The organism is Flavobacterium collinsii (genome assembly GCF_902804485.1).
GTDB lineage: Bacteria > Bacteroidota > Bacteroidia > Flavobacteriales > Flavobacteriaceae > Flavobacterium > Flavobacterium collinsii.
The window spans coordinates 1-48,298 of the sequence record NZ_CADCST010000127.1; the positions used below are offsets into that span (position 1 = coordinate 1).

The following is a 48,298-nucleotide window of genomic DNA, read 5'->3' on the forward strand; positions in this document are numbered from 1 at the left end:
TGTAGGATGGATAGATATATTTACAAGACTAAATCAAAAAAATATTTTGATAAATGCTCTAAAATATTGTCAGGAAAATAAAGGTTTAGAAATCTATGCCTATTGTATTATGAGCAGTCATATACATTTGCTTTGTAAAGGAACGAATGGTTTTGTTTTATCTGATATTATTAGAGATTTTAAAAAGTTTACATCAAAAAAAATAATTCAGACTTTAACAAATGAACCCGAAAGCAGAAGAGAATGGATGTTAGAATATTTTAAAAAGGCATGTGAGCATTTAAAAAAGGATCAGACTTATAAAGTCTGGCAAAATGGTTATCATGCGGAACATATTTACAGTAATAAATTTATTAAGCAAAAAATAGATTACATTCATAATAATCCCGTAAAAGATAAAACTGTTAGTTCGGCTGAAGATTATTATTTTAGTTCGGCAAGGAATTATTCAGGATTGGAAAATGATTTAGATGTTGTTTTGCTGTACTTGTTTTAAAATGCTTAACTGTTACTTTTTACTCATCTTTGCGGGCACAGATTGCAAATCTGCGCTAACATGACGCAATAAAAACAAAAGCTACATGATTTTGTAGCTTTTGTTTTTTATAATTAGTATTTTGTTTTACTGTTGCGGGCACGGATTGCAAATCCGCGCTATCGGGGTTTTTATTCTAAATCCCATAACAATTTTATTGACGAGACTATTGTTAGAAAGCAAATGATCCAAAATATAATTTGCCCGGCTGCGCCTTTAAATTTTACTCCCGGTATCTCAAATTCTATTTTTCCGGAAACATACTCTAGAACTAAAACGATGAAAAGGGAAGTAATCGCTGCCATAGGTAATCCAACAACAACTGGGAAATGTTTTTGCGCGATAGGTAACCAGACTTTAGATTCGTAACCTCTTTGAGCCATTATATAGAAAATGTAAGCAGAAAACAAGGCAATTAAGGCCGCAGCTACCCAGGCTAAGGCATTTAAAATTTTTGTTTTGGTTTGGTCATTTTTGTTATTCTCGTTATTCATGTTTTCTACAATTAGATTTTATAATAGAATGCTCGTGACTTTTTTAGGTAATTTTATTTGTGTTCAAGAGCGGGACGCTAAACCTCTAATCTAATCCAATTATTTAGGCAGATGTGCAACCAATTCAACTTCTAATTTTGCTGTTGGCATGTATAATTGTACGACTTGTACCCATGTAGCCGCAGGAAAGTCACCATTGTAGAATTTTTTTCTAACGTTGTTGTACTTTTTCATGGTCTCAATATCTGTTGTGTATAAATTTTCTTTTACAACATTTGCAAACGTGGCACCATAACTCGCTAGTGAAGCTTTTAAATCGTTATAGACAGCTGTGATTCCTGCCGGAGTTAATTCCGTCGTTACAGCACCTGAAATGTAAAGCACATTGTCCACCTTTAAAACCTGAGCATAACCAATAACTGTATCTTGTTTGGGTCCATTGTTCCAATGCCATTTTTCTTTTTTTATTTTAGCTTCTTGTGCAAAATTGATATTGAAAATGAATAAAAAAGAAAGTAAAAGAAAATGTTTCATAATGGTTTGTGTTTTAATTATGGTTTGTTTTAAGTTTTTTTCGCTAGCGTTAGTGTCTAATTCTTTAGGTTTACGAGCGTGATGCTCGCTAATGAAGGGATACTTGTCAATATTCTCCAATTATAGAATATATAGATTTATTGAAGCTGTTTCCTTTTGCTGACTTCACCGTAAATATATATTCTTTCTGCTTCTGTATATCACTTTGCCAGCCTATAATTTTACCATTTTCAATTGTAGGTTTAGTTTTGTTTCCATAAATGTCTAGATTGTTTTTAGCTAAAAAGTTATTTAATACTTTTGTTTGCATCCATCTCCCTTTCTTAAACAATTCTGATTTTAATTCATACGCATCAATTAGTAATTTACTAACTTTCAAATCACACATTACCCCAACACGCAAATAAAACTTTTTACTTTCTCCACTATTGATAATAACCGGAAATTCTAGTTTGTTTTTATCATATTGATCTATATTTTCATAAATTCCATCAAAAACATGGCTTATGATCGCATCAACACTTTTATCATTTGCTGTTTCAATACTTGATTTTGTAATGGATAGTGTCTTGTCTCCATTATTACTTAAAATAATTTGCCAATAAGTTGGAATAATAACTATACTGTCATTATAAAATATTGGTTTTGTTAAGTAGTCTTCATGTACATAGATAGAACTCATTGTAACTTTTTCGATATTTGCTTCATGATAAGTGTAATACGAAAAATAAAAAGATAAGACCGAAATAATGATCGCTGATAGTGAAGCAAAAATATTTATTTTTTCTACTGTTTTTTTTTTCATGTTTATTTAGACTCTTGCTGGCGTAATCTGGACGCTCGCGCATATTCTGGATTAATTAAGATTAATTACTTATAATAGTTTTATCATTATCATTGTTCGTGACTTCTTTAAGTTATTTTGTTTGTGTTCACTAGCGGGACGTTCTTGCCAGCTGGGGATTTGTTTCATAATCACATCTTTTGAAATAATTAGTTTTTTGATTATTATTCATTAACATTTAGTTTAATTTATTTTTAAAAGACATTTTTATTTATTTGATTGTTAATTTTTTTACTTACCATAAGCACTATCATTGTATTCCTTTAAATGCTCTTGATTAAATATTAATCCTTTATTCATGTTTTTTAAAAGTGAATACTTTTCAATCAATGGTTTAAATTTCTGTACACCATAAGGAGCTAAGCAATTAAAAAATATTAATGACAATTCATGACTTGAAAGCTGTGCACGTACAAAATTTATGTATACTTGCTTGTCATGAATTTCTGAATTGTCAACAAATTTTATAATGTGATATAAGTTTCTGAAGTAATGTCCTAAGTTGTTTTGATTTTTTTCAAAAAATATATCATAACTTTCTAAAGTACCTTTTAAATTTGTTGTAACTGGATTTATGTATAGATCTTTATCTTTTGTCTTAATATAATGTTCAAGTCTAGTATAGAAGATTTGAAAACAATCTCTTCCTTCAGAAATTACTGAGGTTTTTTCATTATATTTTCGTAAATCCATTGAATTGACTATACTGGAATGCGTATTTAGTAATTGAAAAAAAGTATTTTCAAATCTTTGTAATCTCAATGTTTCATTTTGAATTTCGAATTCTTTCCTTGTTTCTCTAAGCTCTTCTCTTTGAAATCTCAATTCTTTTCTTTGTAGTAGTATAGTTAGAATAATTCCTGCGAGGGCCAGTCCAGAAAAAAGAGCATTTACGCCTCCAAACATATCTCCAAAAGTTCCTCTTTTAACGTCTGACAAATCTTTTAAAGTATAATAAGAAAGTGTCCATAAACCGATAATTAGTAAACTGACGATTATTGAAGTTAATATAAAGGGCGTATTTTTTTCATCTTCATTTTTTTCGTTGTTCATAGCATTTTATTTATTGGTTAGTGAATGATATTTGTTTTTTTGAATTTAAATTATTAGATGAAATGAAATTAAAACAAACATCTTATTTAATTCAATTAAAATACCGAGTAAAAACACCTGATTTTTGAAAAAACGCAAATTAATTTTTGCTAAAAATAACTCTTTGAAAAGTCAATTACGTTGCGAAAAACCGTAAACATCTAAAATAATCCAAGACCCCTAGCCCTGATAGCAGCGGCATCCTTTTTAGGTAACCGAAAAAGTTCTAAATTAGAATAAAAAACTTCGGCCTAAAAAGATATAGCGGATAATTAGGATTTCTTACTCGTACAGGCTTTTTACTTTAATGAACAATATAACATCAGTAGTAGGGGAGTGTAAATCAATTTTAAGAGTAAATTTTTAATATGTAAACTTCTTTAAGACGAGATACTTACATTTGTGAGTGTTATACTCGTGATATTTGAGGGATGGCGGCTATTTATCTTTAAGTAATACTCTTTTAAATAATTCAATTGATTTTAATCTTTCTTTTTTGGAAGGATAGTTAGGTGAATTACTTTCAGGTATATAGTCATTTACAATTTTGATTATTTCTGATTTTTCGATGATGATTAAGGAACATAAGTCGGCAAGAAATTCTGATTCTTTTCTAAGCCTGTTAAATCCGGTATAAATTCTTCTATAGATTAGTGAAATTACTATGATAGAAAGAGCAGGTTCCATCTGTCTCGGGGAAAATAAAAATAAAAGTAAAGCTAGGAATATACCAAAACACAACCTCATATTATTTAAGAAAATAGGAAGTCTAAATGCTTTTTTAGTAATTAAAAATAATTTAGAATCTCCTTGAACAATATGGCCAAATTCATGACCCAAAATTGATTCAAGTTCTTTAGGATAATGGTGTGAATGTGATATTAATGCGCGACTCAGAAACAAATGAACAACTCCTTTTTCTAAAGTAATATGAGCTTCAATATCATTTGTCTTTATGTAGTATATTTTTAATTTTAATTTGCTTAAATCTAATTTTTCAATAATTTCGTTGCATATATTCCATATTTCTTTATGATTTTCCTGATTAAGTTCAATGTAAGACGATTTTGGTAAAAGCTGCTTTACCCTAGTAAGGTAAATGAAAAGGACATAGACTAAAATTACTAAATCGAAAAGAATACCTAATAATGATCTTTGATTAGCTGCGACATCATATTCTGAAGAATTAAAAAAAAGAAGGAAAATAATACTAGATGCAGGTAAAATAAAAAGCACTAACATGATTCTGAACTTTACTCTTAACTTATGTTTTCTCGCTTTTCTAAAGTAAAAATTTTTTAACAGATTTTCATTTGATGCTATTTCCATTTTAATCCAGTTTATCTAATATAGTCAAGAGCTGAGTGGCGTATTTTTCTTTAATTGCTACTTTTAAATCGTCTGGTAAATTTTGTTCCATTAAAGTTTTGTACACTTTGTCTTTTAATTCAAATGATGTAAGTTGTGATTCATCTTTTGACTTTTTGACTTTTTTGAATTCTAAATAAATATTAAAAATGGATATAATAATACTGCTAAAAGTCGCGCCTTGTTTTATTAATTCTAAAGTATCTGGAGAAAGACCAAAGTCAAAACCTGTTGTGCCATTTTCATTATAATTAACTACACTTGTTCTTTCTGTTTTTAATATTTTATCAATAAATTCTTCCCCTTCAAGTTTGTAGTTTTGTTGTTCCGTTTCATTCAATTCTTGGTTAATTATATTTTCAACCAAATTCATTAGTTCCAATTTATTACTTGTCATAATCATATTTGATTTAATTATTTTACCCGTCTTTTGGATGTTTTTTTATTTTTAATTGACCTGTTATGTATTGTTTTTAGCTGAAGGCCACCTGAGTGAAGGTCGGACTTAATGGGTTATAAATTGGGGATTATCTATAAAAAAATTAAGTTTTAATTTTTAAATTATTCGTAAAATCAATGATTTATTATAATTGATTTTATATAAAATTTAATTTAGAGAACAAATATCTGCTTTATTTTGAATTAATTACCAAGTGAAAATACCTGTTTTTTTTCTTTTGTTAAAATATTGTTTTATAGTTGTTTACTTCGTTTTTGTTAAAGGTAAAAATCCTTAGTGAATTGAATGTTTTTACATAAATCTATAAAATGCAAATTAAATACTGCCCCGTCTTAGCGCTGATAGCAGCGGCATCCTTTTTAGGCAAACGAAAATTTCTAAAATTAAACCATAAACATTCTGCCTAAAAAGATATAGCGGATAGCAGGAACAAGCTCCTAAAAACTATCTTAATTCCATTAAAATTTCCTCTCAAAAAACACAAAAAATCAATACTAGAATTTTCCGTAAAAATTTTGTAATTTTGCAGTCCAATAAAAGGAATTAGAAAATGTTAGATAGACTTCAATATGTAAAGCAGCGTTTTGATGAGATTTCGGATTTGATTATTCAGCCGGATGTTATTGCTGATCAAAAACGTTATGTGCAACTCAACCAGGAATATAAAAGCATCAAAGCTTTGGTTGAAAAAAGAGAAGAATACATTCTTGTTTTAGCAAATATTGACGAAGCAAACGAAATTATTGCTGACGGAAGCGATGCAGATATGGTTGAAATGGCCAAAATGCAACTTGACGAAGCAAAAGAACGCTTGCCGCAACTGGAGGAGGAAATCAAATTTATGTTGATTCCTAAAGATCCTGAAGATGCTAAAAATGTAATGGTGGAGATTCGTGCCGGAACGGGTGGGGACGAAGCTAGTATTTTTGCAGGGGATTTATTCAGAATGTATACTAAGTACTGTGAAAACCAGGGTTGGAGAACTTCTGTGGTAGATATGAACGAAGGTACTTCAGGTGGTTTCAAAGAGGTTATTTTTGAAGTTACCGGAGAAGATGTTTACGGAACCCTGAAATTTGAAGCTGGTGTGCACCGTGTACAACGTGTTCCTCAGACCGAAACACAAGGTCGTGTACATACATCGGCAGCAACGGTAATGGTTTTGCCGGAAGCAGAAGAGTTTGATGTACAAATCGATATGAACGATGTTCGTGTAGATTTCTTCTGTTCGTCAGGACCTGGAGGACAGTCGGTAAATACAACGAAATCGGCAGTACGTTTAACGCACATTCCTACGGGATTAGTGGCGCAATGTCAGGATCAGAAATCACAACATAAAAATAAAGATAAAGCGTTAACGGTTTTACGTTCTCGTTTGTACGAACAGGAATTGGCTAAGAAAGAAGCTGAAGATGCTACCAAACGTACGTCTCAGGTAAGTTCTGGTGACCGTTCGGCTAAGATTCGTACCTACAACTACGCACAAGGTCGTGTAACCGATCACCGTGTTGGTTTAACTTTATACGATTTAGGAAACATCATGAATGGTGACATTCAGAAAATTGTAGCCGAGCTTCAGTTGGTGAACAACATGGAGAAATTGAAAGAAGCTTCAGAGGTTTTTTAATTTGAGGTACAAAGGAATCTCTCCAGATTCTATAAATATTTAAGCCGAACTTATGTTCGGCTTTTTTTATGAAAAATAGATTAATCCCGATTTGTACGTTCCCAGTGGTTTCAACTATTGGGATGAAATATTTATCATTCATTTTTCAGAATCCATTTCTCGAAATACATCTGGCAAAAGCAACCATAGGCGATATTTTGTTTTTATCAATTCTAAGAAAAATCTTAAAACCGTTGATTCTCTGCATCTTTGCTTCTCTGTTTCTCAAAAAAAAACTTTTTTTTCAATATTTTTCTTTTAATATTTGCGTGCCTTTTAAACCATAAAAGGATTACTAACCAATTGCTTAAAACTAATTTATGAAGAGAACTTTACTATTATTTTGCTTCTTTGGAAGCTTTTTTTATGCCCAAGGGCAATCGTATTTTGGATTTAGGGATGATAATTATGCAGGAATTCAAGCCGTGTTATTTAATCCATCAACTGTTGTTGATTCAAAACACAAAGTTGATATTAATATATTTTCGGTTAGTGCAACGGGACAAAATGATTTGTACGGGGTAAATTTGGCCGGGATTTTAGATGGCAGTTTTGATTTACAAAGAGACGGAAAGAAGAATATTAAAGCCAATAACAGGGGGAACTTTAATGTAGATATTTTAGGTCCGTCGATTATGTTCAATATTACGCCGGCACACAGCGTTGCACTTTTTACACGTGTTCGAAGCGTAACCAATGTTGTTGATGTAAATGGTGCGCTTGTTGACGAAGTAAATAAGAATATAGATGTTTCAAATAGTTTTTTAATATCGGGAGGAAACCCAAATGCCGTTACCAATTCATGGGCAGAGATTGGAGCCAGTTATGGTACCGTTTTACTTGATGATGAAGAACATTTTATAAAAGGCGGTATCACCTTAAAATATTTGATGGCAGGAGTAAATGGCTATATTAACGGAAATAATTTGAGTGTTGCTTTTAATAAAAATGATGTTAATCCGGCTTTGAGCGAATATTACTCTACGGGAATCTTAAAGACTGCTGCAAGCTATGATTATCAAAAGGGTGATGATCCTAAGTTTGATGGGACTTCGGCTGGTGTGGGCGTTGATTTAGGGTTTACTTATGAGTATCGTACCAATTGTCATACTTGCAGAGGAAATCGATATAAGTTTAAAACCGCAGTTTCTATAACCGATATTGGAAAGCTTAATTATAAAAATATGATTGAAAACACTTATGATCTGTCCGGAAGAGTTACGCAGGATGATATTGATAATGCCGATAATATTTTTGAGTTTTTTGATGCCAATTATGTAAAAACGGCAACAAGAAAAGGTATGCAAGCCAATTTGCCAACTGCTTTGCATACGAATTTTGACTGGAACATTAATAATAAGTTTTATTTGAATTTAAGCGGCGATTTTGGATTAGTTGATGCTAAAAGAATAAACGGTACTGCAATTGCCAATTCGGTTACGTTTACGCCTAGATTTGAAGATGGAAAATTTAGTTTTTATCTCCCAGTGACCTGGATGGAATATGGCGGAACTCAAGTTGGAACTGGTTTTAGAGCCGGGCCTTTATTTATTGGTTCAGGATCTTTAATTAGCAACTTATTTTCAAACAATTCCAAAGGCAGTAATCTTTATGTAGGTTTGAAATTTCCTATCTATCAGAGTTATGATTAAAGGACCTTAGTGCCTTATATAAAAGAGCCAGTTTCATTTTTGTGAAACTGGCTCTTTTTGGTTTAGATGAGATTTTAAACAAAAACCTCAGAACCTTAGCACCTCAGTACCTAAAATATATATAGTGAAGGATATTAACTCATTAACCGTTTGTTTACAAAACGTATAAAGCAAGTTAGATACCTAGAAATACTCTTGTGAATTCAAAACATTTATAGAGATTAGAATACATGTACACACCATTTTTGACTATTATTTCGCTTAACTTTTCCATAATAATTAAATTTTAGTTAGACCATTACTCTTCTGACGATTTTTATGGTGCCGAATCTTCGTGTGAAGGTTCGTGCGGTTTCGAAACGATGTTGGTAACAACAAGTTGTAGTAAGGATCCGAAGATATTTTTGAAAGTTGATTTACTTTTTCCTACCACAAATCTTTTGGCCAGATAACCAATTCCGATACTGATCGCTGACTGTGCCAGATGGCTTTTAAAACCAACTGTTTCGTTGATTTCTTCGACTGTGTTTCGAATGAGGTTAAGAGGTTTTAAATGCTCTTTAATTTCATCGATTTCGTCTTTAATCGCACACCATTCGGCGTCTTGCCGATTTTCTAAGAGCCGAATCTTCCGGTCTAGTGAATCAAGGGTGTAAATAGTTTCCATAACAGTCTTTTTTAGTTTTTTGATTGACTTAGATCAGAATCGCTCTCTGTTTTAGTTTCTTTTAAAATACTGGAAACAATCATGTTTCCAATAGGGGTTTTAATAAGTCTGTGGTGCAATTTGTGCAGCACTATGGCAACAATTAAATAAAAGACTGCCAGTATAAAAAAACCGTAATAGTATTCGCCTAATTTTTTTCCAATCCATAAACTGATCCCAATATTGAGGAATAGGGTAAAAAATGCAACAACAGCTCCAACTGCGATCCTGGAGGTTAATGTCGATAAAACATCTGCTGATGCTGATACCGTTTTGAGTTTGATTAACTCTAAACTCGTTTTGGTATAATTCTCAGCTTTCTCGTAAAGATTTAAGTTCTCGTTTGTTGTTGCATTTGATTCCATGATAGAGGGGTATGTTTAGGATTTACAAATTTCACTTCTTAATAGTTCGATTTTACGGCTTTTGCTTCGTCTTTAAGCGTGTTGAAGTCTTCTTTTGCCTGACTGAATTTTGCTTTTCCTTCTTCGATAATTTCTTTACCGTTTGAAGAAATTGTGCTTACAATTCCGTCGAACTTGTTTTTCAGATTGTCTCCGTAATCTTTAGACTTGTCTGATATTTTCTTTCTGGTATTTGATCCTTTGTCCGGTGCAAATAAAACGCCCAAAAATGCTCCTGCCGCTGCAGCTCCTAAAATTCCTAAAATTGTGTTACTCGTTTTCATAATATCTGATTTAGTAATTAATATAAAGTGGTTAATAGTACTTGTTTTTTAAATTTCACGACCTTTAATAAGTCTGAATAGTATAGCAATAACGGCAATGACTAATAAAATATGAATGATACTTCCCAGGCTGTAAACAAAAAAGCCTAAAGCCCAAAGTATGACCAGAATTACTGCGATGGTATATAATAAATTTGACATGATTTGTGTGTTTAGGGTTAATAAATTCCTTTTCTAATTTAGCTTATACGAGAGGTACAAGCTAAGGTTGCTGTTTTTTGCATCAGGAAAAGTGTAGGTTGTTCCGGCAACGGTTCTTTCTTTTCCAACGGTTGTTAGTCCGTAATTGTAACGTAAACCAATACTTATTGGATCAAAATCGACTCCAACACCCGCTGCAAGACCGGCATCAAACTTGTTCAGATCATTAGTATCGATTTCTTGTTCAAAGTTGATATCTCCGCTACCCGTAACTTTTGAGCTTACGAGATAAGAAGCGTAACCACCGGCATGAACATTGAAATTTTTGGTGATATTAACTCTTACCAATAGTGGAACTTCGATATAGTTTAGTTTGAATTTTGAGTCTCCACTGGCAAAAACGTTATTGTATTCTAGTTTGGCTCCTTTTGTGGTAAATAGGATTTCCGGCTGAATAGCAATAAAATCAGAGATAGGCAAAGTCGCGTAGAGTCCGGCATTGAAACCGTATAAAACATTGTCGTCGTTGGCATCATTAGAATACAAATTCGACATGTTGAATCCTCCTTTGATCCCGTACTCGGTATTTACATTATTGTTTTGAGCGTACAGCATTCCAAATGAAGCTGTTAAAAAAAAGGTGAAGGCGCATAAAAAATTGGTGTACATTTTCATAGTTCAATAGTTTAGTTAATAATAGATTGTAGAGGCGTTTAGATTACTATTTTTGATTTTTGAATTTCTCTTGAAAACTCATATTGTTGTGGCAGATACTGTAAAACCATTTTCAAAATCGTTTGATCATTTGTTTCCTTTGAAATTGATTCCAGTAACCGAATCTGCTCTTCTAATGAATCATTCATCGAATCTAAGTAAGCGTGGTTGAAATTGTATTCATTGGCATCAATCAAATCGTACAAGTCTCGTTTACGGGTTGCGTTGATTTCGGTGATAATAATGAGCTTTTTATTGGCCAGATTAGTTATTTCCTGTAACAACAGGTTTTGATTGATTTCGATTTTTTTGCTTATTTCAAGAATGGTACTGTCAGAACTTTTTTGTTGTGCAATTTGACTTTTAGAAATAATGGATTGACTTACATTTGCCGCTGCAATAAAAAAAAAGGCTTCAATTTCTTCCTTGTGATTCTTGGTAAAAGTTTCATTTTTTAAAGAGGTTTCTATTGAATAGTTTTTTTTGCATGATGAAACAAAAACTAGGATCAACAATAAAAATATTGTTTTAAAAAATATTGATTTTACTCTGGGCATTGCTTTCATTATTACTTCATAAAGTATTACATTACAAAGATGGCGACGAATAAAAGATTTTGCTTTACAGCATAAAAAAGAAACGTTATATAATTCCCATAAAAGATTTATATAACGTTTGTTATGTGATTTTTAAAGGCTTTTTTGAAGCGCTAATCCGGAAGAAAAATAGTGAATACAGAACCTTGATCAGTTTGGCTGTCGGCCATGATATGACCCTTATGATTGTCGACAATTTTTTTGCAGATTGCCAGACCAATTCCTGTTCCCGGATATTCGGTTTTGGAGTGCAGTCGCTGAAACAATACAAAAATGGTTTCCTTAAACTGAGGGTCAAATCCCATTCCGTTGTCTGTAAAAGTTATTTTGTGAAATTTTTTTACATTTTGATCCAAGAGTTCGGGATAATTGGCAGAAAGTACTTTTTGACTTTCAATTGTAATTTCGGGAACAATATCCGGACGGCTGTATTTTAAAGAGTTTCCAATTAGATTGATAAAAAGCTGCTCGATCTGATACGGAATAACGGACAGTTTGGGCAATTTTGTAGCGGTAATAACGGCTTTCTTTTCGTCGATCATTTCGGTTAGTTCCGCCTCGGCATTTTGGAGTAGTTCATTTAAATTTGATTTAATGAACTCTTTTTTGGTCGTATTGGTTCTGGAGAATAAAAGTAAATCATCAATTAAAACACGCATTCTTTTGGCCGAAACCTGAATTTTTTCAATATAATCCCGACCATTCTGCGACATAGCTTCTTTGTCGGCATCGGAGACTCTGGAAATAAAAGTCTGGATTTTTCTAAGAGGTTCCTGTAAATCGTGACTCGCAACATGGTTGAAAGAAGCCAATTCTTTATTGCTTTTCTCCAGTTCGAGGTTACGTTCCTGAAGTTCTATATTTAGTAAATGCTCGTCGGTAATATCAAAGTTAATACCTAGTAAAATTTTGCTTCCCTGTTGGTCCGTTAATAATTTTCCGGTCGTTTTAAAGTATCTGACTTCTTGATTTGGGAGCATAATTTTATAATAAACAAAAGGTAATTCTTCGTAATTCAGAATTCCTTCCATTGCTTTTGCAACGGCTACTTTATCATCAGGATGCACAAAATTTAAAAAAGTACCTTTTTCGGGAACAAAAGCATTGGGTTCATAGCCCAACAAACGGTATTGATTGTCGGAATAGTCAATCTTGTTAGTGTCTAAATCCCATTGCCAGGTACTGAATTTACCAATAACTTCCGATTCGGCCATAAGTCCGCTGGAAATTAAAAGCTGCTTGTTAATGACTTTAAGGCGCTCAAAATCACGACTGATTTGTCGATAAGCCAGTAAAATAAAAGTTAAAGCAACCAGAAATAGTGAAATTGAAAAAAGCGGGCTGAGAGAAATTTCGGCGTCGTAAATTTTTAGCCTTTTGGCCAGATAGCTTTTTTCGCTGTCTTTCATTTCGTCTACTTTAAAACGAATGTTCTCCATCAAAATTCGTCCCCCAAACATATAATTGTCGAGTTTTCGTTTGTCGTAGGTTTTGGGATCGCTGTATTTGAGGCAATTTTCAAAAGAAACAAAACGCTGAATGATGAGCTTGAATAACCTTTGAAGGTTTTCCTGCTGTTTTGGGTTGTCTGCCGTTAACTTTTTTAAAGTGATAAACGAAGTGTTTACCTTGTCACGCGAATAAAGGTAAGGGGTTAAAAAACGGGAATTGCGGGTTATGATATAACCGCGCTGTCCCGTTTCGGCATCCTTTATAGCTGACATTAACCGTTCTAGCTGAATGTTAATTTCATACGTATGCATTACCAACTTGCTGGACTCATTGAGATCCTGGTTGTGCTTGTAAGCAATAGAAGAAAGAAATAACAGAATGAAAACTGCGATTACAAAAATAACTCTCAAAGAGTTTGAAGAATTAAAATTTGGGATCCACTTCATCGGTGTTCTACTATTTTAGTCGCAACAGAAAATTATCACGGTTTAACCCTGAGGTATGATAGTGCCAGTTTACGGTAACAACTTCATTAATTATTTTTTTCAGATTGTTAAAATCACTTGGTTTTTTAATGTAAATATTCGCTCCCTGAATAAAGGTATCTTCAATGTCTTCTTCAGATGAGGAAGTAGAGTAGATGGCAATAATAATGTTTTTTAAATGCTCGGTTTTTTTAATCTCGATCAAGCATTCTTTTCCGGTTTTTTTAGGCATATTTAAATCCAGAAATAAAATATCAGGTAACATATTGTCAGGATTCATCAAATGATCCATTAATTGCATTCCGTCATGAGCAAATTCTACTTTGGTCTGGATCTTTATTTCTTCAAAGGCATCTTTAAAAAAAAGGCGATCGTCTTCATCATCATCAGCTAATAAAATGTGTAATGCGTTTTTTTGCATTTTAATGTGGTATTTGGATTTTATTTTAAATTTTCTCTTCGTTTCTTAATTATTCTCTGAAAAGCCGACGGTGTAATTCCGGTAGTGTTTTTAAACTGTGTACTCAAATGAGCTACACTTGAATAGTTGAGTAAAAAAGCAATTTCGGTCAGACTCATTTCGTTGATAATAATTAATTGTTTTGCTCTTTCAATTTTCTGTAAAATAATAAAATTTTCGATAGAAGAATAGGTTACTTCCGAAAATACATTCGACAGGTAGCCATAACTATGGTTGAGCTTTTCGGCCAAAAACACTGAACTTTTGTAATTGTTATTGTCTTCCATGAAAACAAGTTCGATTATAGCATCTTTTATTTTTTGAACCAGAACACTTTTTTGGTTTTCAACAATTTCAAATCCACACGGATTTAGTTTTTCTTTTAAAGCTTCAAGTGCATCAGCATCAAGATTATCATTGATCTCAATTTCACCAAAACCAAGGCTTGTAAAATTTATATTGTGCTGATCCAGATTGTGCTTTAAAAAAAGCGAACAAATGGTGTTGATGTCAAACTTTATAAATAGTTTCATTCTATAAAAATTTGGTTAAAGATACTTAATTTAATTTTGGTTCTATCGTTTAACAGTTGTTAGAAATTTACTAATATTTGAAATAATAAAGAAAATTCTCAAAAAAATACCGTCTAATATTTATACTAGACGGTATCCCGATTGAGTCAGAAAGGGTTACAAATCTGAGAGGATTTGATGAAATTCTTCTTTTGTTTTTCCCAGTTTTTGCTGAAGTCTACCATACATTTCGTCTTCTTTACCTTCAGCAAACATCAAATCATCATCCGTCAGAGTTGCAAATTTTTGCTTCAGTTTTCCCTTTAACTCATTCCAATTTCCTTTTATTTCTGTAGTATTCATGATCTTAACTTTTAAATATTAATAGTATTGTAAAGTTGTCGATTAGTTGTTGCTTTTCTGTTACATTCATTTCAGGAAGATTTGTATAATTCACATTTTGAGCTTTTTAAATCTGATATCGGCGTAAAACCCAAGCCATTTTTTCGTGTTCCTGAAGTAATCCGGTCACAAAATCGGCCGAGCCTGCATCGTTGTTTTCCTCTTCAAAAACAGGAATATAATCCCGAAACTCCGTCACTAGCTGTTCATGATTTTCTAAAAGTTCTTTTAACATTTGTTTCTGTGAAGGGTATTCTTTTGGAGACTCTTTAAGCGTTGAATTCTCGATAAACTCTTTCATTGTTCCAATAGTTTTGTCTCCAAGCTGACTGATGCGTTCTGCAACTTCGTCGATATGGGCCTCCAGAATTCGATACTGCTCTTCAAATAATTGGTGTAATTCCATAAAGCTGTTTCCCGAAATATTCCAGTGAAATTTTCTGGTTTTTACATAAAGAGTCATTTCGTTAGATAAAATTGTGGCTAATAGTACCGTACTCTTTTTTAATTGTTTTGGTGTTATTCCAATATGTGGGGTCATAATTGTCTGATTAAAGGTTTGTTACCAAAAATAGAAAATGAGTCTTCTGATCTTCTTACATAATTTGTTAAAGAAGTTACAGGAATTCAATGTTTACGTAACCTGTTTGTAGTTCAAATAGTGTAGTTTTGCCGCCGAATTTACCTAAAACAAAACAAATTTTAATGAAAAAAACTTTACTCAGTTTATTACTAATTGCCATTACTTTTTCGGCCAAATCTCAGTCTTATCTGGGATACACGCATGATAATTATGCAGGTGTTCAAAGTGTTCTTTTTAACCCGGCTTCTATCGCTGATTCCCGTTTTAAAACCGATATTAACCTGTTTTCGATCAGTGGATCGGTATCGAATGATCTTTATGGTGTTCGTCTTTTTGATGTGTACAAAAAAGGATATGATTTTGATAGTCAGTCTATAATGACGCCCGCTAAAGCAAACAATGCTTTGGTTAATTTTGATATTATGGGGCCGTCTTTTATGTTTAATATCGCCCCTAAACATACTATTGCAGTTTTTACAAGAGCCAGATCTATTAGTAATGTCTACAATGTTAATGGTAATCTTGTAAATGAAGTAAAAGATGGTTTAGACCATGCAAGCAATTTCAACTTTAATTTAGGCAATCCAAACGGAGTCTCTCATTCATGGGGAGAAGTTGGTCTTTCTTATGCAGCAGTTTTATGGCAGAATAATCAGCATTTCTTAAAAGGAGGTTTAACTGCAAAGTACCTTCAGGGAGGTGTAAATGGTTATACTCAGGGCAGAGGAGTGAAAGTGGCGTTTGTAGAAAACAAAGCAAATCCGAGAGCCAGTACTCTTTTTTCTGAAGGAGAAGTAACTATAGGAGCGAGCCAGGATTTTGAAGCTAATGAAGATTATAAATTCGATGCTAATTCGAATGGTTTTGGATTTGATTTTGGACTTGTTTACGAATGGAGACCGGAATACGAGAAATACGATTTAAACAAGGCAAAGAGAGCAGACAATAACTTTCGTGATTTAAATAAATACAAGGTGCGTTTTGGTCTGTCGGTTACTGATATTGGTTCTATTAACTACAGAAATTCAAAGTTAGATACCTATAATGTTACAGGAATCGTAACGGAGAAAATGATTAATGATGCTGATAATCTGTATGATTTCTTAAATGAGCATTATACGAAAGTTTCGACTTCTAAAGGAGTTAAAACAAATTTACCAACAGCAATTCACGGTGATGTAGATTGGAACATGTACAGAAAATTCTACTTGAATTTAAATGGGGACATCAGCATGGTGAGCGATTCGAAATTAAACGGAAGCAGTATTGCCAATCGTGTAAGTCTAACGCCTCGTTATGAAAGCAGGTGGTTTAGTTTTTATGTACCAATGACCTGGATGGAGTATAGTGGAATGCAGGTAGGATCAGGGATTCGCTTAGGTGCTTTCTTTATTGGTTCGGGTTCTGTTTTGACGAATCTGGTTTCGAAAGAATCCAAAGCGGTTGATTTTCATCTTGGGGTAAAAATTCCGGTTTATCAGAAGAAATTCAAAGACACGGATGAAGACGGAGTAATCGATAAAGAAGATGCTTGTAGAAAAGTAGCAGGTCCGGAAGAAAATAATGGTTGTCCATGGCCAGATACAGATGGAGACAAAGTTTTTGATAAAGATGATGCTTGTCCGAGCGTTCCGGGTCCTGTTGAAAACAAGGGCTGCCCTTGGAAAGATAGCGATGGAGATACTTTATTAGACAATGTAGATGCCTGTCCTGCCATTGCCGGTCCGGTAGAAAACAAAGGTTGTCCATGGCCGGATACTGACAAAGATGGCGTTTTAGACAAAGACGACGCTTGTCCGGATGTTGCGGGTCCTGTAGAAAATAAAGGATGTCCTGTTTTAGATGCAGACAAAGATGGTGTTTTAGATAAGGATGATGCTTGCCCATTAGTATACGGTCCTGCAGAAAATAACGGTTGTCCTAAAGTTACCAAAGAAACATTGGCACAGCTGAAAGTGGAAGCAAAATCTATTTTCTTTACAACTGGAAAAGCAACTTTAAGTGATGCCAGAAAAGGAGAAACTTCAGGCAGATTAGATGCGATCAAAGAAATCCTGAAAAATTATCCAAATGCTAAGTTTGCAATCAATGGACATACCGATAATGTAGGGAATCCTAAAACAAATAAGAAATTATCTGAAGCAAGAGCAAAAGTAGTAATGGATGCTCTGATTGCAAAAGGAGTAAATCCGGCGAACTTAAGTTCACAGGGATTTGGATCTGCAAAACCGGTTCAATCGAACAAAACAGCAAAAGGAAGAGCAGAGAACAGAAGAACAGAAATTGTTTATTTAGGCAATTTGTAAGCTTAAATTGAATATAAAACCAAAAAGCCATTCGTAATTGAATGGCTTTTTTTATTTTTGCATACTTCTAAAATGGAAGTATTTCTACTGCATTAGAAGAACTAAAAAATCAAGAATGACGACACAACAACTACACGAACAAATTCTATTAAAAAAATCATTTTTATGCGTTGGATTGGATCCCGATCTAACCAAAATTCCACCTCATTTATTAGAAACTGAAGATCCTATTTTTGAATTCAACAAAGCAATAATCGATGCCACTCATGATTTGGCTGTGGGATACAAACCCAACACTGCTTTTTTTGAGGCTTATGGATTAAAAGGGTGGCTTTCGCTTCAGAAAACCATTGAATATATCAACGAGAATTTTCCTGAAATGTTTACGATTGCCGATGCAAAACGTGGTGACATAGGAAATACATCAAGCATGTATGCTAAAGCTTTTTTTGAAGATTTGAATTTTGATAGTGTAACCGTTGCTCCTTATATGGGGAAAGATTCGGTGGAACCGTTTTTGGCTTTTGAAAATAAACATACCATAATGTTGGCTTTGACTTCAAACGAAGGAGCTTTTGATTTTCAGACGCTAAACGTAAACGGAAAGGAATTATACAAACAAGTTTTAGAAACCTCTAAAACCTGGAAAAACAGCCACAATCTGATGTACGTAGTAGGCGCTACAAAAGCGGAATATTTTACTGAAATCAGAAAAATTGTTCCGGACAACTTTTTGTTAGTTCCTGGAATTGGTGCTCAGGGCGGAAGCTTGTCCGAAGTTTGCAAATACGGAATGAACGATCAGGTTGGTTTATTGGTCAATTCAGCCAGAGCGATTATCTACGCTTCAAAAGGAACAGACTTTGCTGAAAAAGCAAGAGAAGAAGCTTTGAAGGTTCAAAAAGAAATGGAAGAGATTATTAACTCTAAGGTTTAAATAACTTTATAAATAGATTAACCGCAAAGTTCGCAAAGGATTACGCTACGAACGCAAAGCTTTTTTTGCGAACCTTGCGAAAAACCTTTGCGAACTTTGCGGTTAAAGAACTTGAAATCTGAAACAAAATAAACATGAAACAGTTACAAGATCAGCTTGGTACCTCACATACTTTCGAAACAGCTCCAAAACGAATTATTTCATTAGTTCCTTCTCAGACCGAATTGCTTTACGATTTAGGTTTAGAAGAAAAAATAGTAGGGATAACAAAGTTCTGCGTGCACCCGTATCATTTTAAATCGACTAAAAAAATGGTAGGAGGGACCAAGAAGATTCATTTTGAAAAGATAAAACTACTAGAGCCTGATGTTATCATTTGTAACAAAGAAGAAAATACTCCTGAGATTGTAGCGCAGTTAAGTACAATTTGCCCGGTTTGGGTAACCAATATTGTTTCTATCGAAGATAATTTTCAAATGATTTCGGATTTTGGACAGCTCTTCAACTGCAGAACCGAAGCTCAAAAATGGAATAATAAGCTAACTTTCGCTTTAGACGATTTCAAAAAATACGTTCAGGATATTCCCGAGAAAAAAGCAGCTTACTTTATTTGGAAAAATCCTTATATGGTAGCTGGAAATGATACCTATATTAATGAGTTATTAAAACTGAATCACTTTCAGAATATTTATAGTGATAAAGGCCGCTATCCTGAAATTGAACTCAAAAAAATGCGTCTGGAAGGCGATCCTGATTTGGTTTTCCTTTCGTCTGAGCCTTATCCCTTTAAAGAAGAAGATGCCTTTGAGATAGGTCGCTTTACGCATCATGCCAAAACTATTTTCGTTGATGGCGAAATGTTCTCCTGGCACGGAAGCCGATTGTTAAAGGCTTTTCCATACTTCAAATTACTACACGAAAGACTTAGAAATTAGTTCCAGGTTTTCTTTGTTTCAGGTTGCTTTACTTTGAACATAATTTAACCGCTAAGTCCGCTACGATTTTTCGCAAAGTTCGCAAAGCTTAACATGTATAAAGCTTTGCGAACTTTCTGTTTTATACAAAATCATGGACAAAAAAACTTTGCGGACTTAGCGGTTAAATACACAATCCAATAACCTTAAACCGCATATTAGTTTTAGGTTTTCTTTGTTTCAAGTTTCAGGTTTTCTTTGTTTCAAGTTGTTGGAGCGTATATTTTGGCGCAAAAACTTTAGCAAATTTGCGGTTAAACTATGTTCAAAGTGTAGCAACTTGAAACCTGAAACCTGAAACAAAAAAAGATAAAAAATTAGCAAAAAAAAATGCCGGCATCTCGAAGACGCCGGCATCATTTAACTAACCAAAACCAAAATAATAAATAACCAGTTTATTACACTACAAAGATCCAACTTATATGAATGTTTTGCTGTTAAGGTTTTGTTATTACTTTGTTGGACATAAGTTAAGATTTTTTGATTCCCTGTTTTGAGCTTTCTGTAGCGTTAAATAATTTTTGACTATTAAAATATAAAAACAATCAATTTTGTTTATTAATATCGCAAGGATAAGTTTGTATATTTGATAAAGTGTTAAATATCAGTGATGTGTGATTTCTTAAAAAAATTAGCATTTGATAGGAGGCAGTTAATTTTAATCAAAAAAAACAGAAAAAAATGAGTGATTCAAACGAAAGTAAATGTCCTTTTCATAATGGGCAAGTGAAAGAAACTGCTGGTACAGGAACTTCTAATAAAGATTGGTGGCCAAATCGGTTAAATTTAAACATACTACGTCAGCATTCTAATTTGTCAGATCCGATGGAAGAAGGTTTTAACTATGCTGAAGCATTTAAAACCTTAGATTTGAATGCTGTCAAAAAGGATCTTTTTGATTTGATGAAAGATTCGCAGGATTGGTGGCCGGCAGATTATGGTCATTACGGACCTTTATTTATTCGTATGGCCTGGCACAGTGCGGGAACTTACCGTATATCTGATGGTCGTGGAGGCGCGAGTTCAGGAAACCAGCGTTTTGCTCCTTTAAACAGTTGGCCGGATAATGGTAATCTGGATAAAGCACGTTTTTTACTTTGGCCAATTAAACAGAAATATGGTAATAAAATCTCTTGGGCCGATTTAATGATTTTAACCGGTAACTGTGCCTTGGAATCTATGGGATTTAAAACTTTTGGTTTTGCAGGCGGAAGAGAAGATGTTTGGGAACCGGAACAAGATGTAAACTGGGGTTCAGAAAAAGAATGGTTAGCTACCAGCGATAAACCATATAGTAGGTATACTGGTGATAGAAATTTAGAGAATCCACTCGCGGCTGTACAAATGGGGTTAATCTACGTAAACCCTGAAGGTCCGGATGGAAATCCTGATCCGCTAGGTTCCGGTAGAGATATTAGAGAGACCTTTGCCCGTATGGCTATGAATGATGAAGAAACCGTGGCTTTAACGGCAGGTGGGCATACTTTTGGTAAAGCGCATGGAGCCGGAGATGCAGCCTTAGTAGGCGCAGAGCCGGAAGGGGCAAGCATAGAACAAATGGGACTGGGCTGGAAAAGTAGTTTTGGTAGCGGAGTAGGTGAAGATGCTATCACAAGTGGAATTGAAGGAGCATGGAAACCAAACCCAACTACTTGGGACAATGGTTACTTCGAAACTTTATTTAAATACGACTGGAAATTGACCAAAAGTCCTGCAGGAGCTCATCAATGGACTCCGACGGATGAAAGTGCTGCAACAACGGTAGAAGACGCTCATAATCCGGCCAAGCGACATGCTCCGATGATGACAACGGCGGATATGGCAATGAAAATGGACCCAGTCTATGAGGCAATTTCAAGAGATTATATGCAAAATTTTGACAAATTTGCTGATGCTTTTGCCAGAGCATGGTACAAATTAACTCACAGAGATATGGGGCCAATTTCACGTTATTTAGGTCCTGAAGTTCCGAGTGAAATATTGATTTGGCAGGACCCGATTCCTGCGGCTAAAGGGGAGTTGAGTTATAATGATATTGCCGTTTTAAAAGATAAAATCCTTTCAAGTGGTTTGTCGGTTTCACAATTAGTAAATACTGCTTGGGCATCGGCTTCTACATTCCGTGGTTCTGACAAGCGTGGGGGAGCTAATGGTGCCCGTATTCGTTTTGAACCACAAATTAGCTGGGAAGTTAATGCAGGGGGGCAGGTGAAAAAGGTATTGGCAGTTTTAGAAACCATACAAAATGATTTTGCTAATTCAGGAAAATCAGTGTCTATTGCGGATTTAATTGTTTTAGGAGGATCTGCTGCAATTGAAAAAGCAGCATCAAATGCTGGCTTATCGATAGATGTTCCATTTACACAGGGAAGAGGTGATTCTACTTTAGAACAAACGGATGTGCATTCGTTTGAAGTGTTAGAGCCAAAAGCAGATGGATTCAGAAACTATAAAAGTGCCAAAACAAATGCCATTACAGAAGAGCTTTTAGTAGACAGAGCACAATTGTTAACGTTGTCAGTACCAGAAATGACAGTGTTGGTAGGAGGTTTGAGAGTCTTGAATGCCAATTACGATGGTTCTAAACATGGTGTGCTTACTACAAATGCAGAAACATTGAGTAATGATTTCTTCGTTAATTTATTGGATTTGGGAACTACGTGGAAAGCGATCAATGAGACAGGTGAAAATTTTGAAGGGCGCAATCGCACTACCGGAGAAGTAAAATGGACGGCAACCCGTGCAGATCTTATATTTGGTTCGAATTCTGAACTTCGTGCGATCGCTGAGGTTTACGCCAGTAGTAATGTCAAAGAAAAATTTGTAAAAGATTTTGTCTCCGCATGGACTAAAGTAATGAATCTTGACCGATTTGATGTACGTTAACAGAAGGTTCATAGGCTCAGAGGTTCAAAGGAACAAAGGTTCTGAGTATTGAACGTATATTTAGAAAAGTAAACCCTACAGTTTTTTAAAATCTGTAGGGTTTGTTTATTTTAGTGAGGGAAAAATTTTGTTCCTTTGAACCTTTACCCCTCTGTATCTAAGAAAAAACAATCGTTTTGTTGCTGTAAACCATTGTTTTACGTTCGGCATGAAGTTTTATTGCTCGGGCTAAAACGATGCGTTCTAAATCGCGTCCTTTCATGATAAAATCTTCAACGGAGTGAATGTGTGAAACTCTGGAGATATCCTGTTCGATAATTGGTCCTTCATCCAGTTGTTCTGTTACGTAATGGCTAGTTGCCCCAATAATTTTGACACCTCGTTTAAAAGCCGAATGATATGGTTTTGCCCCGGGAAAGGCCGGCAAAAACGAATGATGAATGTTAATGATTTTATTCTCGTAAAGTGAAATCAGTTTTGGAGTAATGATTTGCATGTAACGCGCCAATACAATAAAATTAATCTGATACTTTTTTAAAAGTTCAATTTGTTTGGCTTCCCCTTCTTCTTTATTGTCTTTTGTAAAAGGCACGCAGTGAAACGGAATATCAAATCGTTCTGCAATCGATCGCAAATCATTATGATTGCTAATGATGAGAGGTATTTCTATATTTAATTCGCCTGCACTGTAACGGCCAAGGATGTCAAACAAACAGTGATCGTATTTTGAAACAAACAATGCCATTTTGGGTTTCTGTTCCTGATTGTACAAATCCCAGGACATATCAAAATCAGCTGCTATAGTTTTTGCAAAATCTTCTTTTATCGATTCAGGGCTCACATAATGATTGGTGAGTTCACATTCTAATCGCATAAAAAACACATTTTGTTCTATATCAACATGCTGATCGATATAAGTAATATTTCCTTCTACTTTAGCAATAAAAGTCGTCACTGCGGCGATAATTCCTTTTTGGTCTTTACAGTGAATTAGAATGGTTATTTTTTGCATTTGGTTATTGGTTAACAAATAAACAGTTTAACAATAAAAATTATTTTTTGTCCTGCATGGCGAATACTTTTTTCAATAAAGGAGATGTTCTCGCATTGATATTGGTACGGATGTCTTTTTCTTCGACAGCAATCATTTTAAAAACACCTGCCAAAGCCTGATTCGTTGTATAATCAGTCAAATCAGGGTTTACTTTTCGCACTAAAGGGATGGTGTTGTATTTCTTGATTATGTTTGTCCAGACTACATCGGCACCTACTTTTTCAAAAGAAGTTTTGATTACCGGATTGAATTTTCCGTATAAAGCAGTTGTAGTACTGTTTTGTAAATAGCTGGTTGCGGCGTTTTCGCTGCCCAGTAAAATGTTTTTGGCATCAGCAAAAGACATGTTTTTAACTGCGGAAATAAATATTGGAGTTGCTTCTTTAACGGCATCTTCGGCAGCGCGATTGAGTACTTTGATACCTTCATCTGCAAGAGATGATAATCCGATTCTTCGCAAGGTAGCATCAACCCTTTGTAATTCTTCCGGCATTAAGATTTTTACAGCCTCATTTTTATAAAAACCATCCTCAGCGGTTAATTTGCTTACTTGCTGCGTAATTCCTTTGTTTAAGGCTTCTTTTAATCCCGAAGCGATGTCGATACCACTGTTGCCTTTAATTTTTGACGACAATTGTGATAATTGATCTAAGGTTTTTTGTACCTGAGCATAAGAACTAAAAGAAAATGTAAGGGCAAGTGATAGAATTAAAATCTTTTTCATTAAATGAGTTTTATAAGTTTCAAAAATACTACTTATTCAAAAATAAAGCCACAATTTTATTTCAGGAGGTTAAACAATTTGTTGCATCCTTAACAATGTTCTTTGGGAGGTTCTAAGGTGCTGAGGTTCTGAGGGACTAAGTTTTTACTGTTTTTTGTTTCTGATAACCCGTTGGGTGTAATTGCTTTTAACACATAGTAACATAGATTCGGTATCTATAAAAAAGACGTTTTACTTCATTTAAATAGACATAGCCTCTTATGTGAAAGAAATATATTTCTTTTTGGGTCTCTTTTTACACTTAAATTCTATGTTTCTATGTGTTAAATCATCTTTTTGTTAATTGCACCCAACCGGTTTCTGATGAATAAATCAGTCAGAATTATTATTCTATTTTACTAAAGCCTCTTCCTCTTAGTAACTCAGGACCTTAGTACCTTTTTTGAGTAATAGGAGTAGGTGGTATAAATGCAAAAGAGGCTCAATTGCTAAAATTGAACCTCTTTTAATTTTTTGTACTTCGTAGTACTATGTATTTTTATTTTTGGATTACAAATTTACCGTCTTTCTCACAGTAAACATCATTTGAGTTGGATTCGTATTTTTTAAAGCATGAATCTCCAGTTTTTTCGACCAAAATAAAACTGTTATCATACGAAATGAATTTTAACTCAAGACCTTTATCAGTAGTGATTGTTGTTTTATCATTAACTACTACAAAATCAACTTCTCCATTATCTTTGTAAGCCCAAACTTTTGCGGCAGTTGGATCATTAGAATCCATAATACTTCCCTCTGCACGATTGGCAAAACGATCGGTTTTTAATTTTCCTGTCAGTTTTTTATCATTTTGAGACACGCTTCCGTTGATATAGATAAAGTAAGCCGAATCAAATGTTGGGTTTTCAACTTTAGCAGTTAAGTTTTTTTGGTTAACCGTCATTAAACTTGTAATATTTGCTTGAGCTTCGCCTGGCCATAAACTAATCATACCGGCACCTTGTTTAGCTGTTTCAAGATATTCTAAAGATTTATCAAAGTTTAACAGAAACATTTGTGTCAAGGCTAAGTTCAGGTAAATTACTTTGTTGTAATCTTTCGGCTTTAATTTTTTGTATTCTTTACCAACATAACTCAAATAGAATTTTTCTAATTCTGAAAGGTAGGATTGGTCTAAAGAATTGGCAGCAATTTTGTTTAAAAATTCATCTGTTTTAGTGTTAAACTCAACAAGTTCGCTAAACTCCTCCGCTTTTTCAAATAAACCGTAGTTTAAAGTAAATTCTTTTTCAGTAATAAGAATGTTATTGTCACTAAGGTATTTATATCCTATATTATTCAAATCGCTGGCTAAGCTTTGATTTGGTTTTCCGTTAACATAAGTACCAGAATACATTCTGGCATTTGTACCTTTTTCATATAAGATTTCATTGTTTTTTCCTAAAACTAAATATTTGAAATCTCCATCTAAAAGGTAAGTACCATTATCGGCTCTTTTATAAGTAGCTCCTTTGTACCCCATTAAAACGCGAACGTCGGGATTGGTTGTATCTTTTTTAGTGTAATCTTCAATTGTATTTTTAGTAACATTATGCTCATAAGTTTTTGAATTCTTCTTGGCATATGTTGCATTCCAAGTGTCATCTCCTTGAATGATAATGTTATATGTTTTAATGTTTTTAAAAGAGTCTGATTTTGGGATGGTAATTTTAACTTTTTTCTTGTTAGTGTCTGCTTTTTGAGCATAAGAAGTACCGCTGATTAGGGCTAGCAGCAAGAACATTGTAATTTTTTTCATAGGTTTATTTTTGCCCAAATATAGGAATATGGACGTGAAGCAAACTACTAAAAAGAATGTTTTTAAAGGAAAAAAATCGTGCGAAATAAACGGTATTCCATCAGTTGTTTACACAGATGGATCTTAGAATTAGTGTTGAATCTGGTTGGTTTGGAGTGTAATTTTATTTTAAAAGAATTATAGATTTATTACTTAGGGATTATTTTGAAACAATTTAGTAACTCAGATCTGTTAAGTGTAATTCATTTTAACACATAGTGACATAGGTACTCCGTCCGCAAAAAAGGCGTTTCACTTCATTTAAATACATATAACCTGCTATGTGAAAGAAATGTATTTCTTTTTTCCTTCTCTTTTACACCTAAATTCTATGTTTCTATGTGTTAAATCAATTTTCTGATATTTACATTTAATGGGGTAAAATTGGGATAAAAGTATAGTGTAGATCGTATTTTTTATTTTTTTAGTAAATCAATTTTTTCTTTAGTGTCTTCAACATAAAGACTCATTTCATCGTATTTCCAGGTTCCGTTTTTGGTACCCACCACAAATAAAGTTCCTCTGCTTTTAGAACCTCGTATTGGAATTTGTAAGTTGCAATGTTCTATGCTATTAGTTGAATTAACACTGCCTGAGGCAATTCCGTTATCTTCAATTGGGCTGCCCAATTTCTCCAGTACTATGGTGTTATGCTGTGCTTCGTTCATGGCAGCTTTATAAGAATCAGATTCTTTGAGCATAGAAGTTATTCCAAAGAAAAGTCCGGTAAGAAACAAACCAAAAAGGACTAAAAGGCTCAAACATCCTGTTGGTACAAACCATTTCCAGTTTCTGTCCCACCAGCTTTTTCTAACTTCAGTATAATCGTCTTCCATAAAAAGGGTAATTTTAGATTTGAGTTTGAATGATTAAAGATACTATTATTCTTCCAAACTCTAAATTCAAATCTAAAATTACCCTATTAAAAATTACAGCTTCAATTACAGATCTTTTGATGAAGAGAACTAGCTAATTGGTTAAATTTTACTTAGATACTACTCCCGTCTGAGGAGAAACCGTTTTGTTTAATTCACCATCTCGCTCATAAACATCCTGAAAGAAACCAATTTCTCCATTTTCATTGACTAGCGAAGTAAAATATGTAATATAAATAGGTACTTTTTTAGTTAGTTTAAAACTGTTTTCTGTTTTACCCGCCATAGCTTTATCTATTTTATCGGGAGTCCATTCAGGATAATCTTTAAGCATGGCAGCAGCTAATTCTTTAGCCATTTTTATGTTTATACAACCATGGCTGAACGTTTTTTTTTCAAAATCGAATAAAGTTTTAGATGGAGTATCATGCATATAGATGTCATCAGGGTTCGGAAACATAAATTTTACTAATCCTAATGAGTTTTCAGGACCTGGTTTTTGTCTTACCTGACCATTTACTATTTCCATATTATGTTTGGCAAGATAATTTTTATCCTCAGCGATTTTACTTTTCAACTCATTGTTTACAATACTTTGCGGAACGGTCCAATAAGGGCTAAAAACGATTTTCTCAATTTCGCCATTAAAAATGGTTGTTTTTGTTAATGGTGCTCCAACAAAGACACTCGAAGACAGTTGCACCTTCCCATTTTTTACATAAATCAATTCGTACGAAGGAACGTTGACTAAAACATACTCATCGCAACCGGCCATTTGATCCGAAATAATGCGACATCTCTCCATGTTAAGTTTTAGGGTCTCCATTTTATCAGCAAGAGGAACATTCATTTCTTTAATATGTTCTTCTGCTAAAATATAGTTAGGTTTGAAACCGTTACGAACTTTATATTTCATTACCGCATCCATTAATTCACGGTCGTAAACGTTACTTTTAGAATCCTTTTTTAAATCCCCAAATAAGTATAAACGGGTTCGGACTTGGGAGATAGTATTTGAAACAGCATCCGGACGTAAATCTTTATAAGGTGTTTCTTCCGGAACAATAGGCTTCCATTTATTAGAACGGTCTAGTTTTTTATATTTTTTCAGAACGTCCTGTAATTTATAATATTGATCATAGGTTACTTTAATATTTTCAGTGGTCGAAGTAGTGGCTTCTTCGATTGTACTGTAATTTAAAAAATCTTTCAGCATAGCATCATACGACATTTTTTTTCCGGCATCTGCATTACTTTTTTTGGCGTAAGCAATATATAGAGAACTCAAAAGCATATCTGCATCTGTTTTAGACAGCTTTGTTGCTGAAGAAGAAAAAAGAGCATCGATTTCTTTTTGATAAGGAACAACCAAATCATTCGTTTTTTTAGTTTTTTGATATAATGCAGAACCAAACTCATTGATGGCATCTTCATCAAACCAAATAGTTCCCGGAGTTCTGTTTTTGTATAATGACATGACGTCAGACTTATATTTTTTCAAATCAGAATATCTTTTAAAGAAGTCATTTGAAATTTCGTTTACATTATCAGAACCTAAATTCTTGTAAACGGGCGCGAAAGTTGAAGTTTTTTTATAAAAAACGTTCTTATGATCAGTTTTGGCAAAAGACGAAACAAAAAAACTTAGAACTATAATTAGGCTGAGTGGATATAATGTTTTCATTTTTTAAATTTTTACGGTGTTACTTTTGTAGGTAGTTTTAGGTAAAAATTTGGGGTTTTTCTATACTACTAAATTACTTTACAATGTTGATTTACAGGTTCTTGTATTTTGTTTAAATATTTCAAGATTTCCATGTTGTTAACCTTTTTATAAGACTTATATAGGATAAATCAACTTAGTTTTCAAATTGTTACCCCTCTAAAAGAAAAAAGATTCTTTTTTTTGTTAACAAAAAGATATTAGCATGATCAAATGTTGTAATATTTTGTAAATTGCTCCCTTAAAATTATCATATTCATAAAATGGAACAACAAATACCATATATTCCTAAAAATAAAGTAAGAATTGTAACCGCAGCGTCTCTTTTTGACGGACATGATGCAGCGATAAACATTATGCGTCGTATTATTCAGTCAACCGGAGTTGAGGTCATTCACCTTGGGCACGACCGTAGTGTCGAGGAAGTGGTAAATACTGCTATTCAGGAAGACGCGAATGCGATTGCGATGACATCGTATCAGGGAGGACATAATGAATATTTTAAATACATGTATGACTTGCTGAAAGAAAAAGGAGCAGGACACATTAAAATTTTTGGAGGCGGAGGCGGAGTAATCCTTCCAAGCGAAATTTCAGAATTACACGAGTATGGTATCACGAGAATTTATTCTCCGGATGATGGTCGTTCTTTAGGTTTACAAGGAATGATTAATGATTTGGTGCAACGTTCCGATTATCCAATTGGAGATCAGTTAAACGGAGAAATCGATCATATCGAAAATAAAATTCCAACAGCAATTGCACGTTTGATTTCGGCAGCAGAAAACTTTCCTGAAATCGCAAAACCTGTTTTTGATCAGATTCACGAAAGCAATACCGATTCTAAAATTCCGGTTCTTGGAATTACCGGAACAGGTGGAGCCGGAAAATCTTCTTTGGTAGATGAACTGGTTCGTCGCTTTTTAATTGATTTTCCTGAGAAAACAATCGGATTGATTTCTGTCGATCCGTCAAAAAGAAAAACAGGAGGAGCATTATTGGGAGACAGAATCCGTATGAATGCCATTAACAATCCTCGTGTGTATATGCGTTCGCTGGCGACACGTCAGTCGAATTTGGCATTGTCTAAATATGTTGCTGAGGCCATTCAGGTTTTAAAAGCAGCAAAATACGATTTGATCATTCTTGAAACTTCAGGAATCGGACAATCAGATACCGAGATTATGGACCACTCTGATGTGTCCTTATATGTAATGACACCAGAGTTTGGAGCAGCAACACAATTGGAGAAAATCGACATGCTTGATTTTGCCGATTTGGTCGCTTTGAACAAGTTTGACAAAAGAGGGGCATTAGACGCCATTCGTGACGTTAAAAAGCAGTACCAGCGCAATCATAATTTATGGGATAAAAATCCGGATGAAATGCCGGTTTTCGGAACCATCGCTTCTCAGTTTAACGATCCGGGAATGAACACGCTTTATAAAGCGATCATGGACAAGATTGTAGAGAAAACACAATCGGAGTTGAAATCTACTTTTCAGATTACGAAGGAAATGAGCGAGAAAATTTTCGTGATTCCACCACACAGAACCCGTTATTTATCAGAAATTGCAGAGAACAACCGATCTTATGACGAAAGTGCTCTTTTGCAACAAAAAGTAGCACAAAAATTATACGGGATCTTTAAAACCATAGAAACGGTTTCAGGGAAAGTTCCGCAAATTAATAAAGCAGGAATCGATGATTCGACTGTTTTACCAAGCGCTACGGAAGCACATGACGAAAACAGAATCTTTTTAAACCTGTTACTCAATCAGTTTGATAAGGTAAAAATGGATTTAGATCCATACAACTGGGAAATTATTTTGAATTGGGACGAAAAAGTAGCCAAATATAAAAATCCGGTGTACAGCTTTAAAGTACGAGATAAAGAAATTAAAATCGCTACACATTCAGAAAGTTTGTCGCATTTGCAAATTCCAAAAATTGCTTTACCTAAGTACGAAGCCTGGGGAGATGTATTACGTTGGAATTTACAAGAAAACGTTCCGGGAGAATTTCCGTTTGCGTCAGGATTGTACCCGTTTAAACGTGAAGGCGAAGATCCGTCAAGAATGTTTGCAGGAGAGGGCGGACCGGAAAGAACCAACAAACGTTTTCATTATGTGAGTGCAGGATTGCCGGCAAAACGACTTTCGACTGCCTTTGATAGTGTGACTTTGTATGGAAACGATCCGGATATTCGTCCTGATATTTATGGAAAAATCGGTAATGCCGGAGTTTCTATTTGTTGTCTTGACGATGCTAAGAAACTGTATTCAGGTTTCGATTTGGTTCATGCTTTAACCTCGGTGAGTATGACCATCAACGGACCAGCGCCAATGTTGTTAGGTTTCTTTATGAACGCAGCGATTGATCAGCAATGCGAATATTACATCAAAGCCAATGATTTAGAGAAAGAAGTTGAAGCCAAAATCAACAAAATATATAAGGAAAAAGGAACAGAACGTCCGAAATACCAAGGCGATTTACCGGAAGGAAACAACGGTTTGGGATTAATGCTTTTGGGGGTTACCGGAGATCAGGTTTTGCCTTTGGACGTTTATAACGATATCAAAGTAAAAACCTTATCGCAAGTTCGTGGAACCGTTCAGGCCGATATTTTGAAAGAAGATCAGGCACAAAACACCTGTATTTTCTCTACCGAATTTGCCTTGCGATTAATGGGTGACGTTCAGGAATATTTTATTACACAAAACGTTCGTAATTTTTACTCCGTTTCGATTTCAGGATATCATATTGCCGAGGCAGGAGCAAACCCAATTACACAGTTGGCCTTTACGCTTTCGAATGGTTTCACTTACGTGGAATATTACTTAAGCCGTGGTATGAACATCAACGATTTTGGACCAAACTTATCGTTCTTCTTCTCGAATGGAGTAGATCCTGAGTATTCAGTAATCGGACGTGTGGCACGTAAAATTTGGGCAAAAGCCATGAAAAACAAATACGGAGCCAATGAAAGAGCGCAAATGCTAAAATATCATATTCAAACTTCCGGGCGTTCATTACACGCACAGGAAATTGATTTCAACGATATCAGAACGACATTGCAGGCTTTGTATGCGATTTACGACAACTGTAATTCATTGCACACTAATGCTTACGACGAAGCGATTACCACACCAACCGAAGAATCAGTGCGCAGAGCAATGGCGATTCAGTTGATTATCAATAAAGAATTAGGTCTGGCGAAAAACGAAAATCCAATCCAGGGATCGTTTATCATCGAAGAATTAACCGATTTGGTAGAAGCTGCCGTTTTACAGGAATTCGACCGCATTACAGAGCGTGGTGGAGTTTTGGGAGCTATGGAAACCATGTACCAACGTTCTAAAATTCAGGAAGAAAGTTTGTATTACGAAACCCTAAAACACAACGGAGATTTCCCAATTGTGGGGGTAAACACCTTCCTGAGTTCAAAAGGATCTCCAACAGTAATTCCGGCGGAAGTAATACGCGCTACCGAAGAAGAAAAACAATATCAGATTACGATGCTCGATAACTTACGCCAGTTCCACGAAGCAAAAGTAAACGAGCATTTAAGTAAGCTACAAGAAGCCGCCATTAAAAACGAAAACTTATTCGCTCATTTAATGGAAGCTACAAAAGTTTGTTCGCTGGGTCAGATTACTTCAGCCTTGTTTGAAGTAGGCGGGCAGTATAGAAGGAACATGTAGCTATTTTGAGAATCAATAAAATAGAGGATTAGTTTTTTAATTAATCCTCTATTTTTTTTACTACTTTTTAATTATTAATATATATTTACGTACTAATTTTTCAAGCTATTGTCTAATTAAATTTATACTATTAAAATCCTATGAAAAGAAAATTACTCTTAGTTTTTTTTACGCTTTTATTTATTGAAGCAAATGCACAACAAGAAATTTATAATTTTTCTCCTGACAATACTAGCCCTCAATTTTTCGAAAAATTTAATGGAAAAATCTATTTTGAAGGATATGATACAAATAATGGAAGAGCTTTATGGAAAAGTGACGGAACTTCGGAAAATACCTTTTTTTTCAAAGATACACACAGCCGAAATGATAAGATTTCGACATTAAAAAGCGGATCTGCTATTTTGAATAATACCTTGTATTATATTGCATCTGATGAGACTTCAGCGGGGGAATTATGGAAAACTAACGGAACTATTGAGGGGACCATAAAAGTTACAAATTTTCTTAATGGGAAAGTTACAACGCTAACAGTAGTAGGTAATGTAATTTATTTTATAATAGCAAAAGGAGATGGTAAAACGAGTATTTGGAAAACAGATGGAACAGAATTAGGGACTGTATTGGTTAAAGAAATCTCACCTACATGGAATGATCCTAGTTTTGAAGGGAAATGTAGCAATTTGTTTATGTTTTCAATTCAGCCAGCCGGGACAAACAATACAAGAGTATGGCGAAGTGACGGAACCTCTGAAGGGACCTTTCCCATAACTGAAGAATTAGATGGTAATGGCTCAGGAATGGTTGGCGGTTCGGGAGGTTCTAGTATTTTAACTCAGTTTATAGAGTATAATAATAAACTTTATTTTGCAAGTAGGCATTTTTTATTTGAAACTGATGGAACCGTAGAAAACACAAAAAATGTTGCCACAGTAAGAAATCCTTTATTAGGGGGATTGGTTTACTATGATGATGTCATAGCTGTAAATAATAGCTTGTATTTAATGTTTGTTACTCAGAAATCATTTGCAAATACTATAGGAAATATAAGTATACTTAGGTTTGATACATTAAACAATACAATTGTTTCAGTTTATGAGAAAAAAATCGATAAATATTTTTTAGCATCAAGTTTAACCAGAACAGGTAATTCCATAACTTTTACAACTTCAAACGCAAATGGAGGAACGGAGTTAGTTTCTTTAAACTTAAGTGATAATGTAGTTTCTAGTATAGGAGAATTAGCGGGAGCAAATGATTTAGAAGAATCCTCTATAGCTCTTTCAATTAATCTGGTCTCAATGCTAAAGTTTAATGAAAATCAATATTTTATTCGTGCGGGGAGAGATAAAATTAACAATAGAAAAGGTTGGATATATGATTTGGATGTGAAAACTTTAGAAAGTATAAGTAACCTAGATAATGCTCGATTACCTTTTGAATTTAATAATTATTTGTATTATTCTAAGGATGGTAAACTTTGGAAATACTCTAATAACTTAAGTATTCCATTAATAGAAAGTGGGTCATCTCTGGTATTTTATCCAAATCCCGCAACTGACTTTGTAAACATACAGGATGAATATAAAAATGAAGTTGAAAATGTTCAGATTTTTGATTTAAATGGAAAGGTAGTAAGTGGTAAGACTGATTTTGCTACTGATAAAATAGATGTGTCTAGGTTAAATCAGGGAACTTATATTTTGAAGGCTAAGGTTAAAGGAACTGTAATTTCAAAAAAAATAATAAAAAATTAAAATCTCCATGCTAGCGCGAGCGTCCCGCTCGTGCCCCCCTGCTAGTGTTAGCATCCCGTTCTTGAACTCAAAGTCTATCTTCCCCAGTTTGCTATCTCGACTAAAAGGAGAAATCCTCACGAGAAGCTTGACAAAGATTGAATTTTCGTTACGGAGCTACTTGCGAAGATTTCTCCTTACGTCGAAATGACAAGATTACGTAAAAACTTTGCGATTTAGCGCCTTTGCGAGATTTTGGCGTTAGAACTTTCCCCCCGCTAGGGCGAGCGTCCCGCTCGTGAACCCAAAGTTTATAAAACAAATTAAAATTAAGTCGATGCGCACGAGCGGGACGCTCGTGCTAGCGAGGAGCGAGTGTGATTTGCTTCACCTATTCGCTATCACTTGAGTCTCCTTCGCCGGAATGATAATATTGTGGTTATTTTAGTGAGTTAAGCTTTCTTTTTTACAGGAACTTTTGTTTTTAATTTTTCAATAAGAGCGTCGGCTTCTTGATATAGGGAAATCGATCGCAGTGATTCTGCATAGCGGTAGTAATATTCGGGTTCTAAATCGGTGGTAAGGGCAAAAAGCTCGCGGTACCATTTTGCGGCTTTGTCCATATTACACTTGGCATAAGAGGAGTTTCCTAATTTTTGAAATAAATCTACAGATTTGTAGCCTTTTGCGGCAACCCTTTCGTAGGTTTTCATCACATCAACATAAACGTATTTGTCGCTTACCTTATTGGTTTGATAAAACTTTTCATCCTGAGCAGAAACACGAATAGAAAACAGAGTCAGTAGCATTACAATAGCTAGTTTTTCTTTCATGAAAATGGATTTAAATGGGGACTTGATATTTTTATTATTTTTTTTGAACAATTTAAAAGCAAAGGATTTATTTAATGTTAGCTGATTGTGTTTTTGCAAATATATCTAAATCAGTAATATAAGATGTATTTTGGCGATCTTTTTTTGATTTTATCGATAAAATTGGAGTCGAAAACAATAGTAAATACTTGTCTGGTAAATAATTTCTTATGGATGTAAAAACGTTTAAGAATTGTAATTATTTTAGTTGCGCTAAAAGAAAACTAACTTTATACAGATTTAGAGAACGGCAGTATGAGAATTGAAGACTATTTAAGTAAAATAAATGATTTCTGTATTGAAGAAAATAGATTGGGAAATTCTGTTATTGCTGAGCTGGAAGAACTTATTTTAAAAACTTCGTTAGAGAGTAGTCAAAGCTATTTTACATTGGGGATGCTTTTTCAAAAATCAGATAGTAATCGTATTGTATTAAATTCAGAAACATTTCAATTTATTGCCAATTGTTGTGGCTTGATGTTTATTGATGAGAAAGAAACCGGAAATGTTTGTTTCGCGCACAGTCAGGAATTACGACCTGAGTTTAAACAAAGCTTCACAGCAATTGATGTTTTAGATTTGAGTTATGCTATTTTGCATTCGTCATTTTATAGAAAAGATTTAAAAGTAACTGAACTAAAAAATCCCATACCACAAGAGGCTGCTGTATTTTGGAAATTAGTTCAAATAGGGAAGGAATTACGAGATAAAAAAAAGTAATAAATTAGAAAAAAGCATCGGTTGATGCTTTTTTAATTTTCAAGGGAAAGTAAATTTTGAAGTTATAATGAAAATTGTATTAGAAAATAAAGGAATTAAAACAGATACTTATTATGTACCACCTTTTGTTTTACACGAAGGAGAAGAAATTCTTTTGTTTCTTTTTAATGGAGGATGTTTTTATGAGACAGAGATGTTTCTTAAAGATATTTTTTGCGGCACCACAAAAAATGAAAATGTGACTTTGCATAGAAAGATGACCTTTGTTGAGCATTTTAAAGAATCAAACTTTAGGAGTCGTTTTTACCCTACAACTGTTGGAGAATATTTGAGAAAAAATGCAAATCTGGACGATCCGTTTTCAAAAAAAATATTCGAAATTGAATGGATTACCAGTAAAACAAAAGTGAGTACGCTTGCCGGAACTCCAAGGAGGCTTTTGTGTTTGTATGCGGCGTTATCTAAAACAAAAGATATTGTATTTGATTTGGTTGGGCAAGATCCTGCCGGAGCTGAGTTTGCTTTTAAAATGGTGAAAGAAGCTGTGAAAGATGGTGGTTCGGCAATTTTACTGGATTGCTTTACTGGTACGAAAGAACATGCTTCAAAGTGCATTGAACTAGAATGGAATGACAGTAGTTTACCAACTAATAAAGAGTTTAAATTTAACTTTAAGTAAAACAATTTGCGACAGAAAACTGGGCTCTACATTGCTTTATACCCAAGTAAACTCCGATTGTATAAATAAAATTAAAATTAAATGGGCAGAATGTGGAAAACCGTAAGATGATCCCAAAGATTAAATTTATTTTAGCAGAAATAAAAGTGGAGTTGAGAGACCACTTAAATAAACGAGGAGTAACTGAAAATCCTAAAGAGTAGGGAAACAAAACAAAAAATAAAAATATGTTTACAAAATTGGTTTACAAAGCGGTTATGTGTCTTGGTTTAACTTTAGTAATGCAACAGAGTGTTCTTGCGCAAGCAAAAACAAAAGATGAATTAAAAGCAGAACGTGAAGTTTTAAAGTCAGAGATGAAATCAAAAGATGCAGAAGATCGTAAAGCTAAGCTTGAAAAATTGACTGAACCTAAAACTTCAGGTATCTCAAGTATTGACGGGCTTGCATCAAATTCAACACAAATGTTAACTTCTACAAAGGAAATTAATGTATTAATTCCTGAAATGTACAAAAGAACAGTTGGTGAGTCTGTTGATGGTGTTGCAGATGTAACTGTTAAAAAACCTACTTTAGATGAACTTAGTGCTTTGGGATTAAATATTGCGACACAAATAAAAACAGTATCTGATGCATCAGCAACTATTGCAACAGCTTCATCTGATTTAAAAAGTGCCGGAATGATGCAAGCTCCTAAAGGTGCAAAATCATTAGGTTATTCAAAAGATGTATTGGCTTTAGTTTTACCAGAATTAAACTTAAACTTAAAAGTTGTAAATAATTTAATTTCGACTTTAAAATCATCAGGTAACTATTAATTATATGAGAAATTTAATTTTTCTTTTATTACTGTTTGTGAATGGCTTAACAGGCTATTCACAGGCAGCAGTAAAACCAGTTTTAGGCGTTGCTGAATTTACTTCAGAGGTAAATTCTAAATATTCGGGTGCAGTTGCTGAAAAAGTAGTTCAGGTTGTTACTAATTCAAAACGTTTTACCGTTGTTGACAGAACAAGTTACGACAGAGTAAAAGATGAATTGGAATTACAAAAAACAGAAGCTTTTCTTGATAGTAAAAACACTGCAAAACAAGATGCAGCCTTAGCAGCTGAAAATATCATTGTTGGAAATATTCTAAAAATGAGTGTGTATGCAATGAAAAATACAGATGGTAGTGTAAATGGCTATAAATCTAGTGTTGCTTTTACTCTAAAAGTTAACGAAGTAGAGACCGGAAAAACAACAGAAGCTGAAAGCTTTCAAACTGATGTTAGTCCGCTAATGCTATCACCGGAAAGCGCTGTAAACGAGGCTTTAAAATCTATTGAGCCTAAGTTGAGTGCGTACTTCATCAAGACATTTCCATTAACTACTAAAATTAGTAAAATCCTTGCTACAAAAAAAGAAGCTGCTGCTACGGTCTTAATTTCAGGTGGTAAAGAATTTGGATTTAAAGAAGGTGATAAATTAATCGTTGAAAAAAACGAATTAATTGATGGTAAGCCTTATCCGTCGCAAATTGGAGAACTAAAAGTGGTAAAAATTGCAGGAAGTGATTTTTCTGAATGCAGTGTTTCTGATGGCGGAAAAGAAATTTTAGCAAGATTTAATGCTGCTGAAAAGTTAACTTGTAAACTAATCGTAAAATAACAGTGTATGTTACTACAAAAAAGAATAGGTGCTTTAATTATTCTGGTTTTACTTTCGGTAAATTATAGCTTTGGTCAAAAAAAGCTTCCAACGCCCCAGGTTAATTATGTTTCAGGAAATGCAGGAACAATTACTATGCGAGCAATTGGTAGTGGCAAAAAGCAGCAAGATGCTATTAGCGAAGCCGAAAAAAATGCGATCAATGTATTGCTTTTTAGAGGGCTTCCGGAATCGGAGCAAAAAAGTGCTTTAATTGGAAGTAATGAATCAGAAGAAATAGAAAAACACAAAGAATATTTTGATCAGTTTTATACTCAAAAAAGATATAAAACTTTCATTATGTCGAGTATTCCTGTGGGAGATTTTGCCAGACAAAATGGTGGTGTAAAGAGTCAAACTTTAGATGTTAAAGTGAATCTGCTGGCATTGCGAACTGACCTTGAACAAAACAACATAATCCGCAAGTTTGGATTTTAAAATAAAATTTATGAAATATAAATGTATACAGTACATTGTTTTATTTGTAACGTTTTGCGTTACAAATTTTGCATTTAGTCAAAATGCTGCAACAAATAGCGGCGGACAAGTTGTAACAGTTCAGCCTAAAATAATGGTAATTCCTTACACAAGAGAAGGAGAAGATTTGCGAACTGTTCTGGAAGAAGATCCAAATAAAAGAATTGCGATAACAAAAATTAAAGAAGGTTTTGATAGTAGAGGATTTACAACTGTAGATTTTATTGCAAAATTAAAGGCAGCTAAAGACAATCACGTTTTTACGTCTGATAGTCAAACCGATATCAAATCACAAATTATTCAAATGTCCGGAGCTGATGTTTATGTTCAGGCAGAAGTTATAATTGATCAGTCGGGTTCAGGAAATTCAGTTAAATTAATTTTGACAGGTTATGAAGCTTCAACTGGAAATTCATTGGCCAATAAAGTTGGTGAAAGCGGAAGATTTTATACCGAAGATTACAACAAATTGGCTTCGAAAGCTGTTGAAAGTTGTATTCAGGATTTCTTAAATGTAATGCAGACCAAATTTACAGATATTGTAAACAATGGTAAATCTGTAATTGTAGACATTAGTTTTGATGCAGGTTCTCAGCACAATATGACTTCAGAAATTGGTTCTGACGGACTTCCGTTATCAGACCAAATTGAAGCTTGGATGGAGAAGAATGCATTTAAGAATAATTACCACATTCAAGGTACAACAGATTTAAAAATGATCCTTGACGATGTAAAGATTCCATTAAAAGATCAGGCAACGGGTAATAATTACAATCCAAACAAATTTGCACTTGAACTTTTTAAATTCTTCAAAGGATTAGGCTTGCAACCGGCAAAGGATATTAAAAGCAGTACAATTTACATTACAATTAAATAAATAGAGATGAAAAACATTTATTTTATAATAATAGTTTCACTTTTTTCCTTTATGTCGAAAGCACAAACAAGTAAAGATATAGGGAAAATTTCTCTTTCGGTAGTGGTTCCTGAATATATGGAGGACTTAAGTGATTCTCAACTTTCAAAATTAGACACAAAAATTTCTCAAATTGTGACAGCTTCTGGCTTATCAGATTCAGGTTATAATAATAATTTTGTTATTTATCCAAAATTTGCGATTAATGAAACTAACGTTGTTGAAGGCGGAATGCAAAATATAACTGTTGTTTCTATTGAATTAAGTTTATTCGTTAAACAAGTAGATAGCAATATTTTGTTCTCAACAATTAGTAAAGCAATCAAAGGTAGCGGAAGTAGTAAAGAATTGGCAATCACAAATGCAATTACAAAAATTGCAGTAAATGACCCAGGCTACAAGAAGTTTATTGATGAAAGTAAAACGAAGATTTTTAAATATTATGAAACAAAATGTTCAGATCTTATTAAAAAATCTGATGCATATGTAAAAACACAGCAGTTTGAAGAAGCTTTGGGGTTGCTAATGTCAATTCCAGATGCTGTGAGCTGTTATAGTCAAGTTCAGGTTAAAGCAATTGAAGCCTATAAAGGTTTTCAAAAAAAGAATTGTGCTAAGCAAATACAATTAGCAAGAAACACAATCGCAGCAAACAATTATGTTGATGCATTGAATATTTTATCTGACATAGATCCATCTTCTCCTTGTTTTAAAGAGTCGCAAACTATTGCAAAAACTGTTGAAACAAAAGTTAATGCTGAGGAGAAAAAACAATGGGATTTTCAAATGAAACAATACAATGACGAAGTAAGTTTAGAAAAACAAAGAGTAAATGCAATTAAAGATATTGCTGTTTCTTATTACAAAAGTCAAACATCGGATATTAATTACACATTAATTGTGAAGTAGAAATGAGCTAGTTGGCTTAAACTCTTTTGCGAAAAAACGTGATTTTAATACTCAAAGTTTTAATTTATTTGAAGCTGATCTGTGAATCGGAATAGGTAAAAAAAAAAGCATCAGCCACGCTGATGCTTTTCAATTTCAAGTAAAAAACAATTAGCGACGGAAAGCAGGGCTTTTATTCACTGATTCGTCCATCTTAACAGTTTTTGATTTTTTAGCAGAAACCGTAATTTCATGTTTGGCAACTTTACCATTTTCTTTTACTTCCAGAATATAAGTTCCGGCAGGATATGCCTCTAAACTTAAAGTTTTTGAAACCTCTAATTCGTTTGCTACAGTTTCTCCTGTGTACACCAAATTTTTGTTTTCATCATAGATAGTAAAAACTGATTTCTCAACGGAGTTTAAAGTAAAACTAACTACTTTTCCATTTCCGGTTTTTATATTCAAAATATAATCCCCTTTTCCATCAATTGCATACGTAAAAATTGTTGTTAAAAATACGGCAACAACTAAGCCCACCTTCGTTAAATTTGTCATGTCTTTTTTAATTGTTTATTACTCTTTTTGGAACGTGTAAAACTACAAATAGAAATTTAATTTTATGCAAAAAACTTACTTTTTTCTGTACTTAAATTGCTGAATTAAAGATGTTTCTGTGTTTTATACGAACTATATACGTATTTACTGGGATGACGGTTGTTTTTATTTGCTATTTTTTTAATAGTGTAAAAACGACCTTTTTATAATTATTAAGAATATTTTTCTAAAATTATAGAGATCAGTTGTTTGTGATCGGAAATGGACATAAAAAAACAGCTCAATAACGATAAAGAGCTGTTTAAAACGTATTATTTTACTAACTAGATAAATTCACTTTTATACTGACTCAGTATAAACTTTTTTAACGTACTGCTACGCTTGTTTTTTTAGCAGAAAAACCTGCTTTATAACTGGATGAAATTGCTTTTCTTGACAATACTGTGGCAGCATCGGTAATTGTAATTTCATGTCTTACTTTTTTTATACTATCCTCAACCTCTAAGAAGTAAGTTCCTTCAGGAAGTTCTTCCAGATTAAAAGTTCTCAAAATTCCATCTTTACCTGAAGCATTTTCAGAATAAAGTAAACTACCGTCTTTATCATAAATGGCGAGGTTAGCTTTTTGCACTTTGTTAAGGGCAAACGTAATCAGCTTTCCGTTGGCTTTTAATACATGAAGATTAAAATCTTCATTTCCGTCAATTGCATACGTACTCATTCCTGTAAAAAGCACTGCACATACTAAACTTAATTTTAAAATCTTTTTCATGACTTTTGTTTTTTAGATTAATAGTTCTAATTCTCTGATGCTAAATTACTTCGGAGATGCTAATTTTCTCACAACTCTATTTTCTTATTTATGTGCTATATTCTCATTTACGAAACCGTTATAGGTTAAATTTTGAATTTTGTTTAAGGTTATTGTTAATTATGTTGTTATGGTTTAATGTTTTGAAAAAGTTAAGGTAATGTGGTTTTGTCTCTATTTCTTACAAAAATCATGTTTAAGAATTTACCTGCAAGGTGCGCAAGGTTTTCTATCAAAGATTGTTTGTAGTAACCGTAAAGTTCGCAAGGCTTTATCAATAATTAGCTTTGCGAACTTTGCGTTTGTGTAAGAAATATAAATAAAAAAACCTTGCGCACCTTGCGGTTAAACGATTAAGTTATAAGCAAAAAAAAACAGCTCAATAACCACAAAGAGCTGTTTTAAAACAATCACGTTTTTACTTTACTAACTATCTAACCTCATTTTTATACTTTATGCGAGTATAAACTTTTTTAACGTACTGCTACGTTTGAATTTTGAGCAGAGAAATCTGCTTTATATGTAGATGAAACTGCTTTAGAAGATAATACTGATTTGTCATCGGTTATCGTAATTTCATGTCTCACTTTTTTAACACTGTCTTCAACTTCTAAGAAATAAGTTCCTTCCGGAAATTCTTCTAAACTAAAAGTTCTTAAAATTCCATCCTTACCTGAAGCGTTTTCAGTATAAAGTAAAGAACCGCTTTTGTCATAAATACTCAAACTTGCTTTGTGTACCTGGTTTAGAGCAAACGTAATTAGCTTTCCATTAGCTTTTAATACATGAAGGTTGAAATCGTTGTTACCGTTTTCATTTCCATCAATTGCATAAGTACTCAACCCGGTTAAAAGGACTACACAGACAAAACTTAATTTTAAAATCTTTTTCATAGCTTTTAGTTTTAAATGATTAACTCATTTCTCTGATGCTAAATTACTTCTATAACAGTTTTTTTTGCACAACTCTATTGGCCAATTTATGTGCTGTATTCTCATTTACGAAACCGTTATAGGTTAAAAAGTAAATTATGTTAGGTGTTTTTGTTAAATTTGCTATTATTTTTTAAAGACTCTATCATGAAGACTATTGCCCCAGCTCTTGAAGTGATATCTAATTCTTACGGAAGCTCCTTTACCTATACCAAACATGCTGAGAAAACCAACAGCAAGGCACATATATGGCATTACCATCCCGAAATTGAGTTGGTTTACATAAATGGGGGGGCAGGGAAAAGACAAATAGGGAGCCATGTTTCTTATTATACCAATGGTAGTTTGCTTTTGATAGGGGCAAACCTGCCACATTGTGGTTTTACAAATGAACTAACAGGAAATAAAGATGAGACTGTAATTCACATTAAACCTGAATTTTTAGGGAATGACTTTTTTGTCGTACCCGAAATGAGAAAGGTCCGAAATGTTCTGAGTCAGTCAAAAGGAGGAATCGCTTTTGGTGGAGAAACGAAGAAAAAGGTAGGTGAAAGAATCGAAATGATGGAAAATCAACTTCCATTTGAGCGTTTGTTGACCCTTTTGAGTATTTTGGATGAGCTAGATTCATCAGAAGAATATATGGTGCTGAATGCCGACGGTTTTTCGTTAGAATTGCAAACGCAGGACAATGACCGTATGAATGTAATCTTTAATTACGTGAAGGACCATTTTCAGGAATCAATTGCGATAGACGAAGTTTCAAGTTTGATAAGCATGACAACACCTTCTTTTTGCCGTTACTTTAAAAAGATCTGTAATAAAACATTTACAGAGTTTGTAAACGAATACCGTTTGGTGCACGCTTCAAAACTATTGGCAGAGAAGCCTATAAGTATCAATGAAGTGTGTTACGAAAGCGGGTTCAATAATTTTAGTCACTTTAGTAAATCTTTCAAACAATATACTGGTAAAAGCGCCTCACAGTATCGTCTCGAACATAAAATTATTATTAGCTAAAGAGGATGTATTATTAAGTTTCTGAGATGCATCGTATTAACATTCAGAAAAAGTAAAGACTTTTTTTGCGTTTTTTGGAGTATAAAATCGGCGTTTCTGCAGGTTGTGTAGTTTTTTTGTCAATTTGCCGACAAAGGTTGTTGTTATAAAATTTATATTTACATGTTTGTTATGCTTAAAATGTAACAATCAGGGCAAGAATATATTTAACACAATCAACTAAACTTTATAACTGCATGAATTTATTTAGAAAACGAATTGCGTTTCTCCTTATTGGAATGGCTTTTTTAAGCTGTAGCAAAAAAGAAACGGTATTTTCAGATCCGCTACTAACCAACCGAGATACCACGGTAAACCCTGCTGAAGATTTTTTTAACTATGCTAATAATGGCTGGTTTAAAAAAAATCCTATTGCTGCTACTGATAGTAATAATGGTATCATGAGAATTGTAATGGATACTATTAATAAGCAAATTAAAAGTATCTGCGAAAACTCGGCAAAAGACGAATCCCTCGCCAAAGACAGCAACAAACAAAAGATAGGTGATTTTTACGCTTCAGGAATGGATACCACTGCGATTGAAAAAGCTGGTTTGTCTCCGTTAAATACAGAAATTAAAAAGATCAGTGAAATTAAAGATGTTTCGGGGCTGGTCAATACAATTGCACATTTGCAAACGGTTGGAGCAGATCCCGGTTTTTCATTTTATGTTGCACAGGATGATAAAATCAGCACCAAGTATGCGTTGTTTTTCGGGCAAGGTGGTATTGGAATGGGGCAAAGAGATTATTATCTGGATACTGATAAACGAAATGTTGAAATTCGTGCAGCATATTTGGCGCATCTTAAAACAATGATGCGATTAACAGGTGAAGAAGAATCTCTTGCTGCAAAAAATGCGGCAGTAATATTGAAACTTGAGACCGAACTGGCAAAATCATCCCGAAAATTAGAGCAATTACGTGATCCAATCAAAAATTACAATAAATTAAGTATTGATCAGTTCAATGCTCTTACGTCCAATATCGATTGGAAGAAAGTCCTGCCGATTTTAGGAGTGACCAAAGCTGATTCTGTAATTGTTGGTCAACCGGAATTTTTTAAAGCCCTAAATTCGACACTTAAAAGTTATACGATCGAAGAATGGAAAACGTATTTGAAATGGAATCTTATAAATAGTTATTCCCCTTATTTGAATTCGGCTATTGAAAAGCAAAATTTCAAATTCTATTCTACAGTATTAAACGGTGTATCGACTCAAAAACCACGTTGGAAGAGGGTAGTAGAACAAACCGATTCGTCTTTGGGAGAATTAATTGGTCAGGTATACGTTGCTGATTATATGCCAAAAGGTGTAAAAGAGAAACTGCTCGAAATAGGAAACAATATTCGTGACGTATTTGCTTCGCACATTAAAAAGTTAGACTGGATGAGTGAGGTTACCAAACAAAAAGCATTGTATAAGTTGAGTAAAATGGTAATGAAATTAGGGTATCCTGATAAATGGAAGGATATGAGCCAGCTTTCAATAGATAGAAACTCGTACTGCGGAAATGTAATGAAAGCCAATGTTTGGGAGTATAAATTTATGGTGAACAAATATGGTAAACCGGTTGACAGAAACGAGTGGGTTATGCAACCACAAACGTACAATGCTTATTACAACCCAAGTAATAACGAGATTGTAATACCAGCCTGTAACATTATCGTTCCGGGTTACGAAGGTCGTATGCCGGACGATGCCATACTATATGGAATTATTGGAGGTTCGTTTTTTGGACATGAGATCACACATGGTTTTGACGATCAGGGGAGTCAATACGATGAAAAAGGAAATTTAAACAATTGGTGGACAGCAGAAGATTTGAAGAAATTTAAAGCCAAGACAAAATTAATTGTAGATCAATACAACAAATTCAGCATACTTGGAAAAAATGTAAACGGAGATGCTACTCAAGGTGAAAATATTGCCGATTTGGGAGGTGTTATTATGGGGTATGAAGCATTTCAAAAAACAGCTCAATATAAAAACAAGGAAAAGATCAGCGGACTAACTCCTGATCAGCGTTATTTTCTAGCCTACGCTTATTCCTGGATGATCAATAGGAGGAATGAGTCAAAAATCAATCAAATTATGACCGATGTACATGCACCTGAGCAATTCAGAGTTAACGGGCCGTTGAGTAATATTCCGGAGTTTCATAAGGCATTCAATGTCAAAAAAGGAGATAAAATGTATCAGCCGGATAGCTTGCGAGTAGTAATCTGGTAATGCTTGTCTTTTTTAAATATCAAAGCCATTCGTTTCTACGAGTGGTTTTTTTTTGCCACAGATTTTGGGGATTAGAATGATTTTGATTTGGAGTTTTTTTTACCACGAATTCTACGAATTCCACGAATTTGATTTACGAATGTTGATGTTGGATATTTTTAATCTGTGGGAATCTGGTTAATCTGTGGCTGTTTTTTTGCCACAGATTTTGGGGATTAGAATGATTTTGATTTTGAGTTTTTTTGCCACGAATTCCACGAATTCCACGAATTACGCAAACTTAACTTGCGAATGTTAGTGTAGGATACTTTTACTCTGTGGGAATCTGGTTAATCTGTGGCTGTTTTTTTGCTGCAAATTACACGAATTGCGCAAATTTGATTTGCGAATGCTGGTGTTAGGTATATTTTAATCTCTAAGAATCCATTAATCTGTGGCTGTATTTTTTGAGTAATTTATGGCCCATTTAATTGGTGGAAATTTGTGAAATTCGTGGCAAAACTAACTTTCAAACCTAAATAAAAAAAAACAACAAATTCCCTGATTCTGCGTCGAAAAAACGACGGAGTTTTTTATAAGGTTCATTTTGAAAAAGTTATATTTACAATCCTTAATCAGAAAAATTTAAATATGAAAAACTTTAGAATTTTAGTATTTGCTGTTTTTTTGGGCGTTACTTCAATGAGTTATGCGGCAAAAGTAGATACATTACAAGTTGCAAGTACAGCCATGAGCAAAACCTACAAAGCCGCGGTTGTTTTGCCAAATTCGTATGCAAAAAGTAAATCGGCATTTCCGGTGATGTATTTACTGCATGGGGCTTACGGACATTTTAGCGACTGGCTGAAAAACACACCCAATAAAAAATTAGTGCAGAATTTATCCGATCAATACAATATTATTATTGTCATGCCCGAAGGAGAAACGTTTAGTTTTTATCTGGACAGTCCGGTGAATAAAGGAAGTCAGTTTGAAACTTTTATCACTCAGGAAGTGATTCAGAAAGTAGATAAAACATACCGAACCATAAGCAACAAAAGCGGAAGAGTCATTACAGGTCTTTCTATGGGAGGGCATGGCGCTTTGTATTTGTCTGCCAAACATCCGGATTTGTTTTGCGCAGCTGGTAGCATGAGTGGTGCGGTCGATATGAGTGTAATGCTTAATAGAGATGCATCGGCACAGATCGTAAAATTAATGCAGCCCGTTTTTGGGGATAAAAGCGACAGTTCCGAAATGTATGCGCAATATGCGGTAATGGGAATGTTAGACAAACTAAAAACAAATAAACTTCCTTTGATTATAGATTGTGGTGTAGATGATTTTTTGATAGAACCCAACCGAGAATTGCACCGAAGATTGGTTTATAATAAGGTAGATCACGATTATACCGAACGTGCGGGAGCACATACATGGGATTATTGGGAGAATTCATTGCCTTATCATGTATTGTTTTTTAATAAAATACTACTTAAAAATCAGCAGGTTATAAAAAAATAATAGAAAATTCTAACAAGAACGGTGCGAAATATTTTTTTTGGTTTGATTTTTGGGATACCTTTATATATGTATATTCTAAAAACAAATAATACCATAAAAATTATGAAAAAGATACTTACACTTTTCGCAGTTGCAGTCGTTGGACTAATCGGATTTTCAAGTTGTGAAGGACCAGAAGGGCCTATAGGTATTCCTGGGCCTGAAGCAGAGGTTTTTGAACTTCAAAATGTAAATTTTGGCTTTAATAAAGATGATGGTTATACTATCTATGAAAAATTGACACCAGTGATTTCTGATTCTGATGTACTTTTAATTTACAGACTGGTAGGAACAGTTAATCCAACTACTCCAATTTGGCAGCAAATTCCTAGAACAGTTTATACATCAAAAGGTGATTTTGATTACGATTTTGATTTTAGTAAAAGTGATTTTACTATTTATGCAGGAGGAAGTTATGATTTGGCTTTGACGCCTGAGTTTATAAAAAATCAAACTTTTAGAATTGTAATTGTGCCGGGAGCATTTTCAAGTACAGGTAAATCAGTAAATAAAGCCGATTACTCTGATTATAATGCGGTTATTAAAAAATACAACATTGATGATAGTAAGGTTAAGGTGCTAAACTAATCATTAGAGTATGATATAAAAAAAGGAGATCGAAAGATTAAAAGTGGTCGGAAGAAAAATCTTCCGACTTTTTTTGCTTTATCTATTTTATTTAACGAGATATTTCTTGTTTAAAATAATAGTTCTGGTTATATTT

The 48,298-nt window shown here is 33.9% G+C and carries 46 protein-coding genes; 20 read left to right on the forward strand and 26 right to left on the reverse strand.

The features are described 5' to 3' along the window. Window positions 1-496, forward strand: a 496-nt coding sequence (locus FLA105534_RS20335) for an REP-associated tyrosine transposase (protein WP_246253278.1), incomplete at its 5' end; no start/stop codon positions are given. 170 nt (window positions 497-666) lie between these two features. On the opposite strand, the gene FLA105534_RS20340 is transcribed toward FLA105534_RS20335, so the two are convergent. From FLA105534_RS20340 to FLA105534_RS20365, 6 genes are all read right to left on the reverse strand, one after another. Next, entirely contained in the window at window positions 667-1,029 is a 363-nt protein-coding gene (locus FLA105534_RS20340) for a hypothetical protein (RefSeq protein ID WP_070906933.1), read from the reverse strand. Between the two features lie 99 nt (window positions 1,030-1,128). Next, entirely contained in the window at window positions 1,129-1,563 is a 435-nt protein-coding gene (locus FLA105534_RS20345; RefSeq protein WP_173967917.1) for a RidA family protein, read from the reverse strand. 106 nt (window positions 1,564-1,669) lie between these two features. After that, window positions 1,670-2,368, reverse strand: coding sequence for a hypothetical protein (locus FLA105534_RS20350; RefSeq protein ID WP_173967918.1), 699 nt, complete (start codon window positions 2,366-2,368; stop codon window positions 1,670-1,672). Window positions 2,369-2,638: 270 nt separating this feature from the next. Then, window positions 2,639-3,460, reverse strand: a complete 822-nt coding sequence (locus FLA105534_RS20355) for a putative phage abortive infection protein (RefSeq protein WP_173967919.1) — start codon at window positions 3,458-3,460, stop codon at window positions 2,639-2,641. A gap of 477 nt (window positions 3,461-3,937) precedes the next feature. After that, window positions 3,938-4,828 (reverse strand): M48 family metalloprotease, encoded by an 891-nt coding sequence (locus FLA105534_RS20360; RefSeq protein ID WP_173967920.1) that lies wholly within the window; start codon window positions 4,826-4,828, stop codon window positions 3,938-3,940. A 1-nt stretch (window position 4,829) separates the two neighbouring features. Next, window positions 4,830-5,264 carry a hypothetical protein gene (locus FLA105534_RS20365; RefSeq protein WP_173967921.1) on the reverse strand — a complete coding sequence of 145 codons (435 nt, stop codon included), beginning with the start codon at window positions 5,262-5,264 and terminating at the stop codon, window positions 4,830-4,832. A gap of 613 nt (window positions 5,265-5,877) precedes the next feature. Between FLA105534_RS20365 and prfA the strand changes: the two genes are divergently transcribed. Together prfA and FLA105534_RS20375 are read left to right on the forward strand one after the other, a co-directional pair. Continuing rightward, complete coding sequence (gene prfA / locus FLA105534_RS20370) at window positions 5,878-6,954, forward strand: peptide chain release factor 1 (protein WP_173967922.1); 1,077 nt, start codon at window positions 5,878-5,880, stop codon at window positions 6,952-6,954. A 359-nt stretch (window positions 6,955-7,313) separates the two neighbouring features. Beyond that, window positions 7,314-8,645, forward strand: a complete 1,332-nt coding sequence (locus FLA105534_RS20375; protein WP_173967923.1) for a DUF5723 family protein — start codon at window positions 7,314-7,316, stop codon at window positions 8,643-8,645. 316 nt (window positions 8,646-8,961) lie between these two features. Here the strand turns inward: FLA105534_RS20375 and FLA105534_RS20380 are convergent, their stop codons facing one another. The 11 genes from FLA105534_RS20380 to FLA105534_RS20430 all read right to left on the reverse strand — a co-directional run bounded on the left by FLA105534_RS20380 (window position 8,962) and on the right by FLA105534_RS20430 (window position 15,402). Further along, window positions 8,962-9,312, reverse strand: coding sequence for a hypothetical protein (locus FLA105534_RS20380; protein ID WP_173967924.1), 351 nt, complete (start codon window positions 9,310-9,312; stop codon window positions 8,962-8,964). Window positions 9,313-9,323: 11 nt separating this feature from the next. Further along, a complete protein-coding gene (locus FLA105534_RS20385) occupies window positions 9,324-9,716 on the reverse strand; it encodes a hypothetical protein (protein WP_173967925.1) in 393 nt (130 codons plus the stop codon). Window positions 9,717-9,754: 38 nt separating this feature from the next. Beyond that, a complete protein-coding gene (locus tag FLA105534_RS20390) occupies window positions 9,755-10,039 on the reverse strand; it encodes a YtxH domain-containing protein (protein WP_173967926.1) in 285 nt (94 codons plus the stop codon). A gap of 48 nt (window positions 10,040-10,087) precedes the next feature. Beyond that, a complete protein-coding gene (locus FLA105534_RS20395; protein ID WP_115098685.1) occupies window positions 10,088-10,240 on the reverse strand; it encodes a lmo0937 family membrane protein in 153 nt (50 codons plus the stop codon). A 33-nt stretch (window positions 10,241-10,273) separates the two neighbouring features. After that, window positions 10,274-10,915, reverse strand: a complete 642-nt coding sequence (locus FLA105534_RS20400) for a porin family protein (protein WP_173967927.1) — start codon at window positions 10,913-10,915, stop codon at window positions 10,274-10,276. Between the two features lie 38 nt (window positions 10,916-10,953). Beyond that, window positions 10,954-11,469, reverse strand: coding sequence for a DUF4142 domain-containing protein (locus FLA105534_RS20405; protein WP_246253279.1), 516 nt, complete (start codon window positions 11,467-11,469; stop codon window positions 10,954-10,956). A gap of 194 nt (window positions 11,470-11,663) precedes the next feature. After that, window positions 11,664-13,448: a sensor histidine kinase gene (locus tag FLA105534_RS20410; protein ID WP_173967929.1), complete on the reverse strand. Its 1,785-nt coding sequence runs from the start codon at window positions 13,446-13,448 to the stop codon at window positions 11,664-11,666. A gap of 10 nt (window positions 13,449-13,458) precedes the next feature. Next, a complete protein-coding gene (locus FLA105534_RS20415) occupies window positions 13,459-13,908 on the reverse strand; it encodes a response regulator (protein ID WP_173967930.1) in 450 nt (149 codons plus the stop codon). Between the two features lie 20 nt (window positions 13,909-13,928). Next, a complete protein-coding gene (locus FLA105534_RS20420; protein WP_173967931.1) occupies window positions 13,929-14,480 on the reverse strand; it encodes a helix-turn-helix domain-containing protein in 552 nt (183 codons plus the stop codon). A gap of 156 nt (window positions 14,481-14,636) precedes the next feature. After that, the gene (locus tag FLA105534_RS20425) at window positions 14,637-14,822 is read right to left on the reverse strand and encodes a CsbD family protein (protein WP_173967932.1); all 186 of its coding nucleotides are present in this window, start codon (window positions 14,820-14,822) and stop codon (window positions 14,637-14,639) included. Between the two features lie 106 nt (window positions 14,823-14,928). Next, entirely contained in the window at window positions 14,929-15,402 is a 474-nt protein-coding gene (locus FLA105534_RS20430; protein ID WP_173967933.1) for a Dps family protein, read from the reverse strand. Window positions 15,403-15,566: 164 nt separating this feature from the next. Here FLA105534_RS20430 and FLA105534_RS20435 point away from each other — a divergent pair, with 164 nt between their 5' ends. The 4 genes from FLA105534_RS20435 to katG all read left to right on the forward strand — a co-directional run bounded on the left by FLA105534_RS20435 (window position 15,567) and on the right by katG (window position 22,547). Continuing rightward, a complete protein-coding gene (locus FLA105534_RS20435; RefSeq protein ID WP_173967934.1) occupies window positions 15,567-17,750 on the forward strand; it encodes a DUF5723 family protein in 2,184 nt (727 codons plus the stop codon). A gap of 115 nt (window positions 17,751-17,865) precedes the next feature. After that, window positions 17,866-18,687, forward strand: coding sequence for an orotidine-5'-phosphate decarboxylase (gene pyrF, locus FLA105534_RS20440; protein ID WP_173967935.1), 822 nt, complete (start codon window positions 17,866-17,868; stop codon window positions 18,685-18,687). Window positions 18,688-18,821: 134 nt separating this feature from the next. Further along, window positions 18,822-19,622 carry an ABC transporter substrate-binding protein gene (locus FLA105534_RS20445; protein WP_173967936.1) on the forward strand — a complete coding sequence of 267 codons (801 nt, stop codon included), beginning with the start codon at window positions 18,822-18,824 and terminating at the stop codon, window positions 19,620-19,622. A gap of 720 nt (window positions 19,623-20,342) precedes the next feature. After that, window positions 20,343-22,547, forward strand: coding sequence for a catalase/peroxidase HPI (gene katG / locus FLA105534_RS20450; RefSeq protein ID WP_173967937.1), 2,205 nt, complete (start codon window positions 20,343-20,345; stop codon window positions 22,545-22,547). 157 nt (window positions 22,548-22,704) lie between these two features. Here katG and purU read toward each other — a convergent pair whose 3' ends face one another. From purU to FLA105534_RS20475, 5 genes are all read right to left on the reverse strand, one after another. Then, a complete protein-coding gene (gene purU / locus FLA105534_RS20455; RefSeq protein WP_173967938.1) occupies window positions 22,705-23,559 on the reverse strand; it encodes a formyltetrahydrofolate deformylase in 855 nt (284 codons plus the stop codon). 40 nt (window positions 23,560-23,599) lie between these two features. Then, the gene (locus tag FLA105534_RS20460; RefSeq protein ID WP_173967939.1) at window positions 23,600-24,325 is read right to left on the reverse strand and encodes a DUF4197 domain-containing protein; all 726 of its coding nucleotides are present in this window, start codon (window positions 24,323-24,325) and stop codon (window positions 23,600-23,602) included. A gap of 538 nt (window positions 24,326-24,863) precedes the next feature. Further along, complete coding sequence (locus tag FLA105534_RS20465) at window positions 24,864-26,123, reverse strand: hypothetical protein (protein ID WP_173967940.1); 1,260 nt, start codon at window positions 26,121-26,123, stop codon at window positions 24,864-24,866. A 455-nt stretch (window positions 26,124-26,578) separates the two neighbouring features. Then, entirely contained in the window at window positions 26,579-26,998 is a 420-nt protein-coding gene (locus FLA105534_RS20470) for a cytochrome c oxidase assembly factor Coa1 family protein (protein WP_173967941.1), read from the reverse strand. Window positions 26,999-27,146: 148 nt separating this feature from the next. Next, a complete protein-coding gene (locus FLA105534_RS20475) occupies window positions 27,147-28,721 on the reverse strand; it encodes a L,D-transpeptidase family protein (RefSeq protein ID WP_173967942.1) in 1,575 nt (524 codons plus the stop codon). Between the two features lie 302 nt (window positions 28,722-29,023). Here FLA105534_RS20475 and FLA105534_RS20480 point away from each other — a divergent pair, with 302 nt between their 5' ends. Both FLA105534_RS20480 and FLA105534_RS20485 read left to right on the forward strand, forming a co-directional pair. Continuing rightward, window positions 29,024-32,464 (forward strand): methylmalonyl-CoA mutase family protein, encoded by a 3,441-nt coding sequence (locus FLA105534_RS20480; RefSeq protein WP_173967943.1) that lies wholly within the window; start codon window positions 29,024-29,026, stop codon window positions 32,462-32,464. A 140-nt stretch (window positions 32,465-32,604) separates the two neighbouring features. Continuing rightward, complete coding sequence (locus tag FLA105534_RS20485; RefSeq protein WP_173967944.1) at window positions 32,605-34,221, forward strand: T9SS type A sorting domain-containing protein; 1,617 nt, start codon at window positions 32,605-32,607, stop codon at window positions 34,219-34,221. Window positions 34,222-34,652: 431 nt separating this feature from the next. Here FLA105534_RS20485 and FLA105534_RS20490 read toward each other — a convergent pair whose 3' ends face one another. Next, the gene (locus tag FLA105534_RS20490; protein WP_173967945.1) at window positions 34,653-35,033 is read right to left on the reverse strand and encodes a flagellar motor protein MotB; all 381 of its coding nucleotides are present in this window, start codon (window positions 35,031-35,033) and stop codon (window positions 34,653-34,655) included. Between the two features lie 294 nt (window positions 35,034-35,327). On the opposite strand from FLA105534_RS20490, the gene FLA105534_RS20495 reads away from it, so the two are divergent. The 7 genes from FLA105534_RS20495 to FLA105534_RS20525 all read left to right on the forward strand — a co-directional run bounded on the left by FLA105534_RS20495 (window position 35,328) and on the right by FLA105534_RS20525 (window position 40,462). Continuing rightward, on the forward strand, window positions 35,328-35,792 hold the full coding sequence (locus tag FLA105534_RS20495; RefSeq protein WP_173967946.1) for a type ISP restriction/modification enzyme: 465 nt from the start codon (window positions 35,328-35,330) through the stop codon (window positions 35,790-35,792). A 67-nt stretch (window positions 35,793-35,859) separates the two neighbouring features. Beyond that, window positions 35,860-36,471, forward strand: coding sequence for a hypothetical protein (locus FLA105534_RS20500; protein WP_173967947.1), 612 nt, complete (start codon window positions 35,860-35,862; stop codon window positions 36,469-36,471). 227 nt (window positions 36,472-36,698) lie between these two features. Then, window positions 36,699-37,289 (forward strand): hypothetical protein, encoded by a 591-nt coding sequence (locus FLA105534_RS20505; RefSeq protein ID WP_173967948.1) that lies wholly within the window; start codon window positions 36,699-36,701, stop codon window positions 37,287-37,289. A 4-nt stretch (window positions 37,290-37,293) separates the two neighbouring features. Next, entirely contained in the window at window positions 37,294-38,121 is an 828-nt protein-coding gene (locus tag FLA105534_RS20510; protein WP_173967949.1) for a penicillin-binding protein activator LpoB, read from the forward strand. 6 nt (window positions 38,122-38,127) lie between these two features. Beyond that, on the forward strand, window positions 38,128-38,598 hold the full coding sequence (locus FLA105534_RS20515; protein WP_173967950.1) for a hypothetical protein: 471 nt from the start codon (window positions 38,128-38,130) through the stop codon (window positions 38,596-38,598). A 10-nt stretch (window positions 38,599-38,608) separates the two neighbouring features. Beyond that, on the forward strand, window positions 38,609-39,514 hold the full coding sequence (locus FLA105534_RS20520; protein ID WP_246253281.1) for a DUF6175 family protein: 906 nt from the start codon (window positions 38,609-38,611) through the stop codon (window positions 39,512-39,514). A 6-nt stretch (window positions 39,515-39,520) separates the two neighbouring features. After that, window positions 39,521-40,462 carry a hypothetical protein gene (locus FLA105534_RS20525; RefSeq protein ID WP_173967951.1) on the forward strand — a complete coding sequence of 314 codons (942 nt, stop codon included), beginning with the start codon at window positions 39,521-39,523 and terminating at the stop codon, window positions 40,460-40,462. Window positions 40,463-40,612: 150 nt separating this feature from the next. Here the strand turns inward: FLA105534_RS20525 and FLA105534_RS20530 are convergent, their stop codons facing one another. The 3 genes from FLA105534_RS20530 to FLA105534_RS20540 form a co-directional block, all read right to left on the reverse strand. Then, the gene (locus FLA105534_RS20530) at window positions 40,613-40,999 is read right to left on the reverse strand and encodes a secretion protein (RefSeq protein ID WP_173967952.1); all 387 of its coding nucleotides are present in this window, start codon (window positions 40,997-40,999) and stop codon (window positions 40,613-40,615) included. Window positions 41,000-41,363: 364 nt separating this feature from the next. Further along, entirely contained in the window at window positions 41,364-41,771 is a 408-nt protein-coding gene (locus tag FLA105534_RS20535; RefSeq protein ID WP_173967953.1) for a secretion protein, read from the reverse strand. 512 nt (window positions 41,772-42,283) lie between these two features. Beyond that, window positions 42,284-42,703, reverse strand: a complete 420-nt coding sequence (locus tag FLA105534_RS20540; RefSeq protein WP_173967954.1) for a secretion protein — start codon at window positions 42,701-42,703, stop codon at window positions 42,284-42,286. Window positions 42,704-42,889: 186 nt separating this feature from the next. Here FLA105534_RS20540 and FLA105534_RS20545 point away from each other — a divergent pair, with 186 nt between their 5' ends. The 4 genes from FLA105534_RS20545 (at window position 42,890) to FLA105534_RS20560 (ending at window position 48,162) form a co-directional block, all read left to right on the forward strand. Continuing rightward, window positions 42,890-43,762, forward strand: a complete 873-nt coding sequence (locus FLA105534_RS20545; protein ID WP_173967955.1) for an AraC family transcriptional regulator — start codon at window positions 42,890-42,892, stop codon at window positions 43,760-43,762. Between the two features lie 236 nt (window positions 43,763-43,998). Continuing rightward, window positions 43,999-46,035, forward strand: coding sequence for a M13 family metallopeptidase (locus tag FLA105534_RS20550; protein ID WP_173967956.1), 2,037 nt, complete (start codon window positions 43,999-44,001; stop codon window positions 46,033-46,035). Window positions 46,036-46,665: 630 nt separating this feature from the next. After that, window positions 46,666-47,535, forward strand: a complete 870-nt coding sequence (locus tag FLA105534_RS20555) for an alpha/beta hydrolase (RefSeq protein WP_173967957.1) — start codon at window positions 46,666-46,668, stop codon at window positions 47,533-47,535. Between the two features lie 102 nt (window positions 47,536-47,637). Beyond that, window positions 47,638-48,162: a hypothetical protein gene (locus FLA105534_RS20560; protein WP_246253282.1), complete on the forward strand. Its 525-nt coding sequence runs from the start codon at window positions 47,638-47,640 to the stop codon at window positions 48,160-48,162. Window positions 48,163-48,298 lie beyond the last annotated feature (136 nt).

Bases quoted from the DNA above. Each gene is read 5' to 3' on its own strand.
- FLA105534_RS20340 (WP_070906933.1), bottom strand. From the start codon at position 1,029: ATGAATAACGAGAATAACAAAAATGACCAAACCAAAACAAAAATTTTA.
- FLA105534_RS20345 (WP_173967917.1), bottom strand. From the start codon at position 1,563: ATGAAACATTTTCTTTTACTTTCTTTTTTATTCATTTTCAATATCAAT.
- FLA105534_RS20350 (WP_173967918.1), bottom strand. From the start codon at position 2,368: ATGAAAAAAAAAACAGTAGAAAAAATAAATATTTTTGCTTCACTATCA.
- FLA105534_RS20355 (WP_173967919.1), bottom strand. From the start codon at position 3,460: ATGAACAACGAAAAAAATGAAGATGAAAAAAATACGCCCTTTATATTA.
- FLA105534_RS20360 (WP_173967920.1), bottom strand. From the start codon at position 4,828: ATGGAAATAGCATCAAATGAAAATCTGTTAAAAAATTTTTACTTTAGA.
- FLA105534_RS20365 (WP_173967921.1), bottom strand. From the start codon at position 5,264: ATGACAAGTAATAAATTGGAACTAATGAATTTGGTTGAAAATATAATT.
- prfA (WP_173967922.1), top strand. From the start codon at position 5,878: ATGTTAGATAGACTTCAATATGTAAAGCAGCGTTTTGATGAGATTTCG.
- FLA105534_RS20375 (WP_173967923.1), top strand. From the start codon at position 7,314: ATGAAGAGAACTTTACTATTATTTTGCTTCTTTGGAAGCTTTTTTTAT.
- FLA105534_RS20380 (WP_173967924.1), bottom strand. From the start codon at position 9,312: ATGGAAACTATTTACACCCTTGATTCACTAGACCGGAAGATTCGGCTC.
- FLA105534_RS20385 (WP_173967925.1), bottom strand. From the start codon at position 9,716: ATGGAATCAAATGCAACAACAAACGAGAACTTAAATCTTTACGAGAAA.
- FLA105534_RS20390 (WP_173967926.1), bottom strand. From the start codon at position 10,039: ATGAAAACGAGTAACACAATTTTAGGAATTTTAGGAGCTGCAGCGGCA.
- FLA105534_RS20395 (WP_115098685.1), bottom strand. From the start codon at position 10,240: ATGTCAAATTTATTATATACCATCGCAGTAATTCTGGTCATACTTTGG.
- FLA105534_RS20400 (WP_173967927.1), bottom strand. From the start codon at position 10,915: ATGAAAATGTACACCAATTTTTTATGCGCCTTCACCTTTTTTTTAACA.
- FLA105534_RS20410 (WP_173967929.1), bottom strand. From the start codon at position 13,448: ATGAAGTGGATCCCAAATTTTAATTCTTCAAACTCTTTGAGAGTTATT.
- FLA105534_RS20415 (WP_173967930.1), bottom strand. From the start codon at position 13,908: ATGCAAAAAAACGCATTACACATTTTATTAGCTGATGATGATGAAGAC.
- FLA105534_RS20420 (WP_173967931.1), bottom strand. From the start codon at position 14,480: ATGAAACTATTTATAAAGTTTGACATCAACACCATTTGTTCGCTTTTT.
- FLA105534_RS20425 (WP_173967932.1), bottom strand. From the start codon at position 14,822: ATGAATACTACAGAAATAAAAGGAAATTGGAATGAGTTAAAGGGAAAA.
- FLA105534_RS20430 (WP_173967933.1), bottom strand. From the start codon at position 15,402: ATGACCCCACATATTGGAATAACACCAAAACAATTAAAAAAGAGTACG.
- FLA105534_RS20435 (WP_173967934.1), top strand. From the start codon at position 15,567: ATGAAAAAAACTTTACTCAGTTTATTACTAATTGCCATTACTTTTTCG.
- pyrF (WP_173967935.1), top strand. From the start codon at position 17,866: ATGACGACACAACAACTACACGAACAAATTCTATTAAAAAAATCATTT.
- FLA105534_RS20445 (WP_173967936.1), top strand. From the start codon at position 18,822: ATGAAACAGTTACAAGATCAGCTTGGTACCTCACATACTTTCGAAACA.
- katG (WP_173967937.1), top strand. From the start codon at position 20,343: ATGAGTGATTCAAACGAAAGTAAATGTCCTTTTCATAATGGGCAAGTG.
- purU (WP_173967938.1), bottom strand. From the start codon at position 23,559: ATGCAAAAAATAACCATTCTAATTCACTGTAAAGACCAAAAAGGAATT.
- FLA105534_RS20460 (WP_173967939.1), bottom strand. From the start codon at position 24,325: ATGAAAAAGATTTTAATTCTATCACTTGCCCTTACATTTTCTTTTAGT.
- FLA105534_RS20465 (WP_173967940.1), bottom strand. From the start codon at position 26,123: ATGAAAAAAATTACAATGTTCTTGCTGCTAGCCCTAATCAGCGGTACT.
- FLA105534_RS20470 (WP_173967941.1), bottom strand. From the start codon at position 26,998: ATGGAAGACGATTATACTGAAGTTAGAAAAAGCTGGTGGGACAGAAAC.
- FLA105534_RS20475 (WP_173967942.1), bottom strand. From the start codon at position 28,721: ATGAAAACATTATATCCACTCAGCCTAATTATAGTTCTAAGTTTTTTT.
- FLA105534_RS20480 (WP_173967943.1), top strand. From the start codon at position 29,024: ATGGAACAACAAATACCATATATTCCTAAAAATAAAGTAAGAATTGTA.
- FLA105534_RS20485 (WP_173967944.1), top strand. From the start codon at position 32,605: ATGAAAAGAAAATTACTCTTAGTTTTTTTTACGCTTTTATTTATTGAA.
- FLA105534_RS20490 (WP_173967945.1), bottom strand. From the start codon at position 35,033: ATGAAAGAAAAACTAGCTATTGTAATGCTACTGACTCTGTTTTCTATT.
- FLA105534_RS20495 (WP_173967946.1), top strand. From the start codon at position 35,328: ATGAGAATTGAAGACTATTTAAGTAAAATAAATGATTTCTGTATTGAA.
- FLA105534_RS20500 (WP_173967947.1), top strand. From the start codon at position 35,860: ATGAAAATTGTATTAGAAAATAAAGGAATTAAAACAGATACTTATTAT.
- FLA105534_RS20505 (WP_173967948.1), top strand. From the start codon at position 36,699: ATGTTTACAAAATTGGTTTACAAAGCGGTTATGTGTCTTGGTTTAACT.
- FLA105534_RS20510 (WP_173967949.1), top strand. From the start codon at position 37,294: ATGAGAAATTTAATTTTTCTTTTATTACTGTTTGTGAATGGCTTAACA.
- FLA105534_RS20515 (WP_173967950.1), top strand. From the start codon at position 38,128: ATGTTACTACAAAAAAGAATAGGTGCTTTAATTATTCTGGTTTTACTT.
- FLA105534_RS20520 (WP_246253281.1), top strand. From the start codon at position 38,609: ATGAAATATAAATGTATACAGTACATTGTTTTATTTGTAACGTTTTGC.
- FLA105534_RS20525 (WP_173967951.1), top strand. From the start codon at position 39,521: ATGAAAAACATTTATTTTATAATAATAGTTTCACTTTTTTCCTTTATG.
- FLA105534_RS20530 (WP_173967952.1), bottom strand. From the start codon at position 40,999: ATGACAAATTTAACGAAGGTGGGCTTAGTTGTTGCCGTATTTTTAACA.
- FLA105534_RS20535 (WP_173967953.1), bottom strand. From the start codon at position 41,771: ATGAAAAAGATTTTAAAATTAAGTTTAGTATGTGCAGTGCTTTTTACA.
- FLA105534_RS20540 (WP_173967954.1), bottom strand. From the start codon at position 42,703: ATGAAAAAGATTTTAAAATTAAGTTTTGTCTGTGTAGTCCTTTTAACC.
- FLA105534_RS20545 (WP_173967955.1), top strand. From the start codon at position 42,890: ATGAAGACTATTGCCCCAGCTCTTGAAGTGATATCTAATTCTTACGGA.
- FLA105534_RS20550 (WP_173967956.1), top strand. From the start codon at position 43,999: ATGAATTTATTTAGAAAACGAATTGCGTTTCTCCTTATTGGAATGGCT.
- FLA105534_RS20555 (WP_173967957.1), top strand. From the start codon at position 46,666: ATGAAAAACTTTAGAATTTTAGTATTTGCTGTTTTTTTGGGCGTTACT.
- FLA105534_RS20560 (WP_246253282.1), top strand. From the start codon at position 47,638: ATGAAAAAGATACTTACACTTTTCGCAGTTGCAGTCGTTGGACTAATC.